Consider the following 56,761-nt stretch of genomic DNA (forward strand, 5'->3'; position numbering starts at 1 on the left):
GGCGTTCACCTCCGGCGAGGACCTGCACACCACCGCCGCCGCCCAGGTCTTCTCCGTCGAGCAGTCGGCCGTGGACGCGGAGATGCGCCGCAAGATCAAGGCCATGTCCTACGGGCTGGCGTACGGCCTGTCCGCCTTCGGCCTCTCCCAGCAGCTCAACATCGAGGCGGCCGAGGCCCGCGGCCTGATGGACGCCTACTTCGAGCGCTTCGGCGGCGTACGCGACTACCTGCGCCGCGTCGTCGACGAGGCACGGGCCACCGGCTACACGGCCACCCTCTTCGGCCGCCGCCGCTACCTGCCCGACCTCAACAGCGACAACCGCCAGCGCCGCGAGGCGGCCGAGCGCATGGCCCTGAACGCACCGATCCAGGGCACGGCGGCCGACATCGTCAAGATCGCCATGCTCAACGTGGACAAGGCGCTGAGCGAGGCCGGCCTCCGCTCCCGCATGCTCCTCCAGGTCCACGACGAAATCGTCCTGGAGATCGCCCCGGGCGAACGCAAGGCGGCGGAAGAACTGGTCCGCCGGGAAATGGCCAACGCGGTGCGGCTCAGGGTCCCCCTGGGCGTCTCGGTGGGCGCGGGCGACGACTGGGAGTCGGCAGCCCACTAGCGCCGCCGTCCTGGCCGGGGGGCTGCTGGGGCGGTGAAGCCCGCTTGGGTGAAGTCGGGGGTGAGGGCGGGCGCAGCGGCACTTCGCCGCATCGGGCCGCCCGCCCGCCCACCGCGACACCGGGCACGGACGGCGCCGGGGCGGGGCGCTCGTCCGCCCGGCCCCCGCCGGACGGCGCCCGGTTCCACCCGCCCGCCCGTCCCCGTCACTCCGGTGGCCCCCGAGGAAACGCCCCGCCCCCGCACTCGCCCCAGGATGCGGGCATGGGTATACGCATGCTCCACCACCGGACGACACCGGCACGGGCACGCACCGACGGACCCGCCCGCGTGCCACACCTCCCGGTCCCGGTCTGCGCACCGGGCGCAAGTACCGGCCGCACCCCCTCCACCCCCGCCACGGTCCTGCACCGCACCGCGAAGGACCTCCGCCGCAGACTCGCCCGCCGGGCCCCTGCGCCGACCGACACCACGGCGACCAGCGGCCCGCGGGAGTCTCCGGCCCGGCACCAGCGGGCCGACGCCCGGCACCAGTGGGCCGACCTGCTCCGCGGCTACCTCGCCCTCGCCCTCACCCTGCTGCCGCGCCCCCGCCCCACCCGCACCTTCACCGTGTTCGTCGCGCCCGCCGACACCCTGGGCGCACGACGCGCCGGTCCGGCCCCGTACTGAGCGCGGCCCGCGGCGCATGTGGCCAACCGGTGAATACCGGGCACGAACGGGTGCCCGTGCAAAGCAAGTTGTCGTAGGGTCGCCTGCGGCACCGTACGGTCGAACGGACGAACACCGTGCTCGGAGGGGTGTGGTGCAACCGTAGGGGCCCCACGATCGTCACAACAGGACGGGCACAGCGGGTACAACGGGCGAGCACGACGGCACAAGACGCACGGAGCAGGACGCGCGGGCGTCCAGGGGAGGGGTCACTCTATGGCGGCGCATTTCGACAGGAGGCTCCGCAAGGCGGCGGTCACCACCACCGTCGCGGCGGTCGTGGTCGCGGCCCTGTCCGCGTCCCAGGCCCCCGACGTGACGGCCGACAGCAACGGCAGGCAGACCGCCGCCGACAACGTGCCGTCGTCCGACACGCCCGCCACCGAGAGCGCCACCGGCAACTCGCCCTACTACACCGACCTGCCGCCCCTCAACAGCCCCAGCCCCGCCCCCACCACGGGGATTCCCACGTCGCCGGGCGCGTCCGAGGCCGGCATTCCCGCGACCGTCCTCGACGCCTACAAGAAGGCCGAGTCGGAGCTGCGCCGTGCCAAGCCCGGCTGCAACCTGCCGTGGCAACTGCTCGCCGCCATCGGCAAGGTGGAGTCCGGTCAGGCCCGCGGCGGCCGCGTCGACGCCAACGGCACCACGATCGGCAGGATCATCGGCCCGCAGCTCGACGGCAACGGCTTCGCGCTCATCAAGGACACCGACAACGGCGTCTACGACGGCAACAGCAGCTACGACAACGCCGTCGGCCCCATGCAGTTCATCCCCTCCACCTGGGCGTGGGCGGGCCGCGACGGCAACGGCGACGGCAAGAAGGACCCCAACAACGTCTACGACGCCGCGCTCGCCGCCGGCCACTACCTGTGCCGCTTCGGCTGGGACCTGTCCGACCAGGCCGACCTCAACCGCGCGATCCTCAGCTACAACAACTCGCAGGACTACCTCAACACGGTCCTGTCGTGGCTGGAGCACTACCGCAGGGGCACCCACGAGATCCCGGACGGCACCGGCAGCCTCCCGGTGGGCCGCAGCGACGCCCCCTTCGCGGGCGCCGGCCCCTCCTCGCCGGGCCGCACGGGCGGGAGCAGCGGGCCCAGGACCCCCGGCACGGCGTCGCCCGGCCCGGACCGGTCCCCGGGCAAGCCGTCGACGCCGGCCAAGCCGTCGACACCGGGCAAGCCCACCAGCCCCGGGAATCCGGGCACCAAGCCCCCGACGGACCCGGCGCCGCCGACCGGGACCCCCACGCCGACGCCCACGCCCACCGACACCGTGCACCACCTGGAGAACGCCGGCACCACCGGGCTCACCGCGACCGCGGGCGAGATCTTCGCCAAGAGGATCAGCACCCGCGCCGAGACGGAGGACGGCGAAGCCGTCGGCAAGGTCCGCGTCCGCTTCACCATCCTGGGCGACACGGACGCCGCCTTCACCGGCGGCGAGAAGGTCGCCGCGGTCACCACCAACGCCTCCGGCGTGGCCGTCGCGCCCGCGCTGGTGGCCGGCGAGCAGACCGGGGCGTTCACCGTCCGCGCCACCGTGATCGGCCGTTCCGTCCCGGGCCTCGACTACAAGGCCACCGTCACCGAGCGCGTCGCCGACACCCTCACCCGCACCACCGACGCCGAACTGACGTGCACGCCGGGCGGCGAGTTCGCCGCGCCGGTCGAGGTGAAGGCCACGCTCAAGGGCGCCGTCGCGGACAAGGTCGCCGTCACGGCCACCCTCGTCAAGTCGGACGCCGACCCGGCCGAGAACGACAAGGGCCCCTACTTCAAGGACGCCGACGGCAAGCCCGTCCGCACCCTCACCGGCCTGACGACCGACGCCAAGGGCCTGCTGCGGCTCCCGAAGCTGTACGCCGACGACGCCGAGGGCACGTACGTCCTGCGCCTGACAACGGCGGGCGGCGCCACCCTCGACATCACCTTGAAGGTGGCCGAGGCGGCCGAACCGACGCCGGACCCGTCCACCGCGCCGTCCGAAAGCCCCTCGGCCGAACCGGAGGCGTGACCGCGGGCCCGGTGCGACGCCCCCGGGTGCGCGGTCACCGGCCCGGCCGGGCCTTGGTGTGCCGGGTGGGCTCCGCGGTGGCGGGGTCCTCCGGCCACGGGTGCTTCGGGTACCGGCCGCGCAGCTCCGCGCGGACGCCCCGGTACCCGTCCCGCCAGAAGGAGGCCAGGTCGGCGGTGACCGCGGCGGGTCGCCCGGCGGGGGAGAGCAGGTGCACGAGGAGAGGCACCCCCGCGACCTCCGGCGACCGCTGGAGCCCGAACATCTCCTGCAACTTCACCGCGAGGACGGGCTGTTCGGGATTGCCGTAGTCGACCCGGACCCTGGACCCGCTGGGGACGGTGATCCGCTCCGGGGCCAGCTCGTCGAGCCGTGCCGCCTCCCCGGAGGCCCAGGGCAGCAGCCGGGTCAGCGCCTCGGGCGCGTCGATCCGGCCCAGGTCCGCCCGCCGCCGCGCCCGGCCCAACTCCGGTTCCAGCCACTCGTCCACGCGGTCGAGGAGCGCCTCGTCGGCGACGTCCGGCCAGGGCTCGCCCAGGTGCCGTCGCAGGAACGCGAGACGCTTGCGCAGCAGCTCGAAATCGGCCGGCCGGCGCAGCAGCCCGAACCCTTCCCGCCGCAACCCCTCCAGCAGCGCGCCCCGTACGAGACGCGGGTCGGCGCCGGCGAGCGGCCGCACCGCCAGCTCCACCGCCCCGAGCCGTTCGACGCGCCGGGCCACCACGTCGCCGTCGGCCCAGTGCACCTCGTCCCGTTCCGTCAGCAGCGCCCGCGCCGCGAGCCGCGCGACGTCCTCGTCGACGACCGCGCCGAGCTGCACGCGCGCGTGCCCCCTGCCCACGGGCCGGTCGGCCACGGCGACGGCGATCCACCGCGCCCCGCGCAGCGCGGACGCCTCCGCCAGCTCCGCCCGGGTGCCGGACACCATCAGGTACGAACCGCCCTCCTTCCTGGCCACCCGCTCGGGAAACGCCAGAGCGGCCACCAGCCCGGCGAGCACGTCGTCCCCGGCCCGCTGCCGCGCGCGCCCGCCGGAGGCACCGTCCGCGGCACCCCGCAGCCGCCGCACCTCGGCCCGCCACCGTGCCCCGTAGGCGTCCCCGCCCCGCCGGGCCGCCCGCAGCGCGCCCGGAAGATCGTCCCCGTACTCCCGCGGCGCCTCCTCGCTCAACAGCCCCACCACTTCGGCGACCACCTCGCTCTCCGCGTCCCAGGAGCCTGTTCCGGAACCGCCGGTCCGGTTCCCGGCCGAGCCGGATGCCCCCGTTCCGGAGCCGCCGGTCCCGGAGGGGAGCGTGCCGGACCCGCCGTCCCCGGAGGCGTCGGGACCGGCCGCCCACGTGGTGCCGCCCGCAGGGCCCCGCGGGGCCGGGCCGCCGCCCGCCGCGGCACTCCCGCCCGCGGGCACCGCCCCGGCGCCCGGAGGCGCTGCCGCCGCCCGCGAACCGGACCGGCGCGACACCTCCGCGCTCAGCTCCGGCGCGTCCAGGAGCGCCCGGCCCAGCCGGGGATGCAGCCCGAGGCGGGCCAGCCGTGCGCCGCGCTCCGTCGCCCGCCCGGCCGCGTCCACCGCGCCCACCGCCGCCAGCACCGACCGGGCGGCCGACATGGCCCCGCCCGGCGGCGGATCGAGCAGCGCGAGACCGGACGCGTCCGGATCGCCCCAGCAGGCCGCCTGCAGCGCGAACGCCGTCAGGTCGGCCACCTTGATCTCCGGCGCCGGGAACGGCGGCAGACGGGCGTCCTCCGCCTCCGCCCAGCAGCGGTACACCACCCCCGGCGCCTCACGGCCGGCCCGGCCCGCCCGCTGCCGTGCCGCCGCCCGCGAGGCCCGTACCGTCGTCAGCGCGCTCAGCCCCCGCGCGTGGTCCACCCGCGGCTCCCGCGCGAGGCCCGCGTCCACGACCACCCGCACGCCCGGAACCGTCAGCGACGACTCGGCCACCGAGGTCGCCAGCACCACCCTGCGCCGCGCCCCGGGAGCCAGCACCGCGTCCTGCACGGCCGCGGGGGCCCGCCCGTGCACCTGGAGCACGTCGACGTCCCCGGGCGCCCCCAACAGCCCGGCGACGCGGGCGATCTCACCGACTCCCGGCAGGAAACACAGCACGTCCCCGTCCCGCTCGGCCAGCGCCCGGCGCACCACCGACGCCACGTGCGCGAGCAGGGCCGGGTCGACCCGCATCCCGTGCGGCGGCCGCACCGGACGCGCCGGAGGCGCCCACACGACCTCGACGGGATACGACACGCCCGGCGCCTCGACGACCGGCGCGCCGCCCAGCAGCCGGGACCAGCCCTCGGCATCGGTCGTGGCGGACGCGGCCACCAGCCGCAGCTCCGGCCGCAGGGCCTGCCGCACGTCCCACAGGAACGCCGCCGTCGTGTCCGCGTCCAGATGCCGCTCGTGGCACTCGTCCAGCACCACCGTGTCGACGCCCGTCAGTTCCTGGTCCCGCTGGAGGCGCTGCAGCAGCACACCGGTCGTGACGACCTCCACGCGCGCGTGGGGCCCGACGACCCGTTCACCGCGCACCGTGTACCCGATCCGCCCGCCCGGCCGCTCACCGAGCAGCCACGCCATCCGCCGCGCCGCGGCCCGCGCCGCGATCCGCCGCGGCTCGGCCACGACCACGCGCCGCGCGGAGGCGTCCGCCCCGTCCAGCAGACCGGCCAGTGCCAGCGGCACCAGCGTCGTCTTGCCGGTGCCGGGCGGCGCGACCAGCACCGCCGTGCCGTGCCCCTCCAGGGCCTCGTGCAGCGCGGGCAGGGCACCGCGCACGGGCAGCGCGTCCAGGGCGTCGTAACGGATCACGCCCCCAGTGTCGTACGTCCGCGAAAGCACCCTCCACGCGCGCGTGGACCCGCCCCGGCGCAGTCCCGCTGCGCCTCAGTCCCGCTCGCAGACGAAGATCGCCGTTCCCGGGATCAGGTGCCCGCGCAGCGGCGACCAGCCGCCCCACTCCGAGGTGTTCCAGTCCGGCCACTCCGGCTCCACGAGGTCCACCAGCCGGAACCCGGACGTCACCACGTCCCGCACCCGGTCGCCGAGCGTCCTGTGGTGCTCGACGTACACCGCGAGACCCTCCTCGTCCTGCTCGACGTACGGCGTGCGGTCGAAGTACGACGCGGACACCGACAGCCCCTCGGGACCGGGCTCGTCCGGGAACGCCCAGCGCAGCGGATGCGTGACGGAGAAGACGAAGCGGCCGCCGGGCCGCAGCACCCGGTGCACCTCCCGCAGCACCAGCCGCGGGTCGGCGACGAACGGCAGCGCCCCGTACGCCGAGCACGCCAGGTCGAACGAGCCGTCCGCGAAGGGCAGCACCGAGGCGTCGGCGCACACCAGCGGGAACGAGCCGCCGATGCGCAGCGCGTGCTGGAGCTGGCGGTGGGAGAGGTCCAGGGCCACCGGGCGGGCGCCCTGGGCGGTCAGCCAGCGCGAGCACTGGGCGGCGCCGGCGCCGATCTCCAGGACGTCCTTGCCCTTCAGCTCCTCCGGCGGGCCGAGCAGCTCGGCCTCCACCTCGTCCAGGCCCTCGGGACACCACACGAAGCGGTCGTCGCCGAGGAAGGTGCCGTGCTCGGTCTGGTACTCGTCCGCGTTCCGGTCCCACCAGCCGCGGTTGGCGCGGGAACTCTCCGTGACACCGGCCGCACGCCGGGTGGCCTCGGGCTCGGCTTCTTCGGCTCCGAAGGGCCCCGCTGCGGCCTCGGACGTTACGGGCTCTTGGATGACCGGCTCCCTCGTACTAGTCTGCGGGCTCCTCGGGGAGCAACTTCTGTGCCGGGTATGCGGCGATCCGCCCCGGGTGTGCGGCTTCGTGCATTGACCCTGCCCGGCTGCCCCCGTATGCTACAAGTTGCGCTGCGGGCCTGCGCACCTCAGACGTAGCAGGTCGCGCTCGCATCTGTTGTATGTCCCCTCGGTTCTCGAGGCATCACCAGTGGATTCGGGTGACGCTTCCTTGGCTGTCCGGCTTCTGCAGAGCGAAACGGGCTCCCGGCGCAAGCAGTACCTACGACTTCAATGTCCGTACCGGAGCCCTTTCCCACATGACGAGCAGCACCGAGACCACCGCCACCACCCCGCAGGTTGCGGTCAACGACATCGGTAACGAGGAAGCCTTCCTCGCCGCGATCGACGAGACGATCAAGTACTTCAACGACGGCGACATCGTCGACGGCGTCATCGTGAAGGTCGACCGGGACGAGGTCCTGCTCGACATCGGTTACAAGACCGAAGGTGTCATCCCGAGCCGCGAGCTCTCGATCAAGCACGACGTCGACCCCAACGAGGTCGTCGCCGTCGGTGACGAGATCGAGGCCCTGGTCCTCCAGAAGGAGGACAAGGAAGGCCGCCTGATCCTCTCGAAGAAGCGCGCCCAGTACGAGCGTGCCTGGGGCACCATCGAGAAGATCAAGGAAGAGGACGGCATCGTCACCGGTACCGTCATCGAGGTCGTCAAGGGTGGTCTCATCCTCGACATCGGCCTCCGCGGCTTCCTCCCGGCCTCCCTGGTCGAGATGCGCCGCGTCCGCGACCTCCAGCCCTACGTGGGCAAGGAGCTCGAGGCGAAGATCATCGAGCTGGACAAGAACCGCAACAACGTGGTCCTGTCCCGCCGTGCCTGGCTGGAGCAGACCCAGTCCGAGGTCCGCCAGACGTTCCTCACCACCCTGCAGAAGGGTCAGGTCCGTTCCGGCGTCGTCTCCTCGATCGTCAACTTCGGTGCCTTCGTGGACCTGGGTGGCGTCGACGGTCTGGTCCACGTCTCCGAGCTGTCCTGGAAGCACATCGACCACCCGTCCGAGGTCGTCGAGGTCGGCCAGGAGGTCACCGTCGAGGTCCTCGACGTCGACATGGACCGCGAGCGCGTCTCCCTGTCGCTGAAGGCGACCCAGGAAGACCCGTGGCAGCAGTTCGCCCGCACCCACCAGATCGGCCAGGTCGTGCCCGGCAAGGTCACGAAGCTGGTGCCGTTCGGTGCGTTCGTCCGCGTGGACGAGGGCATCGAGGGTCTGGTCCACATCTCCGAGCTGGCCGAGCGCCACGTGGAGATCCCGGAGCAGGTCGTCCAGGTCAACGACGAGATCTTCGTCAAGGTCATCGACATCGACCTCGAGCGCCGTCGCATCAGCCTCTCGCTGAAGCAGGCCAACGAGGCCTTCGGTGCCGACCCGACCGCGGTTGAGTTCGACCCGACCCTGTACGGCATGGCCGCGTCCTACGACGACCAGGGCAACTACATCTACCCCGAGGGCTTCGACCCCGAGACCAACGACTGGCTCGAGGGCTACGAGACCCAGCGCGAGGCCTGGGAGACGCAGTACGCCGAGGCCCAGCAGCGCTTCGAGCAGCACCAGGCGCAGGTCATCAAGTCCCGCGAGGCGGACGAGAAGGCCGCTGCCGAGGGTGTCGACACCGCGGGTGCGGCCCAGGCCGCGTCCGGCGGCGGTGGCGGCGGCTCGTACTCCTCCGAGGGCGGCGACAACTCCGGCGCCCTGGCGTCGGACGAGGCGCTGGCCGCGCTGCGCGAGAAGCTGGCCGGCGGCCAGAGCTGAAGCTGAACACCGGCCGCTGACACACAGCGGCTGAGGCACAGCGGTTGACCGAGGGGCCGCACCTTCCGAGGTGCGGCCCCTTCGGTGTTCCCCGCCGGGAATGCCCCGCCCCGTACGGACGTTGTCACTGACGAACACGAGGAGGGGAGCGGTCACCGTGCTTGATCCGCAGGATTTGTACACCTGGGAGCCGAAGGGCCTCGCCGTCGTCGACATGGCACTCGCCCAGGAGTCGGCCGGTCTGGTCATGCTGTACCACTTCGACGGATACATCGACGCCGGCGAGACCGGCGACCAGATCGTCGACCAGGTGCTCGACTCGCTGCCCCACCAGGTCGTCGCCCGGTTCGACCACGACCGGCTCGTGGACTACCGGGCCCGCCGTCCGCTGCTGACCTTCAAGCGCGACACCTGGACGGACTACGAGGAGCCCACCATCGAGGTGCGGCTCGCCCAGGACGCCACCGGAGCACCGTTCCTGATCCTGTCGGGCCCCGAGCCGGACGTGGAGTGGGAACGCTTCGCCGCCGCCGTGCGCCAGATCGTGGAACGGCTCGGTGTCCGCCTGGCCGTGAGCTTCCACGGCATTCCCATGGGCGTCCCGCACACCCGGCCCGTCGGCATCACCCCGCACGGCACCCGCACCGACCTCGTGCCGGGCCACCGCAGTCCCTTCGAGGAGGCGCAGGTCCCCGGCAGCGCGGAGGCGCTCGTCGAGTACCGGCTCGCGCAGGCGGGCCACGACGTCCTCGGCGTCGCCGCCCACGTTCCGCACTACGTCGCACGGTCCCCCTACCCGGACGCGGCGCTGACCGTCCTGGAGGCGATCACCGCGGCCACCGGTCTGGTCCTGCCGGGCATCGCGCACTCGCTGCGCACCGACGCCCACCGCACCCAGACGGAGATCGACCGGCAGATCCAGGAGGGCGACGAGGAGCTGACCGGCCTCGTCCAGGGCCTGGAGCACCAGTACGACGCGGCGGCGGGCGCCGAGACCCGGGGCAACATGCTCGCCGAGCCCGTCGAGATCCCCTCCGCGGACGAGATCGGCCGCGAGTTCGAACGGTTCCTGGCGGAGCGGGAGGGCGACAACTGACGGCGTGACCGGCACCCTCTAAGCTTCCGCTCATGCTGAAAGTGGGCTTGACCGGCGGGATCGGCGCCGGGAAGAGCGAGGTGTCCCGGCTGCTCGTCGAGCACGGGGCGGTACTCGTCGACGCCGATCGGATCGCGCGCGAGGTCGTCGCTCCCGGGACGCCGGGGCTGGCCGCGGTCGTCGAGGCTTTCGGCGAGGAGGTCCTCGCCGCGGACGGCACCCTGGACCGGCCGAAACTGGGCTCCATCGTCTTCTCCGACCCGGACCGGCTGGCCGTCCTGAACGGCATCGTGCACCCCCTGGTCGGCGAACGCTCCCGGGCCCTCGAAGCGGCCGCCGCCGAAGACGCCGTCGTCGTCCACGACGTTCCCCTGCTCACCGAGAACGGCCTGGCGCCGCTCTACGACGTCGTGGTCGTCGTGGACGCCGACCCCGCCACCCAGCTCGACCGGCTGGTCCGGCTGCGGGGCATGACCGAGCAGGACGCACGGGCCCGCATGGCCGCGCAGGCAACCCGCGAGCAGCGCCGGGAGATCGCGGACGTGGTCGTCGACAACGACGTGCCGCTGGAGGAGCTGCGGCGCCGCGTGGAAGAGCTGTGGGCCGCTCTCGTGCGCAGGGCGCGCACCCCACGGCCCGCGGAATAGCGGCCCCGGGACGTGCGTTGATCCCTTCCAGCGAGGGAAGGATGCAGCCGTGCCCGAGACAAGCGGTCCGACCGGACGTACTCCGGAGACGGACGTCATCGACTTCCGTGCCGCCGAGCAACTGCTCGCGGCACGGGACCCGCGCGGTGCGGTGAAACTGCTCGACGGGGTCATCGGCGCCCATCCCGAGAACACCGCCGCGCGGATGCTGCGCGCGCGTGCCTTCTTCGCGGCGGCCCAGCTCAGACCGGCCGAGCTGGAGTTCACGATCGTGCTGGAGCGCGAGCCGGACAACGCCTTCGCGCACTTCGCCCTGGCCCGCACCTACGAACGGCGGGGCTGTCCCGACCAGGCACGGCGCCACTTCCGGCTCGCGGCGGCGCTGGACCCGAACCCGGAGTACCTGCAGCAGGCGCGGTTCGACTCCTGACGGTCGTCGTCCGGGCGCGCCGGAGCGGCTGCCGCCGGGTGGGGTCAGCGCTTTCGGTGCGTGAGTGCTCGGTGCCTGGGTCGATGCCCCGGTGCCCGGGTCGGTGCTCCAGTGCTCCGCCGCATCAGTGCTTCGGCGGCGGATACGGCGGGATGTTCCGGCCCGGCTGGTAGTGCGGGCCCTGGCGGATGTGCCGGAGGACCACGGTCAGGTCGACCGTGGCGACGAGCCACAGCACACCGCAGGCCAGCGCCCACCCGAACCGCCCCGTGAGCGCGAAGGCGGCCGTCCCGAAGACAGCCCAGACCAGCCCCCACAGGCTCAGCCAGAACCGCGCCCGCAGCGCACTGCGCGCGGTGGCCGGTTCACTGCCCGTACGCATCGGTTCACCACTCCTCCCACGAACGTACTCCGGTGGGCGGCGCGGGGAAACCGGGGCGTGCGGCCGGACCCGCCGCACCGCGGGACCCGGCCCGTTCACTCGGTCGGGTGAACCAAAGGTGGAGGGGAACGGACGTGCGGGCGCGGGCCGTTGGACGGGCATGGAGCTGAAAATGCGAGAGGGACACCAGGGCACGGGCCCCGGAGCCATCACCCCGGACGGCTGCGCGGTCGAGCTCTACGCACGGCTGCCCGCCGGAGACGAGCCGGACATCGTCGCCGCCGCCGTGCCCGGGGGCGCGCGGATCCTGGAGCTGGGCAGCGGCGTGGGACGCATGACCCACCCCCTGCTGGAGCGGGGCTTCACCGTCACCGCGGTGGACGAGTCCGCCGAGATGCTGGAGCACGTGCGCGGGGCGCACACCATATGCAGCCCGATCGAGGAGCTCGACCTCGACGAGCGCTTCGACGCGGTGATGCTGGCGTCGTTCCTCGTGCACACCGGGGACGCCGAGGTGCGGCGCGGACTGCTGCGCACCTGTGCCCGGCACGTAGCGGAGGACGGCTGTGTACTGATCCAGCGAGAGGGGGCGGACTACCACACGAACGTGCCGCGGGAGCGGGTGGACCCCAGCGGCTTCACCGTCCGGATCCTGTCGGCGGACCCGGTGGGCGACGGCGTCAACGCGGTCCGCGCGGAGTACGAATTCCCGGACGCGGTCTGGACGCAGACCTTCCGGGCCCGGCCGCTGACCAAGGAGCAGTTCGAAGGGGCACTGGGCGAGGCGGGCCTCGCGGTGGACCGGTACCTCACGGACGACGGGACGTGGGTGAGGGCGGTGCCCGTACGGCGGACATAGCGGCGAGGGCAGGGGCGACGGCACGGCGGTGGCAGCGTCGGCGCCACGGGAAGTGGCCGGTCCGGCGATGAGTACCGATGCGGTGAGCGGTCTTCGCCGACGCGCGGGCCCTGTGCCACGGCCGGCCAGGCTCGGTTCGGCTGCTCAGGGCCGGTTGCCGGCGTCCCTCCGGGAGCTGCTCAGGCCCTCCAGCCCGCGCAGCCGTTCCATCTCGCGTCGGTCGCGCTTGGTCGGCCGGCCGGTGCCCCGGTCGCGGATGCCGGCCGGTGCGACGGCCTCGCGGGGCGGGGGCGGCGGGGAGTTGTCGACGTAGCACTGGACGGCGACCGGGGCACCGACGCGCTTGCGGATCAGCCGCTTCACCACGACGACGCGTTCGCGGCCCTCGTGCCGCAGGCGTACCTCGTCGCCGACGCGGAGCGCGTACGCGGGCTTCACCCGCTCGCCGTTGACCCGGACATGGCCGCCGCGGCAGGCGGTGGCGCCCAGGGAACGGGTCTTGATCAGGCGGACGGCCCAGATCCAACTGTCCACGCGGACGCTCTCGCCGTTCTGCGGACGGGCCGCCTCGGCGGCGGCGATCGCCGCGGCGGTCTTCGGGTCCGCTGCCGCTGCTGCTGCCCCCGTGGCGGGAGCGGCACCGTCCTGCGGGGCGGCCACCGGACCGCTCCCGCCCTCGTCGTGCTCGGAAGCCATGCCACGACCTTAACCGCCCGGCGCCGTGGCACGGGCCGCATTTTCCGGGGCCCAGCGGTGACGGACTTACGGTGGACACATGGACAACGGCGGCCTTCCCGTACTCGACCGGCGCATCGAGGGCTGCCGGGCCTGCCCGAGACTGGTGCAGTGGCGGGAGGAGGTGGCCCGTACCAAGCGGGCGGCCTTCGCCGACTGGACGTACTGGGGCAGGCCGGTGCCCGGATTCGGCCCGCCGGACGCGCGGCTGCTGATCCTCGGCCTGGCACCCGCGGCACACGGCGGCAACCGCACCGGCCGGATGTTCACCGGCGACCGTTCCGGGGACGTCCTGTACCGCGCGCTGTACGACGTGGGCCTCGCCTCCCGGCCCACCGCGGTCCGCGTGGACGACGGCCTGGAACTGTACGGCGTCCGCATCACCTCCCCGGTGCACTGCGCCCCGCCCGCCAACAAGCCCACCCCCGCCGAGCGGGACACCTGCCGTGCCTGGCTCGTCCAGGAGCTGGAGCTGCTGCGGCCGACGCTGCGCGCGGTGGTCGTCCTCGGTGCCTTCGGCTGGCAGGCCGCGCTGCCCGCGTTCACCGGGGCGGGCTGGACCGTGCCCCGTCCCCGCCCGGCCTTCGGGCACGGCGCACAGGTGACGCTGGGCGCTCCCGACGGACCCGACCTGAGCCTCTTCGGCTGCTTCCACGTCAGCCAGCGCAACACCTTCACCGGCAAGCTCACCCCCGAGATGCTGCGCGAGGTGCTCCGCACGGCGGCCGAGACGGCGGGTCTGCCGACCCGATAACCCGGTGCTGCCCGCCGCCCGACGCGGCTACGGTGCCCCGATGGGCCTGTATCCGGAGACCGAACCGTACGACCACGGCATGCTCGACGTCGGCGACGGCAACCACGTGTACTGGGAGACCTGCGGCAACCCGCGCGGCAAGCCCGCGCTGGTGCTGCACGGCGGACCGGGCAGCCGCGCGAGCCCGGGTCTCAGGCGCTACTTCGATCCCGCCGCCTACCGGATCGTCCTCCTCGACCAGCGCGGCGCCGGACGGTCGCGGCCCCGCGCGAGCGCCTACGGCACGGACATGGGCGTCAACACGACCGCCCACCTCATGGCCGACCTGGAGCGGCTGCGGGCGCACCTGGGCATCGAGCGGTGGCTGGTGTGGGGCGTGTCGTGGGGCTCGGTCCTGGGGCTGCGCTACGCGCAGACGCACCCCGGGGTGGTGACCGAGCTGGTGCTGACCGGGGTCGCCACCGGCTCCAACGCCGAAGTTGCCCTGCTGACCCGCGGGTTGGGGAAGATCTTCCCGGAGGCCCACGAGCGGTTCGTCGCCGAGCTGCCCCCGGAGGAACGCGACGGCAACCTCGCGGCCGCGTACAACCGCCTGCTGGAGTCACCGGACCCGGCGGTGCGGGAGCGGGCCGCGCGTGCCTGGACGGACTGGGAGACGGCGACGATCCCGGCACCGCCCGGCTCGGTCGCCCGGTTCCAGGACCCCGAGTTCCGCATGGGCTTCGCCCGTACCGTCACGCACTACTGGGGCAACGACCACTTCCTGGGCGAGGGCAACGACGAGGGCGTGATCCTCAGGGACGCGCACCTCCTGAAGGGCGTCCCGGGCACCCTGGTCCAGGGCAGCCTCGACTTCGGCAACCTCCTCGGCATCGTGTGGCGGCTCCACCACGCCTGGCCGGAGAGCGAGCTGGTGGTCGTGGACGAGGCCGGTCACGACGCCGGGGCGGCCGGCGACGAGGCGCTCGTCGCGGCGACGGACGGGTACGCGCGCGGTGTCACCGGGGGATGAGGGCCAGGCTCACGGACGGCCGTCCTCGGGCACGGCCGCGGTCGCGGTGATCTCCACCAGCTGCCCCGGATACCCGAGGCAGCTCACCCCGAGCAGCGTCGAGGAGTGCGGGCCCGTGCTGAGCCCGGACGACTCGACGACGCCCCAGACGGCGGACAGCGCGGCCGTCTCGGTGCTCACGACGTACACGTCGGTCGACAGCACGTGCTCGGGACCGCTGCCGACGGCACGAAGCTGCTCGGTGAGGTTCGCGATCACCTGTTCCGCCTGCCGGACCGGATCGCCCTCCCCGACCAGACGCCCCTGTGCGTCGAGCGGGACGGACCCGGCGAGAAAGGCGATCCTGGTCCCGGCCTCGACGACGGAGGCATGCGAATAGGCGGGCGGCGGAAAGAGACCGGGCACGGTGACGCGCTGGATCACGTGGACTCCTGGAGGACGGACGGACACGGACGGACAACCTTCGGATCATCCGCCACCCGGCCCGCACCCCGCACCCGAATTACGCCGGCGGCCCTGCCCCGGCCACTCCGGCCTCCCCGGCGCCGGCCACACATCACCCACCCACCGACAGGAGCGCGCACCAGTGCCCACATCGACCCTCACGGACGAGGCATTCCTCGACACCACCGCCGACCGGCTCGCCGCCCTGCCCGCCGTCCGCGCGGTCACCCTCGGCGGCTCCCGTGCCCGGGGCACGCACGGACCGGACAGCGACTGGGACCTGGCGGTCTACTACCGCGGCGCCTTCGACCCGGACGACCTCCGAGCGGTGGGCTGGGAGGGGGAGGTCTCGGAGACCGGCGCGTGGGGCGGCGGCGTGTTCAACGGCGGTGCCTGGCTCACGATCGACGGGCGCAGGGCCGACGTGCACTACCGCGACCTCGACGTGGTCGAGCACGAGCTGGCGCAGGCCCGGGCGGGCCGCTTCGGCGTGGAACCGCTGATGTTCCACCTGGCGGGCATCCCCACCTACCTCGTGGTCGCCGAACTGGCGATCAACCAGGTGCTGCGCGGCGACCTGCCCCGCCCCGCCTACCCCGAGGCACTGCGCACCGCGGCACCCGACCGCTGGTACGGCGCCGCCACCGCCACCCTCGCCTACGCCAAGGCCGGCCACGCCCCCAAGGGCGCCCTCACCCAGGTCGCCGGCGCCCTGGCCCTCGCCACGACCCAGACGGCGCACGCGGTCCTGGCGGCGCGGGGGGAGTGGGTCACCAACGAGAAGGGGTTGGTCGCGCGGGCCGGGCTGGACGGAATCGACGCAGTGGTCTCCTCCCTGACGCCGGAGCCGGAGGCCCTGGCGGGTGCGGTCGACGACTGCGCGACGCTGCTCGCCCGAGCCGTGGAGTCGGCCCGGCACGGGTGAGCACGGGCGCCCCGCGGCACGGGCGGCGGACACACCCGCCACGGTGATCGTCACCGGCAGGAAACACCGCTGTCTCCCTCGTGCCAAGAACGCTGGCTACCCTTGACCCGACACCCAGCCCGGCCGCCGTCGCCCGAAGGCTCACCTCCGCCCTCGACCGGACGACAGGAGCCCCGCACCCCGTGTTCAGCGCCACCGCCCGCCGTGCCTCCCACGCCCTGCCGCCCTGGCTCGGTCACGCCCTGAGCGCGCAGCGCGGTCCCGTGCCGTGGAGCGCGGTCGTCCGGGGCGCGCTGGCCGGGGGACCGCTGCTGGTGGCGGCCCTGGCCGCCGGGCGGGCCTCCCTCGGGGTCGTCGCCGCGATCGCCGCCATGCTGGCCGGCATCAACGACCGGCCGGGCAGTCGCCGTACCTCCGTGCGACGGATCGGCGTACCCGCGCTCGCGGGGGCGGCCGGGCTGCTCGTGGGCACGTACGCCGGGCCGCACCTGGGTGCCGTGGCGCTCACCCTGGTGCTGACCGGGCTGGGGCTGGTCGCCGGGGGAGTCAGTGCCGTGGGGCCGGTGGCGTCGGCGGCCGGGACCCAGGTGCTGGTCGGCGCTGCCCTGGGCGCCGGGATGCCACTGGCCGGCCCCGGGTGGCAGAGTGTGCCGGCCTTCCTCGCCGGGGCCGGATGGCTGCTCCTGCTGCGGCTGGTCCTGCCCACGCCCGCCTCTCTCGCCGGCGACGTCCGTCTCGACTTCCGCTTCGACGGGGAGCGGGCGGCCGTCGCCGGCGTCTACGAGGCGGTCGCCGCGCTGCTCGACGCGGTCGGCACCGGGGACGCCGTCGCCCGTCGGGCCGCGCTCACCGCCGCCCTCGACCACGCGCAGGACGCGCTCGCCGGACCCCGGCTGCGGCGCCGCGCCTCGACCGCGGCCGAACGGCGGCTGCACGCCCAGTACGCCGCCGCCCTGCCCCTCGGCGAAGCCGCGACCGCGCTCGCGTGGGCGGAACGGGCCGTGCCCGCGCGGGCCGCCGAAGGGCCCCGGCGACTCGCGGCGGCCGTCCGCGGCAACCGCCCCGCCGGGCCGCTGCCCGCGCCCAGCCGGACCGACCCCGCGCTGCGCGCCCTGGACGACGCCCTGCTGCACGCGGCGGAGGCCTTCGACCGGGGCAGCGGGACGGACCTGCACGTCCGGAGGCGGTCGCCCCGGTCGGTGGCGCGGGCGGTGCTCGGCGCGGGCGGGCGGGAGTACGGGCTGCGGGCCGGGCTGTGCTTCGGCACCGGCGCCGCCGTCGCCCAGGCGCTGCACCACGGTCACTGGTACGGCGCCCACCAGCACTGGTACTGGCTGCCCGCCACCGCCGTCTTCCTCGTCAAGCCCGACCTCGGCCCGCTCGTGTCCCGGGTGCTGTGCCGGGCGGCGGGGACCGTCGTCGGGGCGCTGCTGTTCGCCGGGTTCGCGGCCGTACTGCCCCGTCCGGAAGGGCTCGTCGTCCTCGTCGCCGTCTGCGGCGCGCTGGTGCCGGTCGCCGCGCGGCACTTCGCCGCCCAGACCACCGTCGTCACCGTTCTCGTCCTCGCCCTGGTCATGGTCGGCGGCGAACCGGCGGCCTCCGCGGGCCGCATCGGGGAGACGCTGCTGGCCTGCGCGATCGTGCTGGTGGTCGGACATCTGCCGTTGCCGGGTCAGCGGGCCGCCGGGGTCCGCGCGGGGGTGGAGGCCGCCGACGCCGCCGCGCGGGCCTACCTCGCCCACGTACTGAGCGAGTCCGCCGACCGCGCCACCCGGTGGACGCTGCGCCGCGAGGCCTACCGCAGGCTCTCCGAGGCCCGCGCCGCCGTTGCCCGGGCCGCCGCCGAACTGCCCGCCCTCGCCCGGCACTCCACGGGCTTCGACGAGGTGACCGCGGTCCTCGAACGGCTCGTCGACACCACCACCGCGTGCGCGGTGCACCTCGACGACGCCGGGCGGCTCACTCCCCGCCACACCGAACGGCTCGCCGCGTTGCGGGACGAACTCGCCGAGCTGCGCGGGCGGCGCGTCCCCGAGTACGGCATCTGAAAGACCTGTTCAGCGGCCTCCTGGAAAAAATCTCGCCGGGCGGCGATGAGTTCCGCTCCGTGCCCCGGTCACCACCCGGACGGTCCGGCCGCTGCGGACCGTCGGCCGTCGGACCGCAGCGCGACGCACGTCGCACGCCGCACAGGAGGCTGGAGCCATGTCGTTGCCCGAGATCGTCACCCGCGCGGACTGGCGCGCGGCGCGCGAGGCCCTGCTGGCCAAGGAGAAGGCGGCCACCCGTGCGCGAGACGCCCTCAACGCCGAGCGGCGCGGGCTGCCCATGGTGGAGGTCGACAAGGAGTACGTCTTCGAGGGCGGCGACGGCAAGGCCACGCTGCTCGACCTCTTCGAGGGACGGGACCAGCTCGTCGTCCACCACTTCATGTTCGCGCCCGAGTGGGAGGCCGGCTGCCGCGGCTGCTCGGCGTTCCTGGACCAGATCGGCCACCTCGCGCACCTCAGGGCCCGCGGCACGGCGTTCGCGGCCGTCTCCCGGGCGCCGTATCAGAAGATCCTGCCGTTCAAGGCGCGGATGGGCTGGACGCTGCCCTGGTACTCGTCGTTCGTCAGCGATTTCAACACCGACTTCGAGGCGACCCTCGAACGCGGGGGCGAGCTGGTGGAGCGGCCGGGGCTGAGCTGCTTCCTGCGGGACCGCGAGCGGGTCTTCCACACCTACTCGACGTACGACCGCGGCCTGGACGGGCTCGGCTCGGCCACCAGCCTGCTCGATCTGACCGCGCTCGGCCGGCGCGAGCCGTGGGAGAAGCCCGAGGGGCGGGCGTCGGCCCTCGGCGCGCCGGTGAGCAGCGGGAGCTTCCGCCATCACGACGAGTACGAGGACTGGGACGCCCGGTAGCGGAAACGGCCGGACGGCCGAGGCACCGCTCACACATTGCGGTGAACGGGTGTCACTTATGTCTCAGTCGCATCACCACGCGAGGCGTTCGCTCCATGGTTGGCGTTTGACTGCAGGAGTACAGCGCTGCATGGAGGTGCGAAGTGAACGGGCGAACGGTGCTCGAACGTTTTCCCGCCGGCGGGCCGCGTGGGTCCTGGCCGGCGGAGGAGTTCGCCCGGGCGCGGCGTCTGGAAGGCACGCCGGCCGAGGTCGTCATGGACCTCGCCTCGGACATGTTCCTGGTCGTCGTGGGCCGCGGCGAGGCGGCCGGGGACGCGGCGGCCTGACCCGTCGCCCGGCGGCTACGCGCTGAGCGTCCGCGACCAGGTGGGCGTCGTGTTGGTCAGCCGGCACAGCGCCAGGTACAGCGGGATGGGCGGCGTGTAGGGGACCGTGCCGTCCGAGCGGTGCAGCAGGTCCGGCACGACCCCGGGACCCGGCACCACCGCGCCGGTGGCGTAGCGCGCGGGCGCCGGCCACTCCAGGGCGTAGTCGGAGTCGGACGGAACGATCCACCACCAGTGCGTCTCGTCGGCGTAGACGCACCCCACGCGCGGCAGTCGGGGCAGCACCTGCTGGGCGAGGAAAGAGGGGACCGCCACCGCGTCGCACCCCAGCGGGGCCGTCATGCCCTCCGGCACCGGCAGCCTCCCGGGCGTGGCGACGGTGTGGCGTCCGCGCTGGAGGCGGACCATCGTGTCCAGGCCGAGTGGCCGGATGCCGGACGCAGCCCTCACAGCCATTCGGTCCCCGTTCCGCTGTGTGTCTCCGGGTTCTTGCGGAGGCGGGACTCCGCCTCGTCCCCGTCCTCCGGGGGGTCCGCGGGGCCGGGCTTGGGCCGGGCGCCCCAGCCCAGGTCGTCGCGGGGCTCCGCGGGAGCGGGCGGTGCTCCGGCCCGGCGCGGCAGTTCCGCCCAGACCAGCAGTCCCAGGCCGTGTTCGTGGGCGCCCCACGCCTCGCACAGGGCGTCGACGAGGATCAGGCCCCTGCCGTGTTCGTCCTCCGGCTGCTGATCGGCCGAGGGGTGGGGCTCGCCGGGGGCGCAGCCCTCGTCGCGCACGGCTATGCGGACCAGGTCGTCGGCGTCGTGCAGCTCGCACACTATGTGTCTGCTCGCCGTGTGCACGATCGCGTTGGTCACCAGCTCGGAGACGACCAGGGCCGCGGTGTCACAGGTGTCCTCGCACACCGCCCAGCCGCTCAGCCGGGCCCGTGTCAGGCGTCTGGCCTGCGAGGGAGAGCCCGGATGGGCGGCCAGCTCGAAGCGGAACCGGCGCTCGGCGGCGGTGGCTCCCGAGGGGCCGGCTCCCATGGCGGCACCGAGGCCCAGGGAGCCCACGGCGGCGTCTGTTCCTAAGGGCGCGGACGGAATCACGCTTGCCACTATCGCCCCGCCGTGAACACTTGGCAAGTGTCACTCTGAAAAATGCAGAGTGCTGTGTGACGTTCCCGAGGGCCGTGGCACACTGCTCGCAACAGCACGTCGAGCGGCGCCACTTGGGGCTGTTCGAAAGGCCCCCAGCCATTCGAACAGGTCTTCGGATGGCGCCGCCGGGCTGTCCGCACCGGGGCATGCCGGACCCGCCGGGGCCGTCCCGGTCAACGGAACAGGGACACAAGGACTCTTTCGGACTCTTCAGGAGGTGGGCGGTGAGCGAGCCGCGGTCCGCGCCGACGGTCGGCCAGGTCGTACTCGGCCGGCGCCTGCTGGACCTGCGGGAACGTGCCGGTCTCAAGCGCGAGGAGGCCGCCCGCATCCTGCGCGTCGCGCCGGCGACGGTGCGCCGCATGGAAATGGCCGAGGTCGCCCTCAAGATCCCGTACCTCCAGCTCCTGCTGAAGGCCTACGGCGTCGGGGACGAGGAGGCCGACGCCTTCGTCCGGCTGGCCGAGGACGCCAACAAGCCGGGGTGGTGGCAGCGCTTCCACGACATCCTGCCCGGCTGGTTCTCGCTGTACGTCAGCCTCGAGGGCGCGGCCTCCCTGATCCGGTCCTACGAGCCCCACTTCGTCCCCGGAGTGCTGCAGACCGAGGACTACGCGCGCGGGGTGCTGCGCTCGGGTGCCGTCGGACAGACCAGGCCGGACGACATCGAGCGCCACGTCGACCTGCGCATGCGGCGCCAGGAGCTGCTCACCCGCAAGGACGCGCCCCGGCTGTGGGTCGTGATGGACGAGACCGCGCTGCGCCGCCCCGTCGGGGGCCCGGAGGTGATGCGGGCCCAGATCGACAAGTTGCTCGAGGCCACGAAGCTGCCCAACGTGACGCTGCAGATCGCCCCGTTCGCGGGCGGGCCGCACCCCGGCACGTACGGGCCCTTCGTGCTGTTCCGATTCGCCATGCCGGAACTCCCGGACATGGTCTACAGCGAGTACCTGACCGGCGCCGTCTACCTGGACGCGCGCGCCGAGGTGGCGACCCACCTCGAGGTCATGGACCGCATGGCGGCGCAGGCCGCCACAGCACATCGCACGAAGGAGATCCTCCGGGACCTCCGCAAGGAGCTGTGAATGAACCGCACCAAACCCCAGCACCCGCCACTGGCCCGCGGCCGGGGGATCTACAACGGCATGCCCGCCCGTGAGCTGGGCAGCGAAGGCTGGCACAAGCCGTGGAGCGGCGGAAACGGAGGCAACTGCCTGGAGGCGATGAAGCTCGCCGACGGCCGGATCGCGGTACGGCAGTCCACCGACCCCGACGGGCCGGCGCTGATCTACACCTCGGCCGAGATGACGGCGTTCATCGAAGGCGCGAAGGCGGGGGAGGCGGACTTCCTTCTGTCCTGAACCACCACCTCCGTTTGATTGTTGTTTTTAAGCTGTTTGGCACTGAGTCGACCATCCACCGCGACGAGAAGCTCGACACCTGGGAGTGCGTCATGACCGGGCAACACCCCACCACCGAGATCGACACGAGCAGGCCGCATCCCGCGCGGATGTACGACTGGTATCTCGGCGGAAAGGACAACTACCCGGTCGACGAGGCGATGGGCCGGCAGATGCTCGCCCTCGACCCGAGGGTGCCGGTGATGGCGCGGGTCAACCGCGCCTTCATGCACCGTGCCACCCGCTGGCTGGCGGGCCGGGGCATCCGGCAGTTCCTGGACGTGGGCACCGGCATACCGACCGAGCCCAACCTGCACCAGGTCGCCCAGGAGACCGCCCGTGACGCCCGCGTCGTCTACTGCGACAACGACCCCATCGTGCTGGCCCACGCGGCGGCCCTGCTGCGCGGCACGCCCGAGGGGGAGACGGAGTACCTCCAGGCCGACGTCCGGGACCCGGACGCCGTCCTGGAGGGCGCCAGGAAGGTCCTGGACTTCGACCGGCCCGTCGCGCTCTCCCTGATCGCGCTGCTGCACTTCGTCCCCGACGAGGACGGGGCGCACGACCTCGTCCGCCACCTGCTCGACGCGCTGCCCTCCGGCAGCCACCTGGTGATGACCCACGCGACCGCCGACTTCACGCCCGAGGAGTCGCGGGCCGCCACCGACCGGCTCCGGGCCGCCGGAGTCACCCTGGCCCTGCGCTCGCGCGAGGAGTTCACCCGCTTCTTCACCGGCCTCGACCTGGTCGAACCCGGCGTCGAGGTGCCGCACCGGTGGCATCCCGAACTGGGCGAGCCGGTCCCCGGCCAGGAGGACGGCGTCATCCCGGGCTACGGGGCGGTCGCACGCAAACCCTGACCGGCAGCCCGACCCGGCAGCCCTGAACGGGCAGCCCCGACCCGCAAGCCCTGCCCGGTCGCCCCGGCAGCCGCCGTTCGGCCGCCTCAGGCGAGGGCCAGCACGTACGCCACCGCCGCGGCGGCCGAGGCGACGGCGCGGACGTGGTTCCAGGCCGTCCACTCCCGCACGTACGCGCTCCAGCGGCCGGCCGCCTCCGCGGCGCCCGCGTCCAGCCGGAGCAGCGCCGCGTTGCGCGGCACGTTGGCCGCCGCGGTGACCCCGAACGCCCCGACCAGGTACAGCGCGCTGCCGAGCAGCAGTTCCACCGCCCCCTCCTCGGGCCACAGCACCAGCGTCACCACGGTGATCACCACGGCCAGCACCGCCGTTCCCAGGAACACCGCCATGAAGGGCGGCCGCACCGCGGCCGTGTTGACCGCGTTCATCGCGGCGACGCCCTGCGCGGGCGGCAGCGCGGCGAGCCCCCGCATCACGAACGTGGAGAAGGCGCAGAAGACGCCCGCCGTCACACCCGTCCCGAGTACGCCCAGCACCGTCAGTACGAAGTACGGTCCGTCGGTCATGCCCCGCTCACTCCCACCCTCGTGCGTCCGCCGGCCCCCCGGCCGTCGATCACCCCGAGTCAACCTCCTCACCGGCCCGGTGACCATGGCCGAGCGCCGCCGAGTCATGCGCGAGCGTCCAGGAGCCCCGGCGGCGGCCGTCCGCACGACCGGCCCGACGGGCGACCCGCCGGGTGACGCATCATGGGCGGGTGCGACTGGAAGCGATCACCTGGGACCGGCTCGGCGACCGGCTCGCCGAGCGCCTGCTCGACCTGGAGCCCGCCGACGGCGGTGCCTGGACACGCGTCGCCCTCGACGGCGCCCCGGCCGCCCGCCCCGGCGACCTCGCCGAACGGATCGGCGAGGCCCTGCGCGTCCGCGGCAGACCCTCCCTCGCCGTGGCGACGGAGGGTTTCCTGCGGCCCGCCTCGCTCCGTCTGGAATACGGGCACCAGGACGTCGAGTCCTACTACAACGGCTGGTACGACGTCGGCGCCCTGTGGCGCGAGGTCTTCGACCCCCTCGGACCCGGCGGCGACGGGCGGGTCCTGCCCGACCTGTGGGACCCGGTCACCGACCGCGCCACCCGCAGCCCGCGGGTCCGGCTGGCTCCCGGCGGCGTGCTGCTGCTCCACGGCCCCTTCCTGCTGCGGCACTGGTTTCCCCTGGACCTGAGCGTCCACCTCGTCCTCACCCCCGGCGCGCTGCGCCGCCGCACCCCCGAGCCCGAGCACTGGACCCTGCCCGCCTTCGGACGCTACGACGAGGAGACCGACCCGTCCGGCACCGCCGACGTCCTGGTGCGCGCCGACGACCCGCGCCGGCCCGCCTGGAACGGCTGACCCGCGGGGTCCCGCCGCCGGAGCGTCGCCCGCCTCGGGCAAGCCGGACAACTGGGATGATCGCGGCATGACGCGAACCGACGGATACCTCCTCGACAACGGCCGGGCCGAGGCTGCGGAGCGCTTCGACGCCTTCGCCACGCTCTTCGACCCCACCACGTTCCGCCACCTCGAGACGCTCGGCGTCGGCCCCGGGTGGCGTTGCTGGGAGGTCGGGGCCGGAGGCACCTCGGTGGTGTCGTGGCTGGCCAAGCGGGTGGGACCGACCGGCAGGGTGCTCGCGACCGACATCGACACCACGCGGGTCGCCCCGGCCGGCCGGCCCCCGGTCGAGGTCCGGGTGCACGACGTCGGCGCGGAGGAACCGCCGGGGGACGGCTTCGACCTCGTGCACGCCCGGCTCGTCCTCGTCCACGTCCCCGACCGGGAGCGCGCGCTGCGGTCCATGATCGGTGCCCTGCGGCCGGGAGGGCGCCTCCTGGTCGAGGACGCCGACCCCGCGCTCCAGCCGCTGCTCTGCCCGGACGAGCACGGCCCCGAGCAGCAGTTGGCGAACAGGCTCCGGCACGGCTTCCGCCACCTGCTGTCCCAGCGCGGCGCCGACCTGTCCTACGGCCGCCGGCTGCCCCGGCTGCTCAGGGAGGCCGGACTGCGCCGGGTGGAGGCCGACGCCTACTTCCCGGTCACCTCGCCCGCCTGCGCCGCCCTGGAGTCCGCGACCGTACGGCACATCCGCGACGAGCTGGTCTCCGCGGGGGTGGCCTCCCACGACGACGTCGACCGCCACCTCGCGAACGTCGCGTCCGGGGACATGGACCTCGCGACCGCGCCGATGATCTCGGCGTGGGGCCGCAAGGCGTGAGCACGGCTACCCGTCGCCCGCACGCCGGCCGGCCGCCGTACGCGGAGGTCTCCCGCCCACCCCTTCGACCGCCCGGGCCCCCGCCCGGCACCCGGCGGCCGCCGCCTCCTCGGGCGCCGCGCCGCCGAGCAGCGCGGCGAGGAACGCACCGGTGAAGGCGTCACCGGCGCCCGTACTGTCCCGTGGCGACGCCGTCACGGCGGGGACCCGGGCGCGCACGGTGCCGGAGCGGGCCACCAGCGCCCCCTCCGCCCCCTGCTTGGCGACCACCAGCGGAACGTGCCGGCTGAGCTTCGCCGCCGCGTCCGCCGCGTCGGGCAGGCCGGTGAGCAGACGCGCCTCGTCACGGCTGGGCAGCAGCACCTCCACGCCCTCGACCAGGCCGAGGAAGCGGCCGACGCCCAGCTCGGTGAGGAATCCGGCCGACGCGGGGTCCAGGCTGACCGGCACCCCCCGCGCGCGGGCCGCCGCCAGGACGACCGACACCAGGGCGCGGCCGGGCTCCGAGAAGAGCAGATAGCCCGACAGATGCAGCCGGCCCACGCCGTCCAGCAGCGCGTCCGACCAGTCGTCCGGCCCGATCAGCAACGACGCCCCGCTGTCCGTCAGGAACGTGCGCTCGGCCGAGTCCCCGGTGTCGACCAGGCAGATCACCGTCCCCGTCGGCGCCGCCGCGTCGACGACGAGGAGCGGCCGCACCCCGCACGCCGCCAGCTCCCGCTCGTGCCACGCCGACGCGTCGGTGCCCACCCTGCCCAGCAGCCGTACGTCCGCGCAGCCCGCGTACGCCGCCCAGCAGGCCACGTTGGCCCCCGCCCCGCCGGGCAGCCGCCGGATCGAGGCGGCGGTGTCCGTCCCCGCGGCCAGCGGTCCCCGGTGCCGGGCGACGACGTCCGTGACCACGTCCCCGACGACCAGCAACGCACCGTCCGGGGCGGTGCTCATGCCCCGGTCCAGGCTGCCGCGATCCTGGCCGCCAGCCGCACGTTCCCCCGCACCGCCGCCAGGTTGGCGCTCAGCGAGGCGCCGTCGGTGAGCCGCACCAGGCGTTCCAGGAGGAACGGCGTGACCGCCTGACCGGTGATCCCCTCCGCCTCGCACGCGTGCAGCGCGTCGGCGAGCACCCGCGCGTGGAGCGCGGGATCCAGTTGCTCCTCCTCGGGAACGGGGTTGGCGACCACGAGCGCGGACGGCGGCCCGTCCAGCGCGTCCTGCGCCCGCATGACCGCCGCGACCTGCTCGGGGCCGTCCAGGGTCCAGTCCACCGGGTGTCCGGAGTCGGACAGGTAGAAGCCGGGGAAGCGGTCCGTCCGGTAACCGGCCACCGCGACGCCCAGCGTCTCCAGCCGCTGCAGGGTCGCCGGGACGTCCAGGATCGACTTCACGCCCGCGCAGACGACCGTGATCCGGGTCCGGGCCAGCAGGCCCAGGTCGGCCGACTCGTCCTGCGTCACCGTCCACTCCCGGTGGACACCGCCCAGCCCGCCCGTCGCGAAGACCCGCACGCCCGCGAGGGCCGCCAGCAGGGCGGTCGCCGACACGGTGGTCGCCCCGCTCGCCGCACGGGCCACGGCGAGCGGCAGGTCCCGGTGCCCCAGCTTGCGGATGCCGTCCTCGGTGGCGACCCGCTCCAGTTGCTCCTTGTCCAGGCCGACGTGCGGCCGGCCGTCCAGCACGGCGATCGTCGCCGGTACCGCGCCCTCCTGCCGCACCGCATCCTCCAGCTCCCGGGCGACCAGGAGATTGCGCGGGCGCGGCAGGCCGTGCGCGATGATCGTGGACTCCAGGGCCACTACGGGGCGACGCGCACCGAGCGCCTCCCGCACCTCTTCAGACACCACCAGCTTCACGCGCCTGCCTCCTGTCCGACGGTCTCCCTCGGCTCCGCTCTCCCTCATCCCTGGCGGGCCGGGGGCCCGGCCAAACCCGCCGGTGCCGGAACAAAGCCGTTGCGGTCCCCGCGACCGGAGGCCGAGCCTGGAGCCATGGCAGACAACACGGCACGCCTCGACCACGTCGTCCTGTGGGTACGCGACCCGGTGGCCGCGGCCGGTTTCTACGAGAGGAACCTGGGCTTCGAGCCCCTGCGGCTGGCCGAGTACGCCGCGGGAACCGTGGGCTTCCCCTCCGTGCGCGTCGACGACGCGACCATCCTCGACCTCGCGCCGCACTCCATGGCGGCCCGGATGCGCGTACTCCCCGGCGCCGACGCCGCCGCGGGGCACCCCGTCAACCACATCTGCGTGTCCCTGTCCGCGTCCGGCTTCGACGCCCTGCGCGCCCGCCTGCGGGAGCAGTCCGTCCCGGTCTCGGAGCTCTCCTACGACTCCTACGGCGCCCGCGGCCCGGCCCGGCGGAGCTTCTACTTCGCCGACCCGGACGGCAACATCGTCGAGGCGCGGCACTACGCGTAGCCCGTAGTTCCCAGCCCCCAGCCCCCAGCCCCCGGTCCGGCCGCCCGGCCCGTGGCGCCCGTCAGAACAGCGGCTCGGGCAGCACGCCCTCCAGCGCGAGCAGCCGCCGCTTGGTGGCCACACCGCCGCCGAACCCGCCGATGCCGCCGTCGCTCTCCAGGACCCGGTGGCACGGCACGACGACCGGCAGCGGATTGGCCCCCATGGCCATGCCCACCGCCTGGGCGGCGCCCGGCCGCCCCACCCGGCGGGCCAGCTCGCCGTAGCCGACGACCGAGCCGCACGGCACGCCGGAGGCCAGCTCGCGCAGTACCCGCCGGTTGAAGCCCGAGACCAGCGACCAGTCCAACGGCAGGTCGAAGTCCCGGACGCGACCCGCGAAGTACGCCTCCACCTGGCGTATCGCCCCGCTCAGCAGCGGGGAGCCGGGCGCCTCGACGGGCCGCGTGCCCAGCCGGGCCGCGAGCCTGTCGAGCGCCCGGTCCCGTACGGCGTCGTCGGCATGGAAGACGACGTTGACCAGGCCTTCTTCGGTGGCAGCCAGCAGCAGCGGGCCGATGTCGCTGCCGACGACGGTCCACACGACCCGCTGCTCGCTCCGCCCGGGGTTGTCCATGCGCCCCACGGTACGGGCCGCCACTGACAACGCCCGGGTCAGTCCAGGGCGTCCCGCACCACGTCGGGCTTGTTGGTGATGATGCCGTCGACGTCGTACCCGGCGACCCGGCGCGCGGTGTCCGCGTCGTTCACCGTCCAGGCGAACACCTCCAGCGGCCTGCCGTGGGGGCCCGTGAACGCCTGCACCGAGGACACGTAGCTCCTCGAGAGCGTGCTGTGCGACGGGTTGATCTGGTCGGCGAACTCCGCGTACGCCGGCAGCTCCGAGACGGCCGGAGTGCCGAGGAACCCGGTCTTGACCGCGGGCTTGAGGGCGTGGACCGTGCGGATGCTGTCGGCGTCGAAGCTCTGCACGACCAGCCGTCCCGCCACGTGCCGCCGGTCGAGCCAGCCCTCGTTGGCGAGGACCTTGAGGGTCTGCTGCTCGATGCCCGGGTACAGCTCGGGGCTCTTCAGCTCCAGCAGCAGCTTCTGGTGATTGCGCTCCAGGCGGTTCACGTACTGTTCCAGCGTCGGCACGCGCGCGCCCGCGTACTCGGGCCCGAACCAGCTTCCCGCGTCCAGCCGCGCGATCTCCGCGGCGGTGAAGTCCTTCACCTTCCAGGGCGACCGGTCGGGGAAGGCCTCCTCCACGTCGGTCGTCCGGGCCAGGCTCTCGTCGTGGACGACGACGAGTTCGCCGTCACGGGTGCGCTGGACGTCGTTCTCCACCCAGCGGATGCCCAGCTCGGCGGCCCGGTCCACGGCGGCCAGCGTGTTCTCCGGCGCGTATCCGGAAGCGCCCCGGTGGGCGACGACCGTGGGCCCGTCGTCGCCCGCCCCGTCGGCCCGGGCGTGCGAGAGGGGAGCCGTGAGGGCGACCCCGAGAAGAGCGGTGGTCGCGACGGCAACTGCGCGTACGTGCATGCGTACTCCTCGCATCGAACGATCACGGACAGCACCACTGTGGCACCAGAGAGTCAACGGGGGAGGGGTGCGGAGTGGCCACAGGCTGAATGGAGTTGCTCAACTACGCTCACGTGGGCGGCACAACTGGGGCGAGAGCGTGATTCTTTGCCGGAGAATCGTTCGACCATTCCGGTGGAAGTCATACTCTCTGCCTCGTCCCCGATCGTTCGCGCGGTCCCGGGAGGGGCGCACGTCAGAAGGAACCGGCACACCACCGGGGCGCACGAAGGCGGAAAGGCAGCCGCACATGCAAGGCACGGTCGACGGATTCAGCTACGGACTCGTCACACCGGTGGTGGCCTACCTCATGGCCTGCCTCGGCGGCGCCCTGGGGCTGCGCTGCACCGCCAGGGCCATGCTGGTCACGGGCTCCTGGCGCCCGGGATGGCTCGCCCTCGGCTCGGCGGCGATCGGCTCCGGCATCTGGACCATGCACTTCGTCGCGATGATGGGCTTCACCATCGAGCACACGCCGATCCGCTACGACTGGCCGATGACCTTCGCCAGCCTGGCCGTCGCCATCGTCATGGTCGGCGTGGGCATCTTCATCGTCGGCTACCGGGGCGCCCGCGGGGCGGCGCTGTTCACCGGCGGGACCCTCACCGGCCTGGGCATCGCCTCGATGCACTACCTGGGAATGGCCGGGATGCACCTGGACGGCCGGCTGACGTACAACACGTTCACCGTGGCCGCCTCCGTCGTCATAGCCATGGCCGCCGCCACCGCCGCCCTGTGGGCGGCCGGACAGGTCCAGGGCTTCCTGTGGAGCGTGGGCGCCGCCCTGGTCATGGGCCTGGCCGTCACCGGCATGCACTACACGGGCATGGCCGCCGTCCATGTGCACCTCACCGGCACGGCCGAGCCCTCCGTCGGCGGATCGTCCGCCGAACTGCTCGCCCCGATGCTGATCGGTCCGCTCGCCTTCCTCGTCCTCGCCGGCGTCGTCGTCCTGTTCGACCCGCTGATGATCATGGGGAGGCCCGCGGAGGCCCCCGCCGAGCGGAAACCGGGCATCCCCGCCCACACCGAGGTCCCGCGCGCGGTCCGGCACCCGGCACAGCACCCCGCCCGCCGCACCCGCCGCCCGCCGTCCCGCCGGGCCCCCCGCACCCCGCAGAACCGCTGACCGGAGCCCGTTGTCAGTGCGGGGTCGTACGGTGGAACCCATGCGGCCCGTTTCCCAGATCGAACGCACGGTGGCGCCCTTCGAGGTCGTCAGCCCCTACCAGCCCAGCGGCGACCAGCCGGCGGCCATCGCCGAGCTGGCCCGGCGCGTCCAGGCGGGCGAGAAGGACGTCGTCCTGCTCGGCGCCACCGGCACCGGCAAGTCCGCCACCACGGCGTGGATGATCGAGAAGCTCCAGCGCCCCACCCTGGTGATGGCGCCGAACAAGACGCTGGCCGCCCAGTTGGCGAACGAGTTCCGCGAGCTGCTGCCGAACAACGCCGTCGAGTACTTCGTCTCGTACTACGACTACTACCAGCCCGAGGCGTACGTCCCGCAGTCGGACACCTACATCGAGAAGGACTCCTCGATCAACGAGGAGGTGGAGCGCCTGCGCCACTCCGCCACCAACTCACTGCTCACCCGCCGCGACGTCGTCGTGGTCGCCTCCGTGTCCTGCATCTACGGCCTCGGCACCCCGCAGGAGTACGTGGACCGCATGGTCCCGCTGCGGGTCGGCGAGGAGCACGACCGGGACGAGCTGCTGCGCCGCTTCGTCGACATCCAGTACACGCGCAACGACATGGCCTTCACCCGGGGTACCTTCCGGGTGCGCGGCGACACCATCGAGATCTTCCCGGTCTACGAGGAGCTGGCCGTCCGCATCGAGATGTTCGGCGACGAGATCGAGGCCCTGTCCACGCTCCACCCCGTCACCGGCGAGATCATCAGCGACGACCAGCAGCTCTACGTCTTCCCGGCATCCCACTACGTCGCCGGCCCCGAGCGCCTGGAGCGGGCGGTCAACGACATCGAGAAGGAACTGGCCGAGCGCCTGACCGAGCTGGAGAAGCAGGGCAAGCTGCTGGAGGCCCAGCGGCTGCGGATGCGCACCACCTACGACATCGAGATGCTCCGCCAGATCGGCTCCTGCTCCGGCGTGGAGAACTACTCGATGCACTTCGACGGCCGCTCGCCGGGCTCCCCGCCGAACACGCTCCTCGACTACTTCCCGGACGACTTCCTGCTCGTCATCGACGAGTCCCACGTCACGGTGCCCCAGATCGGCGCCATGTACGAGGGCGACGCCTCCCGCAAGCGGACCCTGGTCGACCACGGCTTCCGGCTGCCCTCCGCGCTCGACAACCGCCCGCTGAAGTGGGAGGAGTTCCAGGAGCGCATCGGGCAGACCGTGTACCTGTCGGCGACCCCGGGCGCCTACGAGCTCTCCCGCGCGGACGGCGCCGTCGAGCAGATCATCCGCCCCACCGGGCTCGTCGACCCGGAGGTCGTCGTCAAGCCCACCGAGGGCCAGATCGACGACCTGGTGCACGAGATCCGCACCCGGACCGAGAAGGACGAGCGGGTCCTGGTCACCACCCTCACCAAGAAGATGGCCGAAGACCTCACCGACTACTTCGTGGAACTCGGCATCCAGGTCCGCTACCTCCACAGCGACGTCGACACCCTGCGCCGCGTCGAGCTGCTGCGCGAGCTGCGCGCCGGCGAGTACGACGTCCTGGTCGGCATCAACCTGCTGCGCGAGGGCCTCGACCTGCCCGAGGTCTCCCTGGTGGCGATCCTCGACGCGGACAAGGAGGGCTTCCTGCGCTCCGGCACCTCCCTGATCCAGACCATCGGCCGCGCGGCGCGCAACGTCTCCGGCCAGGTCCACATGTACGCGGACAAGATCACACCGGCGATGGAGAAGGCCATCGACGAGACCAACCGCCGCCGCGAGAAGCAGATCGCGTTCAACAAGGCGAACGGCATCGACCCCCAGCCGCTCCGCAAGAAGATCAACGACATCGTGGCCCAGATCGCGCGCGAGGACGTCGACACCGAGCAGCTCCTCGGTTCCGGCTACCGCCAGGTCAAGGAGGGCAAGGGTGCCAAGGCCCCCGTGCCCGCGCTGGGCGGCCGGACGGCGGAGGGGACCAAGGCGGCCAGGGGCCGGGCCAAGGAAACGGCGGTGACCGACCGCCCGGCGGCGGAGCTGGCCGCGCAGATCGAGGACCTCACCAACCGGATGCGTGCCGCCGCCGCCGACCTCCAGTTCGAGATCGCCGCCCGGCTGCGCGACGAGGTCTCCGAGATGAAGAAGGAACTGCGCCAGATGAAGGAGGCGGGCCTGGCCTGACGGCCCGTCCGACAGCGCGCTGTGTTGCAAGACCGACACAAAGCGCGGACCGGGGTGGGGCGCTGTCGGTGCCCCTGCGTAGGGTTCTTGTCAACCGCGGGTGCCGCGGCAACAGGGGACAGTTCGAGAGGGGATCAGCGCGTGACCGTCAACATGACCAAGGGTCAGGCCATCAGTCTGCAAAAGGGCGACGGCGGCAGCCTGACGTCGGTGCGCATGGGTCTCGGCTGGCAGGCGGCTCCCCGGCGCGGCCTGTTCGGCTCGCGCACCCGGGAGATCGACCTGGACGCCTCCGCGGTCCTCTTCGCGGACAAGCAGCCGGTCGACGTCGTCTTCTTCCGTCACCTGGTGAGCGACGACGGCTCGGTGCGCCACACCGGGGACAACCTCGTCGGCGGTGTCGGCCAGGGCGGCGACGACGAGGCCATCCTCGTCGACCTGCAGCGCGTTCCGGTCCACATCGACCAGATCGTCTTCACGGTCAACTCCTTCACCGGCCAGACCTTCCAGGAGGTCCAGAACGCCTTCTGCCGCCTGGTCGACGAGACCAACGGCCAGGAGCTGGCCCGCTACACCCTGGCGGGCGGCGGGGCCTTCACCGCCCAGATCATGGCCAAGGTGAGCCGCGCGGGCCAGGGCTGGGCGATGACCGCCATCGGCACCCCGGCCAACGGCCGCACCTTCCAGGACCTGATGCCCGCGATCCTGCCCGTCCTGTAGCGGGCCGTCCGCGGAGTCCCGCCGCGGGGGCGCGATCCGCAGGGATCCGGGCCGCGGCGGGCCGCCGGTCCGCAGCAGTCCGGCACGAACCGGCCGGTCCCGTCCGCGGGACCGGCCAGGCCCGCGTGACGCCTCGCGGGTGACGCACGAACGACACAGGGGGACAAGGCGATGACGGCCGAGCTGACGCGGGGACAGAACCACCCGCTTCCCGGGGCTCGTCTCGAGATCCGGGTCTCGGCCGGCACACCGGTCGTGGCCGGGGCCACACTCGGCGACGAGAACGGCACCATCCACGGCGTCGACGGGGTGGCCCACCCGGGCTCACCCACCGTGCCGGGCCTGGAGGTCTCCCGGCAGGCCGCCGCCGACCACCGCCTCGCGGTGGACCTGGACGCCGTGCCCGACGCCGTGCACCGCGTCAGCGTGCTGCTGGCCCTGCCCGCCACAGGCCGGGGACCGGCCCGCTTCGGGGCCGTGGCCGCGCCCTTCGTCGCCGTCACACACCTGGACGGCGACGAGGTCGCCAGCTACACCATCACCGGCCTGGAGGCCGAGTCCGCCGTCGTCGCCCTGGAGCTGTACCGGCGCCAGGGCGCCTGGAAGGTGCGCGCCGTCGGCCAGGGCTACGCGGGCGGCCTCGCCGAGCTCTTCGCCGACCAGCAACTGCCCGAGGCCCACCAGCTCGCGGGGAGCATCCACGAGGCGGTGGCGAGCGGACTGGCCCGCTCGGTCCCGGCCCCTGAGGCCGCCGCCCCGGCACACCGGCCGGACCACGGCTCCGCGCCCCGGACCGGAGGTCCAGACGGTTCCGTGCCCCCGGGCTCCCCGTACGACCCGCAGGGTGCTCACGCCCCGGGTGCGCAGACGCCCGCGGCGCCGGGGCAGCGCGGGGCACCGCAGCCGTACCCGGGCAGCCCGGAAGGCTCGGACGGCCTGGACGGTTTGGACGGTTTGGACGGCCCGGGGGAGCCCGTCACCGCCGGTCAGCCGTCCGCGCCGGCCGGAGCCGGCCCCATCGACTACACCCATCCCCGCCGGCAGAGCGCGGCGCCGCCCCCGCCCCCGCCGTCCGCGCCGCCCGCCGAACCGGGGCAGCCCGCCCGGCCCGTCGCCGGTGACGCCACCGGCTGGTCGATGGAGGAGCGGCTCTACAACCAGGTGTGGGGCATGTTCGAGGACCTGGCCCGCACCACGGCCGCCTACCGCAGCGCGGTCGACTTCGCCGACTCCCGCATGGAGAAGGAACTCGACCAGGCCCTGTCCGACCCGCGCAGCCGGATCGGCGGGCAGGGCGACGCCGCCCGGGAGGCGGCACGCGCCCGGCACGGCCAGTTGGTGTCCCAGGCCAGGGAGGTCCTGGACCGGGACGTCGCCCAGCTCGTCGCGGAGGCCGAGGTCGTCGAGCCCGCCCTGCCCGCCGCCTTCGCGCGCTGGGACAACCCCGTATGGCACGCCTACCGCGTCCCCATGGAGATCCCCATGGCGCTGCGGCTGGGCGATCTCCATCTGCCCGAGGCCGGCCGCGTCCGCATTCCGATGCTGATCCGGCTGCCGCTCGAACGCGGCCTGTGGATCGACTGCGGACGTTCCGCCTCGCTCGACGGCCTGCCCGCCGACTCCCACGAGATGCGGCGCCTGGGACTGGAGACGGCCGTCGCCCACGCGGCCCGGCTGCTCGCCGTCTACCCGGCGGGCGAGTTCACCGTGCACGTCATCGACCCGGCCGGATCAGGGGCGCAGGCACTGGCGCCACTGGTGCGGAGCGGGGTGCTCGCCGCGCCGCCCGCCCAGGGCGCCGCCGGTGCGGCGGACGTGCTGGCCCGGCTCACCCAGCGCGTCGACCTGGTGCAGATGGCGTTGCGCGGGGGCGCTCCCGACGCGCTGCCGCCCGGTCTCGACACCTCGCAGCAACTGCTGATCGTCAACGACTTCCCGCACGGCTTCGACGACCGGGCCGTCAACCAGTTGCGCTACCTCGCCGACGAGGGGCCGGCCGTCGGGGTCCACCTGATGATGGTCGCCGACCGCGAGGAGTCCGCCGGGTTCGGACCGCTGCTCGACCCGCTGTGGCGCTCGCTGCTGCGGCTGACGCCGGTGGCCGACGACCACCTCGCCGACCCGTGGGTCGGGCATGCCTGGACCTATGAGCCGCCGCTCGTGCCGTCCGGCAGCCAGGTGCTCGAACAGGTCCTCGCGCAGGTCGCCGCCGCCCGCCGTTCGTGGGGCCGGTGACCGCGCCCGATCTGGGCTTTTGAGCTTTATTTGCAAATCTCTTTACCTTCCCTTGGGGATTGGGGTACTGTCGTCCGTACGGAGGGGAGTACTCCCTGTCTGCTGCGGCGTACCCGTCAATACGGATCAGGCCAGATCCCGGGGCGTCGGCCCGTGGTCCGAGCGCATCACGCGTCCCGGACCGGGTGGAAGAGACCTCCGGCAGCGACGACGCTGACATCTGCCGTGTGACGTACTGCCGGAGGCGTAGTGGAAGTTTCCCCGACCCTGTGGGTCCTGACCATCGTGGGCCTCGCCGCCCTCATCGCGGTCGATTTCTTCATCGGCCGCAAGCCGCACGACGTGTCGATCAAGGAAGCCGGTATCTGGACCGGCGTCTGGATCGCCCTGGCGGGCCTCTTCGGACTCGGCCTGCTCTTCTTCGGCGGGGGGCAGCCCGCCGGCGAGTTCTTCGCGGGCTTCATCACCGAGAAGTCGCTGAGCGTGGACAACCTCTTCGTCTTCGTCCTGATCATGGCGAAGTTCGCGGTGCCCTCGCAGTACCAGCAGCGGGTCCTGCTCATCGGTGTCCTCATCGCCCTGGTCCTCAGGGCCGTCTTCATCGCCGCGGGTGCCGCGATCCTCGCGAGCTTCGCCTGGGTCTTCTACATCTTCGGTGCCTTCCTCATCTACACCGCCTGGAAGCTCATCCAGGAGGCACGGGCCGACGAGGAGGACGAGGAGTTCGAGGAGAACAAGCTCCTCAAGGCCGCCGAGCGCCGCTTCGGCGTCGCCGACCGGTACCACGGCACCAAGCTGTGGATCCAGGAGAACGGCAAGCGCGTCATGACCCCGATGCTGGTCGTGATGCTGGCGATCGGCACCACCGACGTGCTGTTCGCGCTCGACTCCATCCCGGCGATCTTCGGTCTGACGCAGGACCCGTACATCGTGTTCACGGCCAACGCGTTCGCCCTGATGGGCCTCAGGCAGCTCTACTTCCTCATCGGCGGTCTGCTGAAGAAGCTGGTGCACCTGTCCTACGGCCTGTCCGTGATCCTGGGCTTCATCGGCGTCAAGCTGGTGCTGCACGCACTGCACGAGTCGGGCGTCCATGTCCCCGAGATCAGCATTCCGGTCTCGCTCGGTGTGATCTGCGGTGTCCTGGTCGTCACCACGATCACCAGCCTCCGTGCCTCGAAGAAGCAGGCCGAGGCGGAAGCGGCGGCCGCCCGGAGCGGCGACGCGCCGAAGGACAGCGTCGAGGCCTGACCACCCGGCCGGGGAGCGGCGAGCGGCACGGAGCCGTTCGCCGCTCCGCGCGTTCCCGGGGCCCCGACGGGCCCGGCGCACCGGCGGGCGAGAGGCCCGCTGGTCCGGAGTGCGGGCCCCGTCGCCCTCTGCGACGATCACCGCATGGCCACCGGTCCCAGGGCGCTCCTCGCACAGTGGACGACCGTCACGCCCGTACTCGCGGTCGTACTGCTCGTTCTCACCTGGGGCCGCTCGCTGCCCGGTGCGGTCGTCGCCCTGCTCACGATCGTCCTGGCGGCCTCCGTCCTGGCCGCCGTGCACCATGCCGAGGTGGTCGCCCACCGCGTCGGCGAGCCCTTCGGCTCCCTCGTCCTCGCCATCGCCGTCACGGTCATCGAGGTCGCGCTCATCGTGACCCTGATGGCGGACGGCGGCGACAAGAGCGCGACCCTGGCCAGGGACACCGTCTTCGCGGCCGTCATGATCACCTGCAACGGGGTCGTGGGCCTCAGCCTCCTGGTCGCCTCCCTGCGCCACGGCATCGCGGTCTTCAACCCGGAGGGCACCGGCGCCGCCCTCGCCACGGTGGCGACCCTGGCCACCCTCAGCCTGGTCCTGCCGACGTTCACCACGAGCGCGCCGGGCCCGGAGTTCTCCACCGTGCAGCTGACCTTCGCGGCACTGTCCTCGCTCGTCCTGTACGGCCTGTTCATCGCGACCCTGACCGTGCGGCACCGCGACTACTTCCTGCCGATCACCCGGCAGGGCGAAGTGATCACGGCCGAGGAGCACGCCCACGCCCCGTCCGCCCGCACCGCCCTGTTCAGCCTCGCCATGCTGGGCCTGGCCCTGATCGGGGTCGTGGGCCTCGCCAAGGGCGTGTCGCCGACCATCGAGAGCGGGGTGGAGGCAGCCGGACTCCACCACGCCGTCGTCGGCGTCGTCATCGCGCTGCTGGTCCTGCTCCCCGAGACCATCGCCGCGGTGCGTTCCGCGCGCCGCGACCGGGTCCAGACCAGCCTGAACCTCGCACTCGGCTCGGCCATGGCCAGCATCGGCCTGACCATCCCCGCCGTCGCCCTGGCCTCCGTGTGGCTCTCGGGGCCGCTGGTGCTGGGCCTCAGCTCCATCCACATGGTGCTGCTCGCCCTGACCGTGGTCGTGGCCTCCCTGACGGTGGTGCCGGGCCGGGCCACGCCGTTGCAGGGAGGCGTCCACCTCGTACTGTTCGCGGCGTACCTGGAACTGGCCGTCAACCCGTAGCCGGGGCGGGACGCCGAGGCCCACGTCGGTGACGATCGTGGTCCCGGGCGCGGAGGGGCGCATCGCGCGCGGGACACGCGATCACCGTCGCGCGCGGAGCGTACGGGCTCGCGGGGACCTCGGCGCACCGTGATAGACCGGGGACCGAGCAGCGGTCGCGCAAAGGCCCGCCGCACCCCTCACGGACCGGAGGAACCGTGCCCCGCACCCTGGCCAACGCCCCGATCATGATCCTCAACGGCCCCAACCTGAACCTGCTCGGCCAGCGCCAGCCGGAGATCTACGGCTCCGACACCCTCGCCGACGTCGAGGCACTGTGCGTCAAGGCGGCGGCCGCGCACGGCGGGACCGTGGACTTCCGGCAGTCCAACCACGAGGGCGAACTGGTCGACTGGATCCACGAGGCCCGGCTGAACCACTGCGGGATCGTGATCAACCCCGCCGCCTACTCGCACACGTCCGTCGCCATCCTGGACGCGCTCAACACCTGCGACGGGCTGCCGGTGGTGGAGGTCCACATCTCCAACATCCACCAGCGCGAGCCGTTCCGTCACCATTCCTACGTCTCCCAGCGCGCCGACGGGGTCGTCGCGGGATGCGGGGTGCAGGGCTACGTGTTCGGCGTGGAGCGGGTCGCGGCCCTGGCCGGGGCGGGCTCGGCCAGGGCCTGAGGCGCCGGGGCCGCCGACCGGGGGGGCGGGGACAGGGAGGCCGGCGGCCCGTGCCGCCCAGGAGCCGTCGATCCTGCGCGGGGCTGCCCCCAGTCGACCGCGCCGCACCGCCCCGGCGGGAGCGCGCACGGCCCGCGGGTGCGTGCGAACGCTTCACACGGGGTGCGCACGGGGTACGGGGGCGCGGGGCCCGCGACGTATGCGCCCCTGCGCGCGGCACCGGCGGCCGTCGACAGTGCTGAGGCGATGTCCTCAATGGGCATCAGACCGGGACCGTCACCGTCGTGCAGGTCACCTGCCTCGGCCGACCGCCCCGCCCCTCCGGAGCCCGGACGATCGCCTTCCGCAGCGCTCCGCACGGACGGTCCTCCGCCCCAACACGAAGCGCCCTGCCCGGCGACCGGGCAGGGCGCTTCAGGTGCCTAGCGCTCCGGCTGCCGCTGCTCCGGCAGTTCCGCCCAGATGCGCGCAGCCATCAGATCAGCCTCGTCCTGAGGCGTCCCCGCCAGCACCAGAATGATCCCGCGGGACTGGTCCGGGAACGTGACCTCACGCATGACAGTGCCCAGCAGGCCCCGCGACGGTTCGTTCTGCAAGACAGCCTCCTTCCACGGCTGGGGCCACGCTAGAGAGCCCCCGACCCGAAGGCGAGGACCCTCCGCCAACCGGCCTACCGCCCGGAGTCACCTCGAGTGCTACGGCTACCAGCCCCGCGCCCACCACTCCGCGATCCGGGGCCGCTCCGAGCCCAGGGTGGTGTCGTTGCCGTGCCCCGGGTAGACCCAGGTCTCGTCGGGCAGGGGGAAGATCTTCTCTTCCAGGCCGTTCATCAGGCTCCGGAAGTCCTCGGGCCGTGTCGTGCGGCCAGGACCGCCCGGGAAGAGACAGTCCCCGGTGAACAGGTGGGGATGCCCGTGCGGGTCGTCGTAGACCAGGACGACGGAACCCGGCGTGTGGCCGACCAGGTGGCGGGCGGTGAGCTCCACCCGGCCCACCCGGACCGTGTCGCCGTCGTCCACCAGGACGTCGGTCGGCACCGGGATGCCCTCCGCGTCGTACCGGCCGGCGTGGGTGCGGGCGCCGGTGGCCGCGACGACCTCGGCGAGCGCCTGCCAGTGGTCGCCGTGGCGGTGGGTGGTGACGACGGACGCGATGCCGTCGTCACCGATCGTGCCGAGCAGGGTGTGCGCGTCGTTGGCGGCGTCGATGAGCAGTTGCTCGTCGGTGGCCCGGCATCGCAGCAGATAGGCGTTGTTGTTCATCGGGCCGACCGCGACCTTGGTGATCATCAGGTCCTTGAGCTCGTGCACGTCGGCGGGCCCGCCGACCGTCACCTCTCCGCTGTACGTCATGACGGCCAGCCTAGCGCCGTAAGGCGGCCCGCAGACCGCCTCCCGCCCGCCCGCCTACAGGGGAGGCAGCGCCGGCAGCGGGCCGCCCTCCACCGTGAGCGCGGCGCCCGCACGGCGGCCGGCGAGCCAGCCGAGCAGGTCGGCCGGGGAACCGGTGACGGTCACCTCGGGGGTCCCGGCCTTCCGTCCCGTGCGCCACGCGCGTGTGCCGTCCGTGAGCCGGGTGGGCGGTACGTCGGGGTGCCCGTCGAACCGGGCGGCGAGGAAGTCGGTCTCCCGCCCGGTGAACTCCTCCGGCAGGTCCTCCAGCTCGTACCCGATGCCCAGGTCCACGTGGTGCAGCTCCACCTCGGCCCACCGGCGGAACGGCAGCCTGGAGGCCGAGTCGGTGACCCCGTTGCGCAGCGCCACCGTGCGCGACCAGTCCGCGGTCGCCGCACCCGCCTCCTGGAAACGGGCCGCGCTCTCGCGCACGTCCGCGAGCTGGACCGCCAGGGGGCGCGGGGCGTCCCGTTCGATGTCCGCGTCGCGGGCCTCGCCGGAGACGTACATCGGGCGCCCTTCGAGGACGTTCACGAGGGCGTCGGCGTTGCGGGCGAGATGGGCGAGGACGTGTCCGCGGCTCCAGCCGGGAAGCCGTGACGACTCCGTCACGGACGCGTTGTCCAGTTTCCCGACCGCGGCGAGCAGCCGCTCGGTCGCGTCCCGTACAGACGCCAGGTCAAGCGCGTGATCCATCATGCCGCCGACCCTAGACCTCACCACACCTTCGGGTGAAGGTGGTGAGCGGCCCCCGTAATTCGAATGTGCGTGCTATAAGCTCGGTTGCGGCGTCGGGCATGCTGGGAAGTCGGGGTTTGTTGACAACCGGTGAATCCGACCGGCGTTGTCAGTGGCTCCCCCTAGTCTGAGAAAGACGGGGGCCCCGCCCCTGTCACTTCTCTCAAGAAAGGTGCGGACCGGCGTGGCCGACCGTCTCATCGTCCGTGGCGCGCGCGAGCACAACCTGAAGAACGTCTCGCTCGACCTGCCTCGCGACTCGCTCATCGTCTTCACGGGCCTGTCCGGGTCGGGCAAGTCCTCCCTGGCCTTCGACACGATCTTCGCCGAGGGCCAGCGGCGCTACGTGGAGTCACTCTCCTCCTACGCCCGGCAGTTCCTCGGCCAGATGGACAAGCCGGACGTCGACTTCATCGAGGGCCTCTCCCCGGCGGTCTCCATCGACCAGAAGTCGACCTCGCGCAACCCGCGCTCCACGGTCGGCACCATCACCGAGGTCTACGACTACCTGCGCCTGCTCTTCGCCCGCATCGGCAAGCCGCACTGTCCCGAGTGCGGACGGCCGATCTCGCGCCAGTCGCCGCAGGCCATCGTGGACAAGGTCCTGGAGCTGCCGGAGGGCAGCCGCTTCCAGGTGCTGTCGCCGCTGGTGCGCGAGCGCAAGGGCGAGTTCGTCGACCTCTTCGCCGACCTCCAGACCAAGGGCTACTCCCGCGCGCGCGTGGACGGCGAGACCGTCCAGCTCTCCCAGCCGCCCACGCTGAAGAAGCAGGAGAAGCACACCATCGAGGTGGTCGTCGACCGCCTCACGGTGAAGGACTCCGCCAAGCGGCGCCTGACCGACTCCGTGGAGACCGCCCTCGGTCTGTCCGGCGGCATGGTCGTGCTCGACTTCGTCGACCTCCCCGAGGACGACCCCGAGCGCGAGCGCATGTACTCCGAGCACCTGTACTGCCCGTACGACGACCTGTCCTTCGAGGAGCTGGAGCCCCGCTCCTTCTCCTTCAACTCGCCCTTCGGCGCCTGCCCCGACTGCTCCGGCATCGGCACGCGCATGGAGGTCGACCCGGAGCTGATCGTCCCCGACGAGGACAAGTCCCTCGACGAGGGCGCCATCCACCCCTGGTCGCACGGTCACACCAAGGACTACTTCGGCCGTCTCATCGGCGCCCTGGCCGACGCGCTCGGCTTCCGTACGGACATCCCCTTCGCGGGCCTGCCGCTGCGCGCCCGCAAGGCCCTGCTGAACGGCCACAAGACCCAGGTCGAGGTGCGCTACCGCAACCGGTACGGGCGCGAGCGCCGGTACACCACGGCCTTCGAGGGCGCCATCCCCTTCGTCAAGCGCCGGCACAGCGAGGCCGAGAGCGACTCCAGCCGCGAGCGCTTCGAGGGCTACATGCGCGAGGTGCCCTGCCCCACCTGCGAGGGCACCCGCCTCAAGCCCCTCGTCCTCGCGGTCACCGTCATGGACAAGTCGATCGCCGAGGTCTCGGCGATGTCCATCAGCGACTGCGCCGACTTCCTGGGCGAGCTGAAGCTCAACGCCCGCGACAAGAAGATCGCCGAGCGCGTGCTGAAGGAGGTCAACGAGCGGCTGCGGTTCCTGGTCGACGTCGGCCTGGACTACCTGTCGCTGAACCGCGCGGCCGGCACGCTCTCCGGCGGCGAGGCCCAGCGCATCCGCCTGGCCACCCAGATCGGCTCCGGACTCGTGGGCGTGCTCTACGTCCTCGACGAGCCGTCCATCGGCCTGCACCAGCGCGACAACCACCGGCTGATCGAGACCCTCGTCCGGCTGCGCGACATGGGCAACACCCTCATCGTGGTCGAGCACGACGAGGACACCATCAAGGTCGCCGACTGGATCGTCGACATCGGCCCCGGCGCCGGTGAGCACGGCGGCAAGGTGGTGCACAGCGGTTCCCTCAAGGAGCTGCTCGACAACGCCGAGTCGCAGACCGGGCTGTACCTGTCCGGGCGCAAGGCCATCCCGCTGCCCGACGTCCGGCGCCCGCAGGACCCCTCCCGGCGGCTCACCGTGCACGGCGCCCGGGAGAACAACCTCCAGGACATCGACGTGTCCTTCCCGCTGGGCGTCTTCACCGCCGTCACCGGTGTCTCGGGCTCCGGCAAGTCGACCCTGGTCAACGACATCCTGTACACCCACCTGGCCCGCGAGCTGAACGGCGCGCGCAACGTCCCCGGGCGGCACACGCGCGTGGACGGCGACGACCTCGTCGACAAGGTCGTCCACGTCGACCAGTCGCCCATCGGCCGCACCCCGCGGTCGAACCCGGCGACGTACACCGGCGTCTTCGACCACATCCGCAAGCTGTTCGCCGAGACGACGGAGGCGAAGGTCCGCGGCTACCTGCCCGGGCGGTTCTCCTTCAACGTCAAGGGCGGCCGCTGCGAGAACTGCGCGGGCGACGGCACGATCAAGATCGAGATGAACTTCCTCCCGGACGTCTACGTCCCGTGCGAGGTCTGCCACGGCGCCCGGTACAACCGGGAAACCCTGGAGGTCCACTACAAGGGCAAGTCCATCGCCGACGTGCTGAACATGCCGATCGAGGAGGCGACCGACTTCTTCGAGGCGGTCCCCGCCATCGCCCGGCACATGAAGACCCTGAAGGACGTCGGCCTCGGGTACGTCCGGCTCGGCCAGTCCGCGACCACCCTGTCCGGCGGCGAGGCCCAGCGCGTCAAGCTCGCCAGCGAGCTCCAGCGCCGCTCCACCGGACGCACGGTCTACGTCCTGGACGAGCCGACCACCGGTCTGCACTTCGAGGACATCAGCAAGCTGCTGACGGTCCTCGGCGGCCTGGTCGACAAGGGCAACACGGTCATCGTCATCGAGCACAACCTCGACGTGATCAAGACCGCCGACTGGGTCGTCGACATGGGTCCCGAGGGCGGCGCCGGCGGTGGTTTGGTGGTGGCCGAGGGCACGCCCGAGCAGGTCGCGGGCGTCCCCGCCAGCCACACCGGCAAGTTCCTGCGCGACGTCCTCGGTGCCGACCGGGTCAGCGATGCGGCACCGGTGACCAGGCCGCGCAAGGCGGCGAAGACGGTCGCGGCCAAGGCCACCGCCAAGAAGACCGTCACCAAGACGGCCAAGACGGCCAAGAAGGCCGCCACGCCCGCCGCGAAGAAGAGCACGCGGACGAGCAAGGCCTGAGCCCGGGCCCGGCGGCTGCGTGCGACCCCCGTACGCAGCCGCTGGTGCTGGTGCTGGTGCTGGTGCTGGTGCCGGTGCCGCCCCCCGGTGTTGTCAGAGGGCGACTTCGCGGGCGTACGGCGGTTCCGCACCCGCACGCGAGCAGGTGACCGCAGCCGCGCGGGCGGCGAAGCCCAGCAGCCCGGCCCAGCCGTCGGGCCCCAGAGCGGTCAGGGCCGCCTCGTCGAGGGCGTTGCGTGCCGCGAGGCCGTGCAGCAGGGCCGCGTTCACCGTGTCGCCCGCGCCGATCGTGTCCACCACCTCGACGCGCTCGCCCGGCACCGTGTACGCGCCCCCGTCGCGGGTGAACGCCGTCAGGCCGTCGCCGCCCCGGGTCACCACGACCGCCGCCGGGCCCGCCGCGAGCCACTCCCGGGGCGTGCCGCCGAGCCACTCGGCGTCCTCGGCGGACAGCTTCAGCAGCGACACCGACGGCAGCCAGCTCTTGAAGCGGGCCCGGTAGGCGTCCGGGTCCGCGATCAGCCCGGCCCGGATGTTCGGGTCCAGTGCCGTGAACACGCCCCGCGCGGCCGTCTCGCGCAGCAGCGCCTCGTAGGCGCCGGCGCCCGGCTCCAGCACCAGCGAACAGGTCCCGAAGGAGACGGCCCGCGTGCCGGGCGGCAGAGCGGCGGGCAGCGCGAACAGCCGGTCGGCCGTCCCCTCCACGTAGAAGGAGTAGGCGGCCGAGCCGTCCGCATCGAGCGAGGCCACGGCGAGGGTCGTCGGCTCGGCGCCGCGCTGCACCGGGGAGAGGTCCACGCCGGTCTCGCGCAGCCGGTCGAGCAGCGCCTCGCCGAAGGCGTCGTAGGACACCCGTGAACAGAAGGCGACGGGCGAGCCGAGCCGGCCCAGGGCGACGGCGGTGTTGTACGGACCGCCGCCGAGCGCGGGCCGCAGCGCGGCGAGGGCGCCCGTGCCCTGCGGTACCAGGTCGATCAGTGCCTCACCGGCGACGACGATCACGGGAGGGTCCTTTCTCGGGCCCGGGCTGCTCGGCGCAGCCGCAGGAGGTGCGGTGGACGAAGGAACAGGGCAGCCGTACGGTCCGCGCGGGCCGGTCCGGTGCGGCGAGGCGGTCCAGGAGCAGCCGCACGGCATGCGCGCCGATGTCCCTGCTGGGCTGGGCGACCGCGGTGAGCCGGGGCGAGAAGAGGTCGGCCCAGGCGAAGTCGTCGAAGCAGCACAGCGCGAGGTCGCCGGGCACGGACAGGTCCCGCTCGCGCAGGGCGCGCAGGGCGCCGATGGTCATGGCGTTGTTCGCGGTGACCAGCGCGGTGGGCGGCACCGCCAGGGACAGCAGGTCCGCCGTCGCCCGTTCGCCGCCGGCCGCGTCGGAGTCGCCGTGGACCAGGAGCCGCTCGTCGAAGGGCAGCCCGGCGGCGGCGAGTCCGTGCCGGTACCCGGTGATCCGCTCGCGGGTCGTGCTGAACCCCGGCCGGCCCGCGACCAGGCCGATCCGGCGGTGGCCCAGGCCCGCGAGATGGCTCACCAGCCCGGCCGTCGGTTCGGCGCCCTCGGCACAGACCTGGTCGAAACGCGGGGCGTCCCCGGCCTCCGGCGCGTCCACGATCCGGTCGAGGAACACGGCCGGCACCCGGTGGCGCGTGAGGTAGGCGACCAGGTCCCCGGGCTCGGCGGAGGGCGCGACGATCATGCCGTCCACGCGCCGCTCGTGCAGGAGCTGGACGACCTTGCGCTCGTGCCCGGGGTCGTCGTGCGGGTCGGCGATGAGCAGGCCGTAACCGTCCTCCAGGGCGCGGGCCTCGACGCCCTGGAGGATCTCCGTGAAGTACGGGTTGCTGATGGCCGACACCGCGAGCCCGATGGAACGGGTGCGGGAGGTCACCAGGGAGCGGGCCAGGGTGTTCGGGGTGTAGCCCAGTTCCTCGACGGCGTCGAGCACCGCCCGGCGGGTGTGCGGGAGCACCGGGCGGGTTTCGTTGAGCACGTGCGAGACGGTCGCCACGGAGACCCCGGCGCGGCGCGCCACATCGGCCATGGTCGCCACCGCGCCCTCCTTCGCCCGCTCGACCGACGGTCGCGTTCTGGCCGGGACCGTACCCCATGCCCCGGGGCCGCGTAAACGCTTGCGCAAGCGCTTACGCGGCCCGGGACGAGACCTGCCCCCACGCCGACCCGGCCCACGGGGCGGCCCGCCTCCCGGATATCGTCGCCCTGCAGCGCATCCCCGCTCACGCCCCGCCCCGCCCCGACCAGTGGAGACCCCATGCCCGGCCGCCCCGCCCCGAGTCGCCGTACCGTCCTGCGTTCGGTGGCCGCCACGCCCGTCGCCGGACTCGGCCTGGCCGCCTGCTCCCCGGGCGACGACGGCGCCGCCCCGGCCCGGCCGACCGCGCCCGTGGACCTGGGCGCGGACGGAGAGGTCGCCAAGGGCGCGACCAAGCTGTTCCCGGACGGGAACGTGGTGGTCACCCGCGCGGAGGACGGCTCCCTGAAGGCGTTCAGCACGGTGTGCACGCACGCGGGGTGCCCCATCAAGAAGCTGGAAGGGACCAAGCTCGTCTGCAACTGCCACGGCAGCGAGTTCGACGCCCGCACCGGCGAGGTGCTGCACGCCCCGGCGACCGTGCCGCTCGCCGAGCTGCCGGTCGAGGTGAAGCAGGGCCGGATCGTCGCGAGCCCGGGCACCTGAGCGGCGGGGCGCGTCCTTCCCCCGGGCCCTACTCCCAGTCCCAGCCGATTCCGAGCATCCCCGGCCTGACCCGCGGCTCCACGAGGTGCACCGAGCGGTGCCGTCCGCTCAGCGCCAGTTCCTGCCGGCCACCGCGCGGTGCCGCCGGGGAGTGCTGTGTGAACCGGTGGCAGCGCAGCGGAAGGGCCGCGCCGTCGAAGCGGACCTGGAGCGCGTACTGCCCGCCCGCCGTGCCGAACCCGCGGACGTACTCGTGCGACACACCGGCCGTGCCGTCCTCGACGCCGTAGCGGAAGAGGTGCGTGTCGCCCGCCCCCAGCCGCGTGTCGAAGAGCAGTTCGGTCACGAGCAGGCCGGTCTCCTGGTGGACGCGCACCCGTCCCGTGCGGCAGTTCTCCAGGGCGTGCACGGTCATCCGCGCGGGGACGCAGCCCGGATCGCCGTAGTGGACGGCGACGAAGCGGTCGACGCCGTCGCGGTGGGCGCGGACGATGAGGTGCGACTCGCGCCCCGCCAGCTCACGTCCGGGCCCGACGCGGACCCGCTCGTGGTGTCCGAGGGTGAGCACCCCGCCGTCCGGCGACGGGAACCCCAGCTCGGTCAGCAGCTCGTCCAGGACGCCCGAGGCCGCCAGGTGGGCGCGGTAGGAGCGGCCGGCGGGCCGCCGGTCCGGGGCCTGCTCCCCGGCCTCGGCGAGCAGACGGATCAGCGACTCCTCGGGCAACTGGAGTATCTCCTCCAGGGCCCGCACGGCTCGCAGGGACTCGGGACGCTGCGGGCGCCGGGCCCCTTGCTGCCAGTAGCTCAGGCTCGTGACGCCCACCTTCACCCCGTGGCGCGACAGATGGTGCTGCACGCGCTGCAGCGGCAGGCCGCGGGCGGCGATCGCCGCGCGCAGGGCGACGTGGAAGGGACCGCCGCGCAGGGCCGAGTCGAGTTGCGCGGTGGCGGCGTCCGCGTGCTGTGCGGCGTGGGGCATGCAGGGGCCCTTCTGTGAAGTTCACGGCGGCTGGTCAGACCGTCGGTAGGTGGCGCACGGGGCCGCCCCCGGTCGCGGCGCAGGGGTCTTCACGTCCGGGCGCCGCGCTTCGGGCCCCGAGTCCCTCCGCATTGAAGCGTGTTGCTCCAGCCCCGACAACACCTGGCGCCCTCCGTCATGAGCTCCTGACCGGTAACGCACCGCCCCGCCCCCGCGGACGCCACCCACCGTGACCGGCCGGCCCCGCACCGTCTTCCCCGGTCCCCTGCTCCGGCGGCCACCGGCCGCCCCCGCCGGCTGTCCACAGGGGTCCGGCCCGTCGTCCACAGCCCGGCCGCGGTGTCGGTCCGCGCCAGTAGGGTGTGAGTCATGGCCGACCCCTCCAGCTACCGCCCCAGGCCGGGTGAGATCCCGGACTCCCCGGGGGTGTACAGGTTCCGTGACGAGCACCGCCGGGTGATCTACGTCGGAAAGGCGAAGAGCCTGCGCCAGCGCCTGGCCAACTACTTCCAGGACCTGGCGCACCTGCACCCGCGCACCCGCACGATGGTCACCACGGCCGCGTCCGTGGAGTGGACGGTGGTGTCCACGGAGGTCGAGGCGCTGCAACTGGAGTACTCCTGGATCAAGGAGTACGACCCCCGGTTCAACGTCAAGTACCGCGACGACAAGAGCTACCCGTACCTCGCGGTGACGATGAACGAGGAGTTCCCGCGGGTCCAGGTGATGCGCGGCCACAAGAAGAAGGGCGTGCGCTACTTCGGGCCGTACGGGCACGCCTGGGCGATCCGCGACACGGTCGACCTCCTGCTCCGTGTCTTCCCGGTGCGCACCTGCTCCGCGGGCGTCTTCAAGAACGCCGCCCGCACCGGCCGCCCCTGCCTGCTCGGCTACATCGGCAAGTGCTCCGCGCCCTGCGTCGGCCGGATCACGCCCGAGGACCACTGGGACCTGGCCGACGAGTTCTGCGACTTCATGGCCGGGCGCACCGGCACCTACCTGCGCCGCCTGGAGCGGCAGATGGCCGAGGCCGCGGAGGACATGGAGTACGAGCGGGCCGCGCGCCTGCGGGACGACATCGGGGCCCTGAAGAAGGCCATGGAGAAGAGCGCGGTCGTGCTCGCCGACGCCACCGACGCCGACCTGATCGCGGTTGCCGAGGACGAGCTGGAGGCGGCCGTCCAGATCTTCCACGTGCGCGGCGGACGCGTGCGCGGCCAGCGCGGCTGGGTCACCGACAAGGTGGAGGAGATCACCACCGGCGCCCTGGTCGAGCACGCCCTCCAGCAGTTGTACGGCGAGGAGAGCGGGGACGCCGTGCCCAAGGAGGTGCTGGTCCCCGCCCTGCCGGACCCGGTCGAGCCCGTCCAGCAGTGGCTGACCGGTCGCCGCGGGTCGGGCGTGTCGCTGCGCATCCCGCAGCGCGGCGACAAGAAGGCGCTGATGGAGACCGTCCAGCGCAACGCCCAGCAGGCGCTGGTCCTGCACAAGACCAAGCGCGCCTCCGACCTGACCACGCGCTCGCGCGCGCTGGAGGAGATCGCCGAGGCCCTCGACCTCGACAGCGCCCCGCTGCGCGTCGAGTGCTACGACATCTCCCACCTCCAGGGCGACGACGTCGTCGCCTCCATGGTCGTCTTCGAGGACGGGCTGGCCCGGAAGAGCGAATACCGGCGGTTCCAGATCAAGGGCTTCGAGGGACAGGACGACGTCCGTTCCATGCACGAGGTCATCACCCGCCGCTTCCGCCGCTACCTCGCCGAGAAGGAGAAGACCGGCGAGTGGGCGGACGGCGAGGATGTCACCGACGGCGGGCAGCACCCGGGCGGCGAAGCGGTCGCGGCCGGACCGGGCGCCCCGGACGACGGCGAGGCACTCACGCACGGCCCGGCGCTCAAGGACGACGACGGCCGGCCCAAGCGGTTCGCCTACCCGCCGCAGCTCGTCGTGGTCGACGGCGGGCAGCCCCAGGTCGCGGCCGCCCAGCGGGCGCTGGACGAGCTGGGCATCGACGACATCGCCGTGTGCGGTCTCGCCAAGCGCCTCGAAGAGGTCTGGCTGCCGCACGAGGACGACCCGGTCGTCCTGCCCCGCACCAGCGAGGGCCTGTACCTGCTGCAGCGGGTCCGCGACGAGGCCCACCGCTTCGCGATCACCTACCAGCGAGCCAAGCGCGCCAAGCGCTTCCGCGCGGGGCCGCTGGACGACGTGCCCGGCCTGGGGGAGACCCGCAAACAGGCGCTGATCAAGCACTTCGGTTCGGTGAAGAGGCTGCGGGCGGCGACGATCGACCAGATCTGCGAGGTGCCCGGCATAGGCCGCAAGACGGCCGAGACCGTCGCCGCCGCCCTCGCCGGGGCCACCCCGGCCGGGCCCGCCGTGAACACGGCGACCGGAGAGATCATGGATGACGAGGACGGGGCACCCGAGACGACGGCGGATGCCCCGGGGGAGCCCGTGTCCGCGGGCACCCCGGACGAACGACGGGGGCAGGAGAGATGACCGAGCACGAGGCACGGCCCGAAGCGGAACGAGAACGGGCGCAGCGCACAGCCGAGCGAGACCAGCCGCGGCACCCAGGCGAACGAGAACAGCCGCAGCACACAGCCGAACGAGAACAGACCCGCGACGACGGAGCACAGGTGAGCACGGGCAAGGAAGCAGCCGGGGCGCACGAGGCGGCCATCCCCGAGCTGGTGATCATCTCCGGCATGTCCGGGGCCGGCCGTTCGACCGCCGCCAAGTGCCTGGAGGACCTGGGCTGGTTCGTCGTCGACAACCTCCCGCCCGCGCTGATCCCCACCATGGTGGAGCTCGGCGCCCGCTCCCAGGGCAACGTGGCGCGCATCGCGGTCGTCGTCGACGTCCGCGGCCGGCGCTTCTTCGACAACCTGCGCGAGTCCCTCGCGGAACTCGACGCCCGCGGCGTCACCCGCCGGATCGTCTTCCTGGAGTCCTCCGACGACGCCCTGGTGCGCCGCTTCGAGTCGGTGCGCCGCCCGCACCCCCTCCAGGGCGACGGCCGCATCGTCGACGGCATCGCCGCCGAGCGCGAGCTGCTGCGCGAGCTGCGCGGCGACGCCGACCTGGTGATCGACACCTCCAGCCTCAACGTGCACGAGCTGCGCGCCAAGATGGACGCCCAGTTCGCCGGCGAGGAGGAGCCCGAGCTGCGGGCCACGGTGATGTCCTTCGGCTTCAAGTACGGCCTCCCGGTCGACGCCGACCTCGTCGTCGACATGCGCTTCCTGCCCAACCCGCACTGGGTCCCGGAGCTGCGCCCCTTCACCGGCCTCAACGAGGAGGTGTCGAGCTACGTCCTCAACCAGCCCGGCGCCAAGGAGTTCCTCGACCGCTATGCCGAGCTGCTCCAGCTCATCGCCGCGGGCTACCGCCGGGAGGGCAAGCGCTATGTGACCGTCGCCGTCGGCTGCACCGGTGGCAAGCACCGGTCCGTGGCCATGTCGGAGAAGCTCGCCGCCCGGCTCGCCGCCGAGGGCGTGGAGACGGTGGTCGTCCACCGGGACATGGGACGGGAATGACAGGGCGATGACAGGACGCACTCCGCGGCTGGGCCGGCTGCGCCGGGTGGTGCCCGAGGGGCGCGGCGGCAGACCCGCCGACGCCCGCGGCGCCCGGCCCGAACAGACGCGCGGCGGCAGGCCGCGCCGCCGTGGCGCCCAGCCCAAGGTCGTCGCCCTCGGCGGCGGCATGGGCCTGTCCGCCTCGCTCGCCGCGCTGCGCCGGATCACCGGCGACCTCACCGCCGTCGTCACCGTCGCAGACGACGGCGGCTCCAGCGGGCGCCTGCGCGACGAGCTGGGCGTCCTGCCCCCCGGGGACCTGCGCAAGGCGCTGGCCGCGCTGTGCGGGGACGACGACTGGGGCCAGACCTGGGCCCGCGTCATCCAGCACCGCTTCCAGTCCCAGGGCGACCTGCACGAACACGCGGTCGGCAATCTGCTGATCGTCGCCCTGTGGGAACAGCTCGGCGACCACGTCCAGGCGCTGGACCTGGTGGGCAAGCTGCTCGGCGCGCACGGGCGGGTGCTGCCCATGTCCGCAGTCCCGCTGGAGCTCCAGGCCCTGGTCCGGGGCCACGACCCGGAGCGGCCCGACGAGGTGGACACCGTACGGGGTCAGGCGACCGTGGCGCTCACGCCCGGCGAGGTGCAGTCGGTGCACCTGGTGCCCAGCGATCCGCCTGCCGTGCCCGAGGCGGTCGACGCCGTCCTGGACGCCGACTGGGTGGTGCTGGGTCCCGGCTCGTGGTTCTCCTCGGTCATCCCGCACCTGCTGGTGCCCGAACTGCTGGACGCGCTGGTCGAGACGAAGGCGCGCCGGGTGCTCTCGCTGAACCTCGCACCGCAGCCCGGAGAAACTGAGGGCTTCTCCCCGCAGCGTCATTTGGAGGTTTTGGGACGACACGCCCCTAAACTCGCCCTGGACGTGGTGCTGGCCGACGAGGCCGCCGTGCCCGACCGTGACTCGCTGACCGACGCCGCGAAGGGGTTCGGCGCCGCGGTCGAGCTGGCTCCGGTCGCCCGGACCGACGGGACCCCGAGGCACGACCCGGAGCTGCTGGCCGCCGCGTACGACCGTATTTTTCGGATGCATGGAAGGATCGGCCCATGGCGATGACGGCAGCGGTGAAGGACGAGATCTCCCGGCTCCCCGTCACCCGGACCTGCTGCAGAAAGGCGGAGGTCTCCGCCGTCCTGCGGTTCGCCGGCGGCCTTCACCTGGTGAGCGGGCGCATCGTGATCGAGGCGGAGCTGGACACCGCGCGGGCCGCCCGCCGGCTCAAGCAGGACATCCTGGAGATCTTCGGGCACAGCTCCGAGCTGATCGTGATGGCGCCCGGCGGGCTGCGCCGCGGTTCGCGTTTCGTGGTCCGGGTCGTCGCGGGCGGTGACCAGCTCGCCCGGCAGACCGGCCTGGTGGACGGCCGGGGCCGCCCGATCCGGGGCCTGCCGCCGCAGGTGGTCTCGGGGGCCACCTGCGACGCCGAGGCCGCCTGGCGCGGGGCCTTCCTGGCGCACGGCTCGCTCACCGAACCCGGCCGTTCCTCCTCCCTGGAGGTGACCTGCCCGGGCCCCGAGGCCGCGCTCGCCCTGGTCGGCGCGGCCCGCCGGCTGTCGATCCCGGCCAAGGCCCGCGAGGTGCGCGGCGTGGACCGGGTCGTGGTCCGCGACGGCGACGCGATCGGTGCCCTGCTCACCCGGCTCGGCGCCCACGACTCGGTGCTGGCCTGGGAGGAGCGCAGGCTGCGGCGCGAGGTCCGCGCCACCGCCAACCGCCTCGCCAACTTCGACGACGCCAACCTGCGCCGCTCCGCCCGCGCGGCCGTCGCCGCCGGCGCCCGGGTCCAGCGCGCCCTGGAGATCCTCGCCGACGACGTTCCCGAGCACCTCGCCGCCGCCGGCCGGCTCCGCATGGAGCACAAGCAGGCCTCCCTGGAGGAGCTGGGCGCCCTCGCCGACCCCCCGCTGACCAAGGACGCCGTCGCCGGACGCATCCGCCGTCTGCTGGCCATGGCCGACAAGCGGGCCTCGGACCTCGGCATCGCCGGTACGGACGCCAACCTCGGCGAGGAGCTGGCCGACAACCTCGTCGGCTGACCGCGCGGCTCACAACCGTCAACGAGCCGGTATCGGCGCCCACTTGGGTGACCGGTACCGGCTTCGGCGTGTCCTTCCCGGGCCCTTGACTCGATCATGGGCTGTCATGAGCCTGGCACCTGTTCGCCGCCGTGGCGGACCCAGGCCTGTCGGACAGGCCCCACCCAGGGGGTTTCATGAGACGAAGAGCGAGATCGATCCTCGCCGTCGGCGCGCTCCTGATCGGCGGAGCGGGCTTCGCACCCAACGCCCGGGCACACCCCGCGGACCCGGCGACCCCGGACGCGGACGAAGTGAAGGTCTTCCGTGCCGACGTCACCAGGGAGCAGGTGCCCCTGCTGCTGGCCGCCGGCCAGGACGGTCACGAACTCGGCGAGCGGGTGCCCGGCCGCGGCACGGCCGCCGTCGAGCTCCACCTCACCGAGAAGCAGGCCGGCGCGCTGGAGAAGCAGGGCGTCGACCTCACCGAGCACACCCTGTCCGCCCAGTCCGAGAAGCGGGTCGAGAGCGCCGCCGACGGCGTCTTCCGCCCGTACAGCGGCAGCGGCGGCCTGCGCGAGGAGATCCTGCGCACGGCCCGGGAGAACCCCGGTCTCACCAAGGCCGTCTCCATCGGGAAGACCGTGCAGGGCCAGGACATCCTCGCGCTCAAGCTCACCAGGCACGCGAAGAAGTCGAAGGACGGCTCCAAGCCCTCCGTCCTCTACATGTCCAACCAGCACGCGCGCGAGTGGATCACCCCGGAGATGACCCGGCGGCTGATGCACCACTACCTGGACAACTACAAGAAGGACCGGCGGATCAGGAAGATCGTCGACTCCACCGAGCTGTGGTTCGTCCTGTCGGCCAACCCCGACGGCTACGACTACACCTTCGAGAGCGCCGGCACCCGCCTGTGGCGCAAGAACCTCCGCGACGTCAACGGCGACGGCACCATCGGCACCGGCGACGGCGTCGACCTCAACCGCAACTTCGCCTACAAGTGGGGCTACGACGACGAGGGCTCGTCCCCCAACCCCACCAGCGAGACCTACCGCGGCGCGAGCCCCGGCTCCGAGCCCGAGACCAAGGCGCTGGACGCCTTCCAGAAGCGGATCGGCTTCACGTACGGCATCAACTACCACTCCGCCGCCGAACTCCTCCTCTACGGCGTCGGCTGGCAGGTGGCCACCGGCACCCCGGACGACGTCCTCTACAAGGCGCTCGCCGGCACCCCCGGCAACTCCGCGATCCCCGGCTACCACCCGCAGGTCTCCTCGGAGCTGTACACCACCAACGGCGAGGCCGACGGACACGCGGCCAACGTCAACGGCATGGCGATGTTCACTCCGGAGATGTCCACCTGCCAGACCGCCTCCGACGCCGACCCCGACGACCGGTGGAACGCGCGCGACTGCCGGTCGGGCTTCACCTTCCCCGACGACGAGAAGCTGATCCAGCAGGAGTTCGCCAAGAACGTCCCCTTCGCGCTCTCCGTCGCCGAGACCGCCGCCCACCCCGACCGGCCCGCCTCCCCGGTCGGCCCGGACGCCGCCGACTTCACCCCGGCCCCCTTCACCACCTCCTACGCGCGCGGCGCCAGCCAGGAGGTCTCCGTCGTCGTCCGCAAGTCGGTGCGCGACAAGGAACTGAAGTACCGCGTCAACGGCGGACGCACGCACGGAACGGCACTGCGGCCGTGGCGGGGCGGTGAGCGCTACGGCGGCGAGGACAACCTCTACTTCGACGAGTACCGGGCCGAGGTCGGGCGCGCCGCCCCCGGCGACCGCGTCGAGGTCTGGTTCACCGGCGAGACGCCGCGCGGCGGCCACGACCGGCACGGAAAGCGGACCGAGAGCGAGCACTTCACGTACACCGTCGCCGAGCGGCCCCCCGCCGACGTCCTCGTCGTCGCCGAGGAGGGCGCGAGGGCCACGCAGACGCAGACGTACGTCGACGCGCTCGAGGCCAACGGCCACCGCGCCGCCGTGTGGGACGTCGCCACCCGGGGCGCCCCCGACGCGCTCGGCGTCCTCGGCCACTTCGGCACCGTCGTCCACTACACCGGCGCCGCGGTGCCCGGCAACGCCACCCAGCTCCACCTGCGCGCCTTCCTCAACGAGGGCGGCAAGCTCATCGAGGCGGGCGAGCAGGCCGGCGGCGACGTCGACCTCGGCGGCGGCACCCTCTCCGACGACTTCAGCCAGTACTACCTGGGCGCCTACACCCGTACCGCCACCTCCGGCGCCACCGGGTTCACCGGCTCCGGCAAGCTCGACCGGGCCGGCGGCACCCTCGGCGACGCCCCCGGCAACCCGCTGGACGCCGCCGGGACGTACAGCGTGACCTCCGACGAGCTGGACCCCGGCACCTACCCCCAGTTCGCGAGCGAGGGCGCCGGGGAGTTCGCCGGGACGGTCAACCCGTACGGGCCCTACGCGGGGGAGTGGATGGCCGCCGCCGTCCACACCGACGACGCCTACAAGCGCCTCACCCGCACCGTCGACCTCACCGGTGTCACCGCAGCCGACCGGCCCGTGCTCCGCACCCAGTTGCTGTGGGACACCGAGCGCGGCTACGACCACGCCCTGGTCGAGGCGCACACCACCGGTGCCGACGACTGGACCACGCTGCCCGAGGCGAACGGCGCCACCGGCACGGCCGTGCCCGCCGAGTGCGCGGCCGGGTTCTACCTGGCCGGGCACCCCTGGCTGGCGCACTACCTGACCCTCTCCGACGAGGGCTGCACCGCGACCGGCACCACCGGGCGGTGGAACAGCCTCACCGGCTCCTCCGGCGGCTGGAAGCAGGCCGAGTTCGCCCTGAGTGCCTACGCCGGGAAGTCCGTGGACGTCTCGATCGCCTACGTCACCGACCCCGGCAGCGGCGGACGCGGCGTCCTCGCCGACGACGCCTCCCTGGTCGTCGGCGGCACGGCGACGCAGACCGAGGGCTTCGAGACCTCGTTGGGCGCCTGGCGGGCCGCCGGTCCGCCGGAGGGCAGCCCCGCCGTCCTCAAGGACTGGACCCGCACCGGAACCCTGTTCCGGACCCATGCCGCCGTCACCACGGACGACACCGTGCTCCTCGGCTTCGGCCTGGAGCACCTCGCCGAACCTGCCGCCCGCGCGGCACTGGTCCGGCAGGCGCTGCGTGCCCTGAACGAGTGAATTCCGGCGTGCGGGGGACTGGACCGGTGTAGCGAAATCGGGTGATCGGTCCCCGTCGCCCGGGGCGGTCCGTACCTCTACTGACGGGTACGGACCGCCCTGCCGGGTATGGGCCGTCTCGATGTCACCCCCGCCGCCGTGGAGAGGTAGGGTCGGAGGTGGTCGGGGACATCCCAAATACAGCTCGCCGGCACATCGGGCCGGCGTACCAACGAGGAGATCGGTTCGTGACGATCCGCGTAGGCATCAACGGCTTTGGCCGCATCGGTCGTAACTACTTCCGCGCGCTGCTGGAGCAGGGTGCGGACATCGAGATCGTGGCTGTCAACGACCTGGGTGACACCGCGACCACCGCCCACCTGCTGAAGTACGACACCATCCTCGGCCGCCTCAAGCAGGAGGTCACGCACACCGAGGACACCATCACCGTCGGCGGCAAGACCATCAAGGTCCTCTCCGAGCGCAACCCGGCCGACATCCCCTGGGGCGAGCTGGGTGTCGACGTCGTGATCGAGT

The 56,761-nt window shown here is 73.1% G+C and carries 53 protein-coding genes (2 of these 53 cut by a window edge); 35 read left to right on the plus strand and 18 right to left on the minus strand.

The window, feature by feature from the left end; translation table 11 throughout:
- The 3 genes from polA to IG88_RS0106665 form a co-directional block, all read left to right on the plus strand.
- Positions 1-616: the final stretch of a DNA polymerase I gene (gene polA / locus IG88_RS0106655; protein WP_031035993.1), read on the plus strand. The gene continues 2,108 nt to the left of window position 1, outside the view; 616 of the gene's 2,724 nt are visible here — the last part of the coding sequence; its start codon lies beyond the left edge, outside the window; it ends in the stop codon at positions 614-616.
- A 263-nt stretch (positions 617-879) separates the two neighbouring features.
- On the plus strand, positions 880-1,287 hold the full coding sequence (locus IG88_RS0106660; RefSeq protein ID WP_199807422.1) for a hypothetical protein: 408 nt from the start codon (positions 880-882) through the stop codon (positions 1,285-1,287).
- 255 nt (positions 1,288-1,542) lie between these two features.
- Entirely contained in the window at positions 1,543-3,348 is a 1,806-nt protein-coding gene (locus tag IG88_RS0106665) for a lytic transglycosylase domain-containing protein (protein WP_031035997.1), read from the plus strand.
- Between the two features lie 34 nt (positions 3,349-3,382).
- Here the strand turns inward: IG88_RS0106665 and IG88_RS0106670 are convergent, their stop codons facing one another.
- Both IG88_RS0106670 and IG88_RS0106675 read right to left on the minus strand, forming a co-directional pair.
- Entirely contained in the window at positions 3,383-6,160 is a 2,778-nt protein-coding gene (locus IG88_RS0106670) for an ATP-dependent RNA helicase (RefSeq protein WP_031035999.1), read from the minus strand.
- 75 nt (positions 6,161-6,235) lie between these two features.
- Positions 6,236-7,081 (minus strand): class I SAM-dependent methyltransferase, encoded by an 846-nt coding sequence (locus tag IG88_RS0106675; RefSeq protein WP_051851789.1) that lies wholly within the window; start codon positions 7,079-7,081, stop codon positions 6,236-6,238.
- A gap of 320 nt (positions 7,082-7,401) precedes the next feature.
- On the opposite strand from IG88_RS0106675, the gene rpsA reads away from it, so the two are divergent.
- The 4 genes from rpsA (at position 7,402) to IG88_RS0106695 (ending at position 11,083) form a co-directional block, all read left to right on the plus strand.
- Positions 7,402-8,910: a 30S ribosomal protein S1 gene (rpsA, locus tag IG88_RS0106680; protein WP_030404504.1), complete on the plus strand. Its 1,509-nt coding sequence runs from the start codon at positions 7,402-7,404 to the stop codon at positions 8,908-8,910.
- 157 nt (positions 8,911-9,067) lie between these two features.
- A complete protein-coding gene (locus IG88_RS0106685) occupies positions 9,068-10,006 on the plus strand; it encodes a PAC2 family protein (RefSeq protein WP_030404505.1) in 939 nt (312 codons plus the stop codon).
- 32 nt (positions 10,007-10,038) lie between these two features.
- The gene (coaE, locus tag IG88_RS0106690) at positions 10,039-10,653 is read left to right on the plus strand and encodes a dephospho-CoA kinase (RefSeq protein ID WP_031036001.1); all 615 of its coding nucleotides are present in this window, start codon (positions 10,039-10,041) and stop codon (positions 10,651-10,653) included.
- A 49-nt stretch (positions 10,654-10,702) separates the two neighbouring features.
- Positions 10,703-11,083, plus strand: a complete 381-nt coding sequence (locus IG88_RS0106695; protein WP_031036003.1) for a tetratricopeptide repeat protein — start codon at positions 10,703-10,705, stop codon at positions 11,081-11,083.
- Between the two features lie 124 nt (positions 11,084-11,207).
- Here the strand turns inward: IG88_RS0106695 and IG88_RS0106700 are convergent, their stop codons facing one another.
- Positions 11,208-11,465 (minus strand): DUF6343 family protein, encoded by a 258-nt coding sequence (locus IG88_RS0106700; RefSeq protein WP_031036005.1) that lies wholly within the window; start codon positions 11,463-11,465, stop codon positions 11,208-11,210.
- 172 nt (positions 11,466-11,637) lie between these two features.
- On the opposite strand from IG88_RS0106700, the gene IG88_RS0106705 reads away from it, so the two are divergent.
- Positions 11,638-12,324, plus strand: a complete 687-nt coding sequence (locus IG88_RS0106705; protein WP_107452068.1) for a class I SAM-dependent methyltransferase — start codon at positions 11,638-11,640, stop codon at positions 12,322-12,324.
- 144 nt (positions 12,325-12,468) lie between these two features.
- Here the strand turns inward: IG88_RS0106705 and IG88_RS0106710 are convergent, their stop codons facing one another.
- Positions 12,469-13,020: an RNA-binding S4 domain-containing protein gene (locus tag IG88_RS0106710; protein ID WP_031036009.1), complete on the minus strand. Its 552-nt coding sequence runs from the start codon at positions 13,018-13,020 to the stop codon at positions 12,469-12,471.
- Between the two features lie 79 nt (positions 13,021-13,099).
- Here IG88_RS0106710 and IG88_RS0106715 point away from each other — a divergent pair, with 79 nt between their 5' ends.
- Both IG88_RS0106715 and pip read left to right on the plus strand, forming a co-directional pair.
- Complete coding sequence (locus IG88_RS0106715) at positions 13,100-13,813, plus strand: uracil-DNA glycosylase (protein ID WP_031036011.1); 714 nt, start codon at positions 13,100-13,102, stop codon at positions 13,811-13,813.
- Between the two features lie 40 nt (positions 13,814-13,853).
- Positions 13,854-14,825 carry a prolyl aminopeptidase gene (pip, locus tag IG88_RS0106720; protein ID WP_031036013.1) on the plus strand — a complete coding sequence of 324 codons (972 nt, stop codon included), beginning with the start codon at positions 13,854-13,856 and terminating at the stop codon, positions 14,823-14,825.
- Between the two features lie 9 nt (positions 14,826-14,834).
- Here pip and IG88_RS0106725 read toward each other — a convergent pair whose 3' ends face one another.
- On the minus strand, positions 14,835-15,248 hold the full coding sequence (locus IG88_RS0106725; protein WP_031036015.1) for a RidA family protein: 414 nt from the start codon (positions 15,246-15,248) through the stop codon (positions 14,835-14,837).
- Between the two features lie 163 nt (positions 15,249-15,411).
- Between IG88_RS0106725 and IG88_RS0106730 the strand changes: the two genes are divergently transcribed.
- From IG88_RS0106730 to IG88_RS0106745, 4 genes are all read left to right on the plus strand, one after another.
- The gene (locus IG88_RS0106730; RefSeq protein WP_031036017.1) at positions 15,412-16,194 is read left to right on the plus strand and encodes a nucleotidyltransferase domain-containing protein; all 783 of its coding nucleotides are present in this window, start codon (positions 15,412-15,414) and stop codon (positions 16,192-16,194) included.
- 182 nt (positions 16,195-16,376) lie between these two features.
- The gene (locus tag IG88_RS0106735; RefSeq protein WP_031036020.1) at positions 16,377-18,242 is read left to right on the plus strand and encodes an FUSC family protein; all 1,866 of its coding nucleotides are present in this window, start codon (positions 16,377-16,379) and stop codon (positions 18,240-18,242) included.
- 157 nt (positions 18,243-18,399) lie between these two features.
- Entirely contained in the window at positions 18,400-19,101 is a 702-nt protein-coding gene (locus tag IG88_RS0106740) for a DUF899 domain-containing protein (protein WP_031036022.1), read from the plus strand.
- 143 nt (positions 19,102-19,244) lie between these two features.
- A complete protein-coding gene (locus IG88_RS0106745) occupies positions 19,245-19,430 on the plus strand; it encodes a hypothetical protein (RefSeq protein ID WP_031036027.1) in 186 nt (61 codons plus the stop codon).
- A 15-nt stretch (positions 19,431-19,445) separates the two neighbouring features.
- Here the strand turns inward: IG88_RS0106745 and IG88_RS0106750 are convergent, their stop codons facing one another.
- Together IG88_RS0106750 and IG88_RS0106755 are read right to left on the minus strand one after the other, a co-directional pair.
- A complete protein-coding gene (locus IG88_RS0106750) occupies positions 19,446-19,886 on the minus strand; it encodes a hypothetical protein (RefSeq protein WP_031036030.1) in 441 nt (146 codons plus the stop codon).
- On the minus strand, positions 19,877-20,527 hold the full coding sequence (locus IG88_RS0106755) for an ATP-binding protein (RefSeq protein ID WP_031036032.1): 651 nt from the start codon (positions 20,525-20,527) through the stop codon (positions 19,877-19,879). Before IG88_RS0106755 ends, IG88_RS0106750 begins: the two co-directional genes overlap by 10 nt.
- A 266-nt stretch (positions 20,528-20,793) precedes the next feature.
- Between IG88_RS0106755 and IG88_RS0106760 the strand changes: the two genes are divergently transcribed.
- From IG88_RS0106760 to IG88_RS0106770, 3 genes are all read left to right on the plus strand, one after another.
- The gene (locus tag IG88_RS0106760; protein ID WP_031036035.1) at positions 20,794-21,654 is read left to right on the plus strand and encodes a helix-turn-helix domain-containing protein; all 861 of its coding nucleotides are present in this window, start codon (positions 20,794-20,796) and stop codon (positions 21,652-21,654) included.
- Positions 21,655-21,930 carry a DUF397 domain-containing protein gene (locus IG88_RS0106765; RefSeq protein ID WP_031036038.1) on the plus strand — a complete coding sequence of 92 codons (276 nt, stop codon included), beginning with the start codon at positions 21,655-21,657 and terminating at the stop codon, positions 21,928-21,930.
- A 92-nt stretch (positions 21,931-22,022) separates the two neighbouring features.
- Positions 22,023-22,829: an SAM-dependent methyltransferase gene (locus IG88_RS0106770; protein WP_031036042.1), complete on the plus strand. Its 807-nt coding sequence runs from the start codon at positions 22,023-22,025 to the stop codon at positions 22,827-22,829.
- A gap of 86 nt (positions 22,830-22,915) precedes the next feature.
- On the opposite strand, the gene IG88_RS0106775 is transcribed toward IG88_RS0106770, so the two are convergent.
- The gene (locus IG88_RS0106775; RefSeq protein ID WP_031036045.1) at positions 22,916-23,395 is read right to left on the minus strand and encodes a DUF1772 domain-containing protein; all 480 of its coding nucleotides are present in this window, start codon (positions 23,393-23,395) and stop codon (positions 22,916-22,918) included.
- 191 nt (positions 23,396-23,586) lie between these two features.
- Between IG88_RS0106775 and IG88_RS0106780 the strand changes: the two genes are divergently transcribed.
- Both IG88_RS0106780 and IG88_RS0106785 read left to right on the plus strand, forming a co-directional pair.
- Positions 23,587-24,219 carry a uridine kinase gene (locus IG88_RS0106780; RefSeq protein ID WP_031036047.1) on the plus strand — a complete coding sequence of 211 codons (633 nt, stop codon included), beginning with the start codon at positions 23,587-23,589 and terminating at the stop codon, positions 24,217-24,219.
- Between the two features lie 67 nt (positions 24,220-24,286).
- Positions 24,287-25,081, plus strand: a complete 795-nt coding sequence (locus IG88_RS0106785; protein WP_031036050.1) for a methyltransferase domain-containing protein — start codon at positions 24,287-24,289, stop codon at positions 25,079-25,081.
- 6 nt (positions 25,082-25,087) lie between these two features.
- Here the strand turns inward: IG88_RS0106785 and IG88_RS0106790 are convergent, their stop codons facing one another.
- Positions 25,088-26,026, minus strand: coding sequence for a carbohydrate kinase family protein (locus IG88_RS0106790; protein ID WP_031036052.1), 939 nt, complete (start codon positions 26,024-26,026; stop codon positions 25,088-25,090).
- Positions 26,023-26,931, minus strand: a complete 909-nt coding sequence (locus tag IG88_RS0106795) for a pseudouridine-5'-phosphate glycosidase (RefSeq protein ID WP_031036055.1) — start codon at positions 26,929-26,931, stop codon at positions 26,023-26,025. Before IG88_RS0106795 ends, IG88_RS0106790 begins: the two co-directional genes overlap by 4 nt.
- 135 nt (positions 26,932-27,066) lie before the next feature.
- Here IG88_RS0106795 and IG88_RS0106800 point away from each other — a divergent pair, with 135 nt between their 5' ends.
- Positions 27,067-27,495 carry a VOC family protein gene (locus IG88_RS0106800; protein WP_031036058.1) on the plus strand — a complete coding sequence of 143 codons (429 nt, stop codon included), beginning with the start codon at positions 27,067-27,069 and terminating at the stop codon, positions 27,493-27,495.
- Positions 27,496-27,556: 61 nt separating this feature from the next.
- On the opposite strand, the gene IG88_RS0106805 is transcribed toward IG88_RS0106800, so the two are convergent.
- Positions 27,557-28,111 (minus strand): methylated-DNA--[protein]-cysteine S-methyltransferase, encoded by a 555-nt coding sequence (locus IG88_RS0106805; RefSeq protein WP_031036059.1) that lies wholly within the window; start codon positions 28,109-28,111, stop codon positions 27,557-27,559.
- 38 nt (positions 28,112-28,149) lie between these two features.
- Positions 28,150-29,019, minus strand: a complete 870-nt coding sequence (locus IG88_RS0106810) for a glycerophosphodiester phosphodiesterase (RefSeq protein ID WP_031036063.1) — start codon at positions 29,017-29,019, stop codon at positions 28,150-28,152.
- A 289-nt stretch (positions 29,020-29,308) separates the two neighbouring features.
- Between IG88_RS0106810 and IG88_RS0106815 the strand changes: the two genes are divergently transcribed.
- The 7 genes from IG88_RS0106815 (at position 29,309) to aroQ (ending at position 38,488) form a co-directional block, all read left to right on the plus strand.
- Positions 29,309-30,187 (plus strand): MHYT domain-containing protein, encoded by an 879-nt coding sequence (locus IG88_RS0106815; protein WP_031036066.1) that lies wholly within the window; start codon positions 29,309-29,311, stop codon positions 30,185-30,187.
- A 40-nt stretch (positions 30,188-30,227) separates the two neighbouring features.
- Complete coding sequence (gene uvrB / locus IG88_RS0106820) at positions 30,228-32,366, plus strand: excinuclease ABC subunit UvrB (RefSeq protein ID WP_031036068.1); 2,139 nt, start codon at positions 30,228-30,230, stop codon at positions 32,364-32,366.
- A gap of 141 nt (positions 32,367-32,507) precedes the next feature.
- On the plus strand, positions 32,508-33,086 hold the full coding sequence (locus IG88_RS0106825; protein ID WP_030404534.1) for a TerD family protein: 579 nt from the start codon (positions 32,508-32,510) through the stop codon (positions 33,084-33,086).
- 171 nt (positions 33,087-33,257) lie between these two features.
- Positions 33,258-35,321: a TerD family protein gene (locus IG88_RS0106830; protein ID WP_031036069.1), complete on the plus strand. Its 2,064-nt coding sequence runs from the start codon at positions 33,258-33,260 to the stop codon at positions 35,319-35,321.
- 249 nt (positions 35,322-35,570) lie between these two features.
- The gene (locus IG88_RS0106835; protein WP_031036071.1) at positions 35,571-36,572 is read left to right on the plus strand and encodes a TerC family protein; all 1,002 of its coding nucleotides are present in this window, start codon (positions 35,571-35,573) and stop codon (positions 36,570-36,572) included.
- Between the two features lie 144 nt (positions 36,573-36,716).
- Positions 36,717-37,817 (plus strand): calcium:proton antiporter, encoded by a 1,101-nt coding sequence (locus IG88_RS0106840; RefSeq protein ID WP_031036073.1) that lies wholly within the window; start codon positions 36,717-36,719, stop codon positions 37,815-37,817.
- Positions 37,818-38,014: 197 nt separating this feature from the next.
- The gene (gene aroQ, locus IG88_RS0106845; RefSeq protein ID WP_031036075.1) at positions 38,015-38,488 is read left to right on the plus strand and encodes a type II 3-dehydroquinate dehydratase; all 474 of its coding nucleotides are present in this window, start codon (positions 38,015-38,017) and stop codon (positions 38,486-38,488) included.
- A gap of 422 nt (positions 38,489-38,910) precedes the next feature.
- On the opposite strand, the gene IG88_RS43265 is transcribed toward aroQ, so the two are convergent.
- The 3 genes from IG88_RS43265 to IG88_RS0106860 form a co-directional block, all read right to left on the minus strand.
- Entirely contained in the window at positions 38,911-39,084 is a 174-nt protein-coding gene (locus IG88_RS43265; RefSeq protein ID WP_158853789.1) for a hypothetical protein, read from the minus strand.
- A 105-nt stretch (positions 39,085-39,189) separates the two neighbouring features.
- Entirely contained in the window at positions 39,190-39,840 is a 651-nt protein-coding gene (locus IG88_RS0106855; protein WP_031036079.1) for an MBL fold metallo-hydrolase, read from the minus strand.
- A 54-nt stretch (positions 39,841-39,894) separates the two neighbouring features.
- Positions 39,895-40,581 carry a maleylpyruvate isomerase family mycothiol-dependent enzyme gene (locus IG88_RS0106860; protein WP_031036082.1) on the minus strand — a complete coding sequence of 229 codons (687 nt, stop codon included), beginning with the start codon at positions 40,579-40,581 and terminating at the stop codon, positions 39,895-39,897.
- 223 nt (positions 40,582-40,804) lie between these two features.
- On the opposite strand from IG88_RS0106860, the gene uvrA reads away from it, so the two are divergent.
- Positions 40,805-43,804 carry an excinuclease ABC subunit UvrA gene (gene uvrA / locus IG88_RS0106865; protein WP_031036083.1) on the plus strand — a complete coding sequence of 1,000 codons (3,000 nt, stop codon included), beginning with the start codon at positions 40,805-40,807 and terminating at the stop codon, positions 43,802-43,804.
- A gap of 93 nt (positions 43,805-43,897) precedes the next feature.
- Here the strand turns inward: uvrA and IG88_RS0106870 are convergent, their stop codons facing one another.
- Both IG88_RS0106870 and IG88_RS0106875 read right to left on the minus strand, forming a co-directional pair.
- The gene (locus tag IG88_RS0106870) at positions 43,898-44,806 is read right to left on the minus strand and encodes a carbohydrate kinase family protein (RefSeq protein ID WP_031036085.1); all 909 of its coding nucleotides are present in this window, start codon (positions 44,804-44,806) and stop codon (positions 43,898-43,900) included.
- Positions 44,787-45,851: a LacI family DNA-binding transcriptional regulator gene (locus IG88_RS0106875; protein WP_031036087.1), complete on the minus strand. Its 1,065-nt coding sequence runs from the start codon at positions 45,849-45,851 to the stop codon at positions 44,787-44,789. Before IG88_RS0106875 ends, IG88_RS0106870 begins: the two co-directional genes overlap by 20 nt.
- A gap of 219 nt (positions 45,852-46,070) precedes the next feature.
- On the opposite strand from IG88_RS0106875, the gene IG88_RS0106880 reads away from it, so the two are divergent.
- The gene (locus tag IG88_RS0106880) at positions 46,071-46,496 is read left to right on the plus strand and encodes a Rieske (2Fe-2S) protein (protein WP_031036089.1); all 426 of its coding nucleotides are present in this window, start codon (positions 46,071-46,073) and stop codon (positions 46,494-46,496) included.
- 28 nt (positions 46,497-46,524) lie between these two features.
- Here IG88_RS0106880 and IG88_RS0106885 read toward each other — a convergent pair whose 3' ends face one another.
- A complete protein-coding gene (locus tag IG88_RS0106885; protein WP_031036091.1) occupies positions 46,525-47,475 on the minus strand; it encodes a hypothetical protein in 951 nt (316 codons plus the stop codon).
- 369 nt (positions 47,476-47,844) lie between these two features.
- Between IG88_RS0106885 and uvrC the strand changes: the two genes are divergently transcribed.
- The 6 genes from uvrC to gap all read left to right on the plus strand — a co-directional run.
- Entirely contained in the window at positions 47,845-49,977 is a 2,133-nt protein-coding gene (gene uvrC, locus IG88_RS0106890) for an excinuclease ABC subunit UvrC (RefSeq protein WP_031036093.1), read from the plus strand.
- Positions 49,974-51,017 (plus strand): RNase adapter RapZ, encoded by a 1,044-nt coding sequence (gene rapZ, locus IG88_RS0106895; RefSeq protein ID WP_031036094.1) that lies wholly within the window; start codon positions 49,974-49,976, stop codon positions 51,015-51,017. Before uvrC ends, rapZ begins: the two co-directional genes overlap by 4 nt.
- Before the next feature lie 7 nt (positions 51,018-51,024).
- Complete coding sequence (locus IG88_RS0106900; protein ID WP_031036097.1) at positions 51,025-52,116, plus strand: gluconeogenesis factor YvcK family protein; 1,092 nt, start codon at positions 51,025-51,027, stop codon at positions 52,114-52,116.
- Positions 52,107-53,096, plus strand: a complete 990-nt coding sequence (whiA, locus tag IG88_RS0106905) for a DNA-binding protein WhiA (protein WP_030404550.1) — start codon at positions 52,107-52,109, stop codon at positions 53,094-53,096. The genes IG88_RS0106900 and whiA overlap by 10 nt, the downstream gene beginning before the upstream one ends.
- 176 nt (positions 53,097-53,272) lie before the next feature.
- Complete coding sequence (locus tag IG88_RS0106910; RefSeq protein WP_031036099.1) at positions 53,273-56,245, plus strand: M14 family metallopeptidase; 2,973 nt, start codon at positions 53,273-53,275, stop codon at positions 56,243-56,245.
- A 227-nt stretch (positions 56,246-56,472) separates the two neighbouring features.
- On the plus strand, positions 56,473-56,761 hold the 5' end (the start) of the coding sequence (gap, locus tag IG88_RS0106915) for a type I glyceraldehyde-3-phosphate dehydrogenase (RefSeq protein ID WP_030404552.1). It continues 722 nt past the right edge of the window; 289 of the gene's 1,011 nt are visible here — the first part of the coding sequence; it begins with the start codon at positions 56,473-56,475; its stop codon lies beyond the right edge, outside the window.

The organism is Streptomyces sp. NRRL F-5650, from assembly GCF_000721365.1.
GTDB lineage: Bacteria > Actinomycetota > Actinomycetes > Streptomycetales > Streptomycetaceae > Streptomyces > Streptomyces ardesiacus.

What these genes read in the sequence shown, in the direction of transcription:
- IG88_RS0106705 (WP_107452068.1), top strand. Translation starts at nt 11,638, where the DNA reads ATGCGAGAGGGACACCAGGGCACGGGCCCCGGAGCCATCACCCCGGAC.
- IG88_RS0106910 (WP_031036099.1), top strand. Translation starts at nt 53,273, where the DNA reads ATGAGACGAAGAGCGAGATCGATCCTCGCCGTCGGCGCGCTCCTGATC.
- rapZ (WP_031036094.1), top strand. Translation starts at nt 49,974, where the DNA reads ATGACCGAGCACGAGGCACGGCCCGAAGCGGAACGAGAACGGGCGCAG.
- IG88_RS0106790 (WP_031036052.1), bottom strand. Translation starts at nt 26,026, where the DNA reads ATGAGCACCGCCCCGGACGGTGCGTTGCTGGTCGTCGGGGACGTGGTC.
- IG88_RS0106700 (WP_031036005.1), bottom strand. Translation starts at nt 11,465, where the DNA reads ATGCGTACGGGCAGTGAACCGGCCACCGCGCGCAGTGCGCTGCGGGCG.
- IG88_RS0106770 (WP_031036042.1), top strand. Translation starts at nt 22,023, where the DNA reads ATGACCGGGCAACACCCCACCACCGAGATCGACACGAGCAGGCCGCAT.
- IG88_RS0106880 (WP_031036089.1), top strand. Translation starts at nt 46,071, where the DNA reads ATGCCCGGCCGCCCCGCCCCGAGTCGCCGTACCGTCCTGCGTTCGGTG.
- IG88_RS0106855 (WP_031036079.1), bottom strand. Translation starts at nt 39,840, where the DNA reads ATGACGTACAGCGGAGAGGTGACGGTCGGCGGGCCCGCCGACGTGCAC.
- coaE (WP_031036001.1), top strand. Translation starts at nt 10,039, where the DNA reads ATGCTGAAAGTGGGCTTGACCGGCGGGATCGGCGCCGGGAAGAGCGAG.
- uvrB (WP_031036068.1), top strand. Translation starts at nt 30,228, where the DNA reads ATGCGGCCCGTTTCCCAGATCGAACGCACGGTGGCGCCCTTCGAGGTC.
- IG88_RS0106810 (WP_031036063.1), bottom strand. Translation starts at nt 29,019, where the DNA reads ATGCACGTACGCGCAGTTGCCGTCGCGACCACCGCTCTTCTCGGGGTC.
- rpsA (WP_030404504.1), top strand. Translation starts at nt 7,402, where the DNA reads ATGACGAGCAGCACCGAGACCACCGCCACCACCCCGCAGGTTGCGGTC.
- IG88_RS0106805 (WP_031036059.1), bottom strand. Translation starts at nt 28,111, where the DNA reads ATGGACAACCCCGGGCGGAGCGAGCAGCGGGTCGTGTGGACCGTCGTC.
- pip (WP_031036013.1), top strand. Translation starts at nt 13,854, where the DNA reads ATGGGCCTGTATCCGGAGACCGAACCGTACGACCACGGCATGCTCGAC.
- IG88_RS0106785 (WP_031036050.1), top strand. Translation starts at nt 24,287, where the DNA reads ATGACGCGAACCGACGGATACCTCCTCGACAACGGCCGGGCCGAGGCT.
- IG88_RS0106775 (WP_031036045.1), bottom strand. Translation starts at nt 23,395, where the DNA reads ATGACCGACGGACCGTACTTCGTACTGACGGTGCTGGGCGTACTCGGG.
- IG88_RS0106900 (WP_031036097.1), top strand. Translation starts at nt 51,025, where the DNA reads ATGACAGGACGCACTCCGCGGCTGGGCCGGCTGCGCCGGGTGGTGCCC.
- IG88_RS0106750 (WP_031036030.1), bottom strand. Translation starts at nt 19,886, where the DNA reads ATGGCTGTGAGGGCTGCGTCCGGCATCCGGCCACTCGGCCTGGACACG.
- IG88_RS0106800 (WP_031036058.1), top strand. Translation starts at nt 27,067, where the DNA reads ATGGCAGACAACACGGCACGCCTCGACCACGTCGTCCTGTGGGTACGC.
- uvrC (WP_031036093.1), top strand. Translation starts at nt 47,845, where the DNA reads ATGGCCGACCCCTCCAGCTACCGCCCCAGGCCGGGTGAGATCCCGGAC.
- IG88_RS0106740 (WP_031036022.1), top strand. Translation starts at nt 18,400, where the DNA reads ATGTCGTTGCCCGAGATCGTCACCCGCGCGGACTGGCGCGCGGCGCGC.
- IG88_RS0106660 (WP_199807422.1), top strand. Translation starts at nt 880, where the DNA reads ATGGGTATACGCATGCTCCACCACCGGACGACACCGGCACGGGCACGC.
- IG88_RS0106885 (WP_031036091.1), bottom strand. Translation starts at nt 47,475, where the DNA reads ATGCCCCACGCCGCACAGCACGCGGACGCCGCCACCGCGCAACTCGAC.
- IG88_RS0106830 (WP_031036069.1), top strand. Translation starts at nt 33,258, where the DNA reads ATGACGGCCGAGCTGACGCGGGGACAGAACCACCCGCTTCCCGGGGCT.
- IG88_RS0106715 (WP_031036011.1), top strand. Translation starts at nt 13,100, where the DNA reads ATGGACAACGGCGGCCTTCCCGTACTCGACCGGCGCATCGAGGGCTGC.
- IG88_RS0106765 (WP_031036038.1), top strand. Translation starts at nt 21,655, where the DNA reads ATGAACCGCACCAAACCCCAGCACCCGCCACTGGCCCGCGGCCGGGGG.
- IG88_RS0106860 (WP_031036082.1), bottom strand. Translation starts at nt 40,581, where the DNA reads ATGATGGATCACGCGCTTGACCTGGCGTCTGTACGGGACGCGACCGAG.
- IG88_RS0106710 (WP_031036009.1), bottom strand. Translation starts at nt 13,020, where the DNA reads ATGGCTTCCGAGCACGACGAGGGCGGGAGCGGTCCGGTGGCCGCCCCG.
- whiA (WP_030404550.1), top strand. Translation starts at nt 52,107, where the DNA reads ATGGCGATGACGGCAGCGGTGAAGGACGAGATCTCCCGGCTCCCCGTC.
- IG88_RS0106815 (WP_031036066.1), top strand. Translation starts at nt 29,309, where the DNA reads ATGCAAGGCACGGTCGACGGATTCAGCTACGGACTCGTCACACCGGTG.
- IG88_RS0106665 (WP_031035997.1), top strand. Translation starts at nt 1,543, where the DNA reads ATGGCGGCGCATTTCGACAGGAGGCTCCGCAAGGCGGCGGTCACCACC.
- IG88_RS0106840 (WP_031036073.1), top strand. Translation starts at nt 36,717, where the DNA reads ATGGCCACCGGTCCCAGGGCGCTCCTCGCACAGTGGACGACCGTCACG.